Raw genomic sequence first — 57,479 nt, forward strand, 5'->3', positions numbered from 1 at the left:
TACACCCACTCATGGAAAAGGGCAGCCAACTTGCCCATATGGACGCATCACTACAATTATTCGCGTCCTCACACGGCTCTTGGCAGGAAACCTCCGGCTTCAAAATTGGAGCGAGGGTGAACAACGTATTGACACTCTACATCTAGGGCGGCGACGTTATTCTGCAGTGGCGGGGAGAAAAGTTGTTCCGCGCCGCCGGTGGCACTGCTGCACGGCGCGGAACAACTTTGCATATATGACTATTGAGCCGCCGCGGGTTTCCAGACCTCAAAAAAGCGAGGGTAGCCGGGCAGAAGAGGTTGCTTCCGACTCAGATCCCTGCCTTTGAGGCCGGGGTAGTCCGGCGCGTAGCGATACGCGCGGTGGATCATATTTGTGAAAGTCTGATGGGCATTGGGCACAGCGTCGGCCCTGTCGGAAAAGACCGGTTTGGCCTTGCCTGCCATGATGGGGTTGACGAACTCCCAGACCACCTCTCCCGCCGGGGTCACTTCAAAAAGATGCCCCTGATGGGTGGAGGTAACCAGCACGTTGCCGTTGGACAGGCGTTGCGCCGCGCCCTGGCGGTAGCTGAAGAAGCTGTTGGAGCCGTTGGCCGCGTATTGCCAGACGATTTTGCCGGATTTCAAATCCACTTCAATAACGCGTGAGCGGTTGCCTTCGGGCCGTTCAGAGCCATTATCAAAGATCTGCACGTTGCCGTTGGGCAGCATGGTGGCGTTGTGCTCGCCAAAAACCTGTTGCGACCCATCGTCATACCAGCCGGGGCGCGCGCCCTGGCCGTGCGTGGAGGGGTTGCCCCAGCGCTGCACGATTTTCCCGCTTTTTTTGTCCACAATAAAGACTTCGCTGAAATTGCGGGAGTTGAGCAGAACCTGATCGGTTTTCGGCAGGTACTGCACGGTATTGAAGTGCGACCAGTCAAAGCTGTCGTAGCCGGGGCCCACGGGCGTGGGCAAGGCGTAGTTGATGTCCAGCTGGTCCGGGCCGGTGCCGATATGGTCCCAGGCGTGCCATTCCCAGACAGTTTTGCCGTCTCTGTCCACCTCGCGTACAAAATCCACCCAAAAATCGCGCACCACCTGTCCTTTGATTTTGGCTTCTTTGGGCCAGGTGCCGGGCTTGCGCCCTTTGGCCTGGAATTCCGCCGGGGTTTTGCGTTCCCAGCCGAGCACCAGGGTATTGCCGTTGGACATACGGTCGAAGCAGTGGTGCTGTATCTCATTCTCCGAGAGCATGCGGTAGGACCAGATCACATTGCTGTTCCAGTCCAGCTCCTCAAGGATGCCGCCTGCGCCGCCTATTTTTGTCGGCTGCTCCTTGGGGGCCGCCGCCCGCAGCAGGTTGCCGTTGGGCAGCAGAATGGCGTAGAGCCCTGGGGGGTACTTGCTTTGCCATGTGTGGACCACATCGCCGTTCATGTCCATAAGGTAGGTCGTGGTACATTTGTACGTGGGCGCAAACAAGGTGTAGCCATTAAAGGTTTTTTCCGATTCGTATTTGATGACGCCGGTAGGTCCGTCGTGGATTTCGTAGGCTGCGGCCCCGCCGGAAAATCCCAGCGTTAGCAGCGCCACTGTCCCGGCCAAAAAAGAACATACTGTGGTGTTCATTCCTGTTCCTCCACAAATGGGTCATTTGTCAGAATGCGTAAATGACGTTGACAGAGGCTTTCCAGGCGTCCTTCATGTTCAGGCTGGTGCCGGCGATGTTTTGGTATTGGCCCCAGACATCCTTGTCCAGCCAGAGGTGAATATAGCCCAGCTCACCAACGAAAGTCAGGTTTTCCGTAGCCTTGAACTTGCTGTCCAGGTTGACTTCAAGCCCTGTATCCGCTGTAGTGAGGTATGTGCCGAAGGAGTTGAAGTCCGTATTGTTGCGGTAGATCTGGCGGCCGTCGTTGTCGCGGCCCTGGCGGCCCGTGATGTAGGAGGCCATCTTTGTGTTGTTGGTGCCGCCGAAGTAGTTGACGCGCAGGGTGTGGGTGAGGTTTTCCAGTGAGGGAATATCCTTGACGCGCGCGCCCACGCCCCAGGTGCCTGTGGGGTTGGTGCCCAGAATGCCTTTGCCGCCGCCGATGATGGGGTTGCCCCGATACCCGAAGGTGGACAGGGAGTTGGTCAGGTTGTTGGTGGTGCTGAGGTAAGGCATCCGCTCCGAACCGTTGTCGGGGTTGGCGTCGTCGCCGCTGAAATACCAGCCGTAGAGGCCGGGCAGGCCCCAGTCCGTGGCGTATTCGGCCACTAACATGCCATACCAGCCCTGGCGGTTGAGATATTTCCGTCCGTGGTCCACGCTGCCGTAGACAAAATCCCAGCTCAGGCGGAAGGGGTCGAGCATGCTCCACTGGCCGGTAAGGCCGCCCCAGCCCATGGTGCTGTATTCACTGCTCCAGAGTGTGGATTGCGGCCGCCGACTGCTGAAGGCCGCGGGGTACAGGCCGTCGCGGAGCTGCAGGCCGTCTATGCCTTGCTGGGTGTTGTGGTTAGCCAGGGTAAAGGTTTTGCTGCCGCCGGCGGCATCTCCAATCATATTGCTTTTCAGCAGCGTATTGGGGCCCATGGCTCCGGCCATGCCCCAGGGCGTGATTTTCAGCCCTTCAAAGGTTACGGGCACACTCAGCACAAACAGGTCAAAATTGTCCAGGTAGTTTGCCGGGCTGGCGTCGTTGCCGCTCCAGTTGTCGTTGTAGAGGCGCATCCACGCGCCGGTAACGCTTACGTTGGGGTTGAACTTCCAGGAGGCGGTAATGCCCGCCACATCGTCCTGAAACACAGGGCTGTCCAGGGCAAATCCCGGCAGTTTAACACCCTGCAGGCCCATGCGCAGCTTGAGAGGCGTGTGGGGGACCATCCAGTCAATATAGGAATGTTTGACCTTGACCACCGTGCCGTCCGCGCCCAGCGCACCCCCTTGGGAACCCATGCCCCAGCGCTGTTCGCCTATCTCGAAAAATACGGTCCCGGACAAGTTTTCCGAAGCCACGGCATGCAGCTGCAGGTGCAGCCGCTGCATGGCCTCAAATTCGTCGCGCTGCTGGCGCACCGCCGCCCACTGCTGGCCTATGGTGTGGTTGCCCCGACGGTCTTTGCCCATAAAATTTCCGCCGTTAATGTAGTCAAACGCGAATTGCCAGCTGCCCTTGACCTGAAAATCTACCGCCCGGCTCTGGCCTGCAGCGCCCAACAACATAGCCGCCGCCAGCAGAAGTGTCGCCAATTTTTTCATGTTATCGCCTTTTTGCGTTGTTTTGTGCGTGTTCAGCCCAGCATGCGCCAATAGGGCATGGCAATGCAGGCGACAAATGCGCCGGCCAGGACAATGCGGATGGCCATGACCAGAACCATATCTTTGAAGTTGATGTACCCGGTGCTGAAAAAGTATAGGTACAGAGCGTATTCATAGGGGAAAATGAGGTTGTCCAGGCCGTACTGGAACGAGAAGTACAGCAGGCGCGGATCAATGCCCATCTGCATGCCCAGTTCGGCTATGGGCGTGGACAGCGTGGAGGTGGCCGCCAGCGGCGTGAGCAGGAAGTTAACGGCAACGCCTACGGCATAGGAGCAGACTCCTGCCAGGGTCGTTCCCGTTTCGCTGAACAGGGGCAACACCAGTCCAGCCAGCCAGTGCGTCACTTTGAGGTAGCCTCCGGCTGCGCCGATGGCCATGCAGCCCATGACGAAGAACAGTGGGGCAAAGTTGACCGAGGCCAAGCGCTTGCCGTCCATAAGGCTGACGCCGGGCAGAAAGGACGCCGACATGATGAGCACCAGCACCGTGCCTGCGCTGAGGTGGTGGAGCTTGTCTGTAGCGAGCAGCACCAGGGTAAGGCAAAGCAGGATGAGGGCGCGCTTTTGCTCGTCGGTCATGGCGCCCAGTTCTGCATGCTGCTTGCAGACGGTGGCCTGCAGCTTTTCCCGGTTGACGGAAGTGCGCAGCACCAGCAGCACAATGCCCAGGGACATGGCCGTATAAAGCATGGCCGGGGGAAAGTTGAATTTGGCGTATTCCATCCAGCTGGTCTGGGTGCCGAGCACCTTGTCCACCAGGCCCATGCCCATAACCAGGTCGCCTGCGCCAGTCAGGTAGGCCAGCTTGGTGGAGCCCACGGCAATGCAGGTGCCCAGCACGACGGCTGTGGCTTCGCGGCTTTTGGGCTTGAAGTCCAGGGCGTCGCACAGGGCCAGGGCCACGGCGCAGAGGATGGCGGCCTTGCCCATAATGGAGGGCACCAGCGGGGACAGGATAGCCGCGCCGATGGTGATGCCCGCCAGGGCCCCGGCAAAGCTGCCGCCGGTGAGTTTGACGCAGGTCAGGGCAATGCGCTTGCCGAGACCCGTCACCTGAATGATTTTGCCGAGCGTGAAGCCGCCGATGACGATAATGCCCACATCGGAAAGCCAGGGGGCGAATACCACCTTCTGCGAAACGCCGCACAACAGGGTATAGAGGATGGGCAGCAACACGCCCACGGCGACATCGTTCATCGTGTCCAGCGCCCAGGCGCAGACAGCCCACAGGGTTACGGCCAGAAAAGCCAGCATGGGCGGCGTAAGGCTGCCGCCGTGCGGCAGCAGGAAGTACACGCCCAGGGGCAATGCCAGGGAAAAAGCCCACTTGGCGAGCACCCCGGGGGTCAGATCCGAAGTTTTTAGCAACATACGGCAGGTCTCCTGCGGATGGATGGGGGGGATGCCCCCGCCCGGCGACAGCGGACGGGAGCATATGGAGGGGTTAGTCCTTGGGATCTTCCACGGAAGCCACGCAAAGGGCGTTGCTGCCCTCATAGGGCTGGCAGCCTTCCACACTTACTTCCTTGGCCCTGTCGCCGGCAGCGGCGGCGCCGGGCACGCGGAAGGTGGTCACATCCAGAGGCGCAATGGGGGTTTCTGCCGGTTTCTGCACTTGCGGCACCCATTCGTAGGGCACGCGGTAGGCCCGGTAGGTCATGTTCATGGGCACATGCTTGCCCCAGTAAGGCGAAATGAATTCCCAAACGATTTCGTGCTCCGGCGTTACTTCAAACACGCGACCGTCGGAGCCTTCGGTGATCAGGGTGTTGCCGTTGGGCAGACGCTGCATGCCGCTGATGAAGGGGCTGTAAAAGCGGTTGCTGTCCATGGGTTCCAGGAAGCCGGCTTCCTTGGGCGTGTACTGCCACACAATTTTGAGGCTGACGGGGTCTATCTCAAGCACGCGGGAGTGGTCGCGCAGAGCAGCCTTGACGCCTGTGGGCGCGCCGGGATTGGGCACGTCGTAGCCGGCCCAGCCGCCGTTGTCGAAAACCAGGATATTGCCCGCGCCGGGCAGGCCATGGGGCACCATGTGCGCGTGGTGTTGGCCGATGATCCAGCCGATGGCCTTGAGTTCGGGCGTGGCGTCATAGTCCGGCCCGATTTTCCAGGTAATTTTCCCGGTTTTTTTGCTGATGATGAAGATAATGTTGGTTTCACGGCCGTCCACAATGATGTTGTCGGGGTGGAAGCGTTCGTCACCGGCGTCGTACCATTTGTTGGGGCCCAGCACAGACATGGAGTTGATGTGCATCCAGTCGCCCATACCTTCGGGTTGGGTGGGGCGGTAGTTGGGGTTGCGGCAGAGGGTGTTTTTGGGGCCTTCGCGGAAGCCCATTTCGGCAAAATGTTCATGGCACGACCATTCCCAGAGGATATCGCCGTTCCAGTCCACTTCCAGGATCAGGTCGTCCAGCAGCTGTTTGTCGCTGATTGCGCTATTGCGCACATTGCGGTGGGCAAGGATCAGGGTTTTGCCCTCAAGCGCCTTGGGTTCCATGCCTGGGGCAAAGTAGCCCACGGGGTTGCCTTCACGCTGGAAGTCATGGTGATAGCGGGCGATCCAGCGGCCGGGAAACCCGGGGTCTTCAATGAATTCGTTCTGGTCAAATTTCCAGACAATATTGCCGTCCCAATCCACCTGGACAACATCAAGACCATCCTGCACACTGTATTTACCGCTGCGGCGGCCTCGGCTTGTGACAAGATAGCCGCCTGGAAGAATTTTGTTAGGCATACCGTGTACGCCTTTCCAGACGTTGATCTCGCGCCCGTTCATATCCATAAGCACAGCGCCGAGCTCCTGAGCCTGAAAAATGGTATAGCCACTCCAGCATTTTTCCGGTTTGAAAAGCGTTACACCAGTTGGATAGATTGTCGGATGACCCATATTCAACTCCTTATGTTTTCTGTTGGTGACGCAATTGCGGATGCCGTCCCCAAAAAAATTTTATTGGAATGGTAACTAGTTGGAAAATAGTTACTTTCATCCCACGATTAAAGCATATGCCGTTCTGGTTGTTTTGCGTGTTCCCATTGCAACATTTTTCACATTCTGTTTCCTTTAGGATTATGGTCATCAGAAAAACCATGGAGGATTATGCTATGCGAGAAAATTCCGAACACGGTTATTCGCGCGGTATGGCCTTCAAAGAAATGAATAATATGAATACCCCCTGGCGTGAGGTGCTGCACTTGGGGAAACGGGTGGTCTGGTCCAAGGGGCACTGCGTGCAGTTTGGGCGCGCCCTGTACTTTCTGGAACGCGGCAAGGTGCGCCTGACGCACCAGAACCTTGAGGGGGTAGAAAAAATCCTCTGGTACATTCGGGGGGGCTGCCTGTTTGGCGAAACGCCTTTTTTCGACCCCATGCCGGCAGAAAGCTATTTTTCTTGCGTAACAGACTGTATAGCCTACGAATTTACTCAGGAAGCCCTGAAGGAGATCAACACGGCCCGGCCTGATCTCATCATCAATCTGCTGGAATCCATGTCGAGGAAATTGAGGATACTGTCCAACCAGGCGTCATCGCTTTATCTGGACAATGTGCTGGTGCGTACTTGCAAGTTCCTGGCCCAGCGGCTGCAACCGGGCAGTGATCCGCTCAAGGCGGAACTGGGCATGTCGCGACAGGAGATGGCCTCCTTGCTCGGCGTGCACCGCATCTCGCTGTACAAGGTGCTGCGCCAGCAGGAGGAGAACGGAATGTTTGGCCCGTTTACCAGGGACAACATCACCATTCTGCAGCCGGAGGTATTTTTCAAACTTGTGGAGAGCTGAACGGCAGAAGAAGGGAAAGGATGGGCGGCGCAGCCCGCATTGAGCGATGCGCCTTGCGCTAGGCGTCGTTGAACCGGGTGGCTATTGCTTCAAACTTGTCCTGAATGGCCAGAAAGGCTTTGACCACATCAGGGTCAAACTGGCTGCCGCTGCCGTCCTGGATAATGGCGGCCGCCGTTGGGTGGGGCATGGGCGCCTTGTAGACGCGCTTGCTGCGCAGGGCGTCGTAAACGTCCGCCAGGCTCATGAGCCGGGCGGAAAGGGGGATTTCTTCTCCCTTGAGCCCGCGCGGATAGCCCCGGCCGTCCCAGCGTTCGTGGTGGCAGTAGGCAATATCGCTGGCCACGCGCAAAAAGGAGTTTTCTCCCAGCATTTGATCGGCGGCGGAAAGCACGGCCCAGCCGTGTACGGTATGGGCTTTCATGGCTTCATATTCTTCATCGGTAAGGGGGCCCGGCTTGTGCAGTATGGTGTCGGCAATGGCCACCTTGCCCACGTCGTGCAGCGGAGCTGAAAGATACAGCCAGAAGATGGCGTCGGCATCCAGCTGCGCCGCATAGTCGGGCAGGCCGGACATGTGTTTGGCCAGGGCCTTGACGTAGTTCTGCGTGCGGCGGATGTGCGCGCCCGTTTCGGTATCGCGCCATTCGGCCAGGCTTGCCATAGCAATAATGGTGGCTTCTTGCGTCAGAGAAAGCTGGCGGGTGCGTTCGCGCACCAGATCATTGAGGTGGTCGCGGTAGCGTTTGTATCTGAGCTGATTGGCCACCCGGTTGCGTACCAGAGAGGCTCGGAACGGCTTGATAACATAGTCCTGCGCGCCCAGTGAAAGGCCCGTGGCCTCGTCCGTTTCTTCGTTCTGGGCGGTGATGAACATGATGGGGATGTCGCGGGTTACGGCGTCTTCTTTGAGGCGGCGGCAGACCTCATAGCCGTCCATGCCGGGCATGATCACGTCCAGCAGGATGAGGTCCGGCGGCTGACGGCGGGCCAGGCGCAGGGCGTCCGGCCCGTTTTTGGCGAACATGATGGTATAGTCGTCGCGCAGGCTTTCACTGAGGATGCGCAGGTTTTCCGGTGCGTCGTCTACCAGAAGCACGCGGCAGTGTTGGTTGTCCAGGTCGGGCTTCATGGTCGTCCCCGCAGCAGTGCGGGCAAACGCGCGGCCAGATGCGCCCCCAGGCCCTGCACTAGGCGGCTTTCAGCGGCGGCCAGGGCCGCGTAGTCCTCGCGCATTGCTGCGCCTTTGCCGTGCACGGCTTCTTCTGCCGTGTAGAGGCCCCGGTCCAGCACGGCGTCCTGCCGGTCCCGCAGCGTCCAGCGCGCTTCCAGTACGGCCGTGCCTGTAAGGCTGCCGTCCAGGCGCTGCAGGTCCAGCTGCAGAAGATAGTCGCTTTTGTCCTCATCGGCCGGGGCCAGCACGGTGACGCCCGCAGCCAGCAAGGCCGGGGCCAGAACGCCCTGCACGCTGCGGCGCACGCTGGCCTGCAGGGATTCGGCCCACAGGTGGAACTGGGCCACAGTAACCTGCGTGCCGGGCCCACGGGTGACCATGCCGTTGCGGTCCAGATATTCGGGCAGCGCCACGGGGGCCAGGCGCAGGGTGCGGGCGGGCAGGGCCTCTGCACCGGTGGACACGGGGGCGGCCTCCAGCAGGTAGTAGTTGGTGGGGGCGCTGCGTCCGCAGGCGCAGAGCAGCAGCGCCATGAGCGCAAGGGGCAGAAGGCGGGGCATCAGTGTCTCCCTTGCCTGCCTTTGAGCAGGGCTTCAGGGTTGCGTTCCAGCATATCGGCCAGGGTGCGCAGGGCACGCGCGGCGTCCGAGCCTTCCTTGAGCATACGGCGCAGGTCGGCCATGGCGGGCGAATCCCGCCCCAGCACGCCCTGGGCCGAGGCCGTGGCGGCGCGCAGCTGCTGGGCGGCCACGGCCATGTTTTCCATCGCTTGACGGAAGGCAAGCAGGGTGGTGGGCAGTTCGCGTTCCACTGCGCCACTGGCCGTATCCATATTTTGCATAATCTGTTCCGCGTGCAGGCGCATGGGGCTTGTACGCAGCAGATCGCGCATCTCTTCAAAGGTATCGGCAAAAGCCGTCAGTCCCCGTTCCAGGCGGTTCTGCTCCAGGGCATTGGCCAGATTTTGCAGGACAGTGTTCAGCGAGGCGGCCATGCGCTCCAGAGGCAGGCGCTGGATGGTGCTCTGGAGCGTATCCATAGGCGATGGAATGGTGGGGATTTCATCCTCCGGCGTGGAAGAGCGGAAATTGGCCGGGCTGCCGGGGTAAAAATCCAGCTCAATGCGATATTGCCCGGTAATGAGGCTCTGCAGTTGCAGCCGCGCCCGCATGCCCCGCTGCACCATGCGGCGGATGATTTCCTCATGAAAGCCTTCCCCCGGCGCACTGGCGTTTTTGGCCAACACAAAACTGCGTTCGTCGATACGGATGTAGACCGGGATGGTGACGTTGGAATCACGCGCATTGGCCACTAGGTTGATGCGCGTGACGCTGCCCATGGGCACGCCGCGAAAAACCACGGGGGCGCCTGTGGAAAGGCCGCTCACCGAACCATCGAAATAGAGCACGTATTCCATGTCGTTGCTGAACAGGCGGCTGCCGCCCAGCCAGAGAATGCTCAGCACAAACAGGGTAAGCGCGCAGAGCACAAAGGCGCCTACGGCGGTTTTGGAAACGGGCTTGCTCATGAGGCTGTATCCTTATCCTTTGTCGAGACGACTCCGGCGTCTTCCGGGTCTGCGGCGCGGGGCGCGCCCCTGGTCAGAAACAGCCGGGCGCTTTCCGCAGTGGTTGGGTTCTGCGCCAACAGGTCAGGTCGGCCCTGCGCGGCCACCACCCTGGTCTGGGCGTCCAGAAAAATGCTGTTGCTGGCGATGGCAAAAATGCTGGCCAGCTCGTGCGAAACAATGACAAAGGTGGCCCCCAGGCTGTCCCGCAGCTCCAGGATAAGGTCGTCCAGCAGGCGGGAGCTCACGGGGTCCAGCCCGGCGGAGGGTTCGTCAAGAAACAGAATGGCCGGGTCCAGGGCCAGAGCCCTGGCCAGCCCCGCCCGTTTGCGCATGCCGCCGCTGATTTCCGAGGGGTAGTAGTCCTCAAAGCCAGCCAGACCGGTCAGGGCCAGTTTAAGGGCGGCCTGCTCCCGGATTTCTTCCGGGCCCAGGCTGGTGTACTGCTGCAAGGGCAGGCCCACATTCTCCGCCAGCGTCATGGAACTCCACAGCGCGCCGCCCTGAAACAGCACGCCCGTGTGGCGCATGATGCGGCGGCGTTCTGCCTCCGTACCGTTCCAGAAATCTGTGCCGCTGTACAGCACTTGTCCCGTCTGCGGGCGTTTCAGGCCCATGAGGGCGCGCAGCAGGGTGCTTTTGCCGCAGCCCGAACCGCCCATGATAAAAAAAATATCCCCGGTGCGTACGTCAAAGCTCACGTCCCGCATGAGCACAAAGGAGCCGTAGCCCACGGTGAGATCACGCACGCGGATGCGGACGTCCTGGGGTGCAGCGGCGGAAGCGGCGGGAAGAGGCGCGTTCATGGTTCAGACCTGCAGAACGTTGCAGATGACGGTAATAATGGATGTGGCCACGATAATGCCCACAATGGCGTGCACCACGGCCGTGGTGGTGGCCCGACCCACGGCCTGGGCGCTGCGCCCGCAGCGCAGCCCCTGGTAGCAGCCCGCCAGGGCCACGATGACGCCAAACACCGTGCCGTAGACCAAGCCGATAAGCACATGTTTGAAGGGCACCATCTGCACGGTGGCGTTGGCGTATTCCATAGAATTCAGGTTCAGCATGAGGGTGCCCACCACAAAGCCGCCCAACATGCCCATGAGGTCGGCATAGATGGTCAGCAGCGGGATCATCAGAGTCAGGGCCAGCACCCGGGGCAGGACCAGAAAATCCACCGGCGAAATGCCCAGAGCGGAAAGGGCGTCCACTTCCTCATTGACCTGCATGGTGCCGATCAGGGCCGCGTAGGCCGCGCCCACCCGACCGGACATGACCACCCCCACCATAATGGCCCCCATGACCCGCAGCATGCCAATGCCCACCAGCCCCGCCACATAGATCTGCGCGCCGAACTGGGTCAGCTGCACCGCGCCCACAAAGGCCAGGATCAGGCCAAACAGCAGGCTGGTCAGAGAAATAATAGGCAGGGCCAGCACGCCGCATTCGTACATGGCCGTGAGCATATCCTGCGCGCGCATATTGGCCCGGCCCACGCAAAGCCGCCCCAGCGCCAGGGTTACATCGCCAAGAAAATCAAGAAAATCCCGCACTTTTGGCGGCAGGCCCAAGGCCCGGCCGCCCAGTTCGGCCAGCAGGCCAGGGCGTTGCGTGGTTTTGCCTGCGCCTTCCTTGGCGGGCACGGCAAAGGCCAGGCGCAGCAGTCGTTCCAGGCCGTCGGGCAGCTCCGTGCGCACCATGAGCTTTCGGGCGTGGGCTGTCTTGAGCAGCTGCACAAGAAAGACCAGCAGGCTGCTGTCCCACGGGCCCAAGGCTTCGCTGGTCACCTCCAGCCGGGCCACGCGCGGGTCTGCGGCCTGCCGCAGGGCGTTTTGGGTGTCCGGAGGCCAAGGGGCCTCCATGTCCCAGCGGCCGCCCACGCGGACGCAAAGCAGAGGCCCCTGCAGGGCGGCGGTTACTTGCGCACTTGTTTCCATCTCTATAGTATATGCGTCGGACTGCATCTTCGCAAGGGGCCTGTCCCCGCGCGCCGCGCCTCCTGTCACCTTCAGCACCCGCGAGTTGTCATGTCGCTTAAAAGCCGCCTCAATCTTGCCGCGGAGCCCGTTTTTCTTATGGACGGTACCGCATTCATTTATCGGGGATTTTTCGCCAACCGCAATATGCAGCGTTCCGACGGCTTCCCCACCAACGCGCTGGTGGTGGTCACCCGCGTGCTGCTGCGGATACTGCGGGAGGAACGCCCCCGGCATTTCCTTTTTGTGCAGGACGGCAAGGGCAAGAACTTCCGGCACGACATCTATCCGCTCTACAAGGCTAACCGCGAGGCCACGCCTGAAGATCTCGTCCGCCAGCTGGAGCCCATTGCCCGGATGGTGCGGGCCCTGGGCATTCCCCGCGAAGTTTCCGAGGGCTGCGAGGCCGACGACTGCATAGCCTCGTTGGCGGCGCGCCTTTCCGGTAAGCGGCCTGTGGTCATCGTCAGCGGCGACAAGGATCTCAAGCAGTGCCTGGGACCCGATGTATACATGTGGGACCCTGCCTTCCGCGAAGAAAAGCTGCTTTCCGCGGCGACCTTTACCGCCGAAACGGGCTTTGCCCCCGACCAGTGGGCCGACGTGCAGGCCCTGGTGGGCGACACCAGCGACAACATCCCTGGCGTGCCCGGCATCGGCCCCAAGACGGCGCAAAAAATCTTTGAAATCTGCCCCAGCCTGGAGGACATCCGCGACCACTTCGCCCTGCTGCCGCCCAAGCTGCAGGACAAGCTGCGCGATCATCTGGAGAACATGTTTCTTTGGCGGGAGCTGACCGCCCTGTCGCACGCGGCCTGCCCCCATGTGCGCCTGGAGGACATGCGTGTGCGGCCTTTGGACGCCGCGGCCTGCGCCTCCCTGGCCGAAGAATTTGAGCTGCACGCCCTGCGGCGGGACATGGCCGCGCTGGAGCGCCTGCAGTGGCGGGATGCCGGAGCTCCGGATACGGACGCAGCGGGCGCGTCTTCCCCCTCGGCCGCGCCTGCAGCGGCTGCCGTTTCCAGCGGGGAACCGCCGTCGGCCGCAACCGCCCCATCGGTCCCTCCCCAGGGCGCTGGCCCGCAGATGAGTTTGCTGGAAGTGCTGGAAGAACCCGATCTGCCCCTGGCAGCCAAGGTTGCGGATCTGCCCCCCTGCACCGGGCTGGACGTGGCCTGCATCTGGCCCGGTGGGCCGGACAAGCCGCCCCATGTGGCTGTATGGCACACGGATGCTGCAGGCCGGACTGCGCCCGACGGGGAGGCCTGTTCCTGCACCGAAGTGCGCTGGGGCGGCACCGCCGCGGCCCTTTGCGCCTGGTTGAAAGACGCGCGCCGCCTAGTCCTTGCCGACCTCAAAGGTCTGCTGGTGGGCGAGGCCTGCTGGCAGGGCTTGGCGCAGGACAGGCAACCGCCCTTTTGCTTCGACCTGGGGCTGGCCGCCTACCTCATTAATCCGGAAGAAAGCGACTATGCCTGGCCTCGTCTGGCCGCCTACTGGGGCGCGCCCCTCAGGCGCAGCGGCATGGGGCCGGCGGCCCTGGCCCTGCGCATGGCCGTTGTGCTGGAAGAACGCCTGACGGCCGACGGTCTGCTGCCCCTCTACCGCCGTCTGGAGCTGCCCCTGGCGCCCGTGCTGGCTTCTATGGAAGGCTATGGCGTGGCCATCGACGCGGCGGCCTTTCAGTCCTTTCTGGCCGACGTGCAGGCCGAGCTGGATCGGCTTACGGCAACGGTCTATGCGGCAGCGGGCGTTACCTTTAACATCCGTTCGGCCCAGCAAATGGGCGAGGTGCTCTTCAATACCCTCAAGCTGCCGGCCCCGCGCAAGACGCGCGGCGGACAGGCCTCCACCAGTCAGGAAACCCTGGAAAAACTTGCCGGCCACCACCCGGTGGTAGAGAGCATCCTCCAGTTCCGCAAGCTGGAAAAAATGCGCTCCACCTATCTGGACCCTTTGCCGCGCCTGGTGGACGCCCAGGGCCGCATCCACACCACCTTCAACCAGAAGGCCACGGCCACGGGTCGCCTTTCTTCCAGCAATCCCAATCTGCAGAATATCCCCGTGCGCGGCCCCCTGGGCAAACGCATGCGCGCCTGCTTTATCGCCGGGCCCGGCCGGGCTCTGGTTTCCGCCGACTACTCGCAGGTAGAGCTGCGCGTGCTGGCCCATATGTCTCAGGATACAGCTCTGCTGGAGGCCTTTCGCCAGGGCGAGGATATCCACGCCCGCACTGCCGCCCTCATCTATGACCTGCCCCAGGACCAGATCAGTCCGGACCAGCGCCGTAACGCCAAAACCATCAACTTTGGCCTCATCTATGGCATGGGCGCGCAAAAGCTGGGTCAGGAGCTGAAAATAGGCACGGTCAAGGCCAAAGAATTCATTGCCCGCTACTTTGCCCGCCTTACCGGCCTCAAAGCCTTTTACGAAGAGGTCGAGGCCACGGCCAAACGTCAGGGCTACGTAACCACCCTGGGCGGCCGTCGTCGCCTGTTGCCCGACATCCATTCTCCCAACGGCCAAGCCTATGCTCTGGCCCGCCGACAGGCCATCAACACCGTTATCCAGGGTTCCGCCGCAGACATCATCAAGCTGGCCATGCTGGCCGTGGCCCACGACCCGGATCTGAGCCGTCTGCAGGCCCGCCTTTTGCTGCAGGTTCACGATGAGCTGCTTCTGGAAGTGCCAGAACACGCCGCCCAGGAAACCGGCGCCCGCGTGGCCTCCCTCATGAGCGGCGTGGCTCCCGGCGGGCAGGCTCTTTCCGTGCCTTTGGTTGTGGATTGGGGGGTAGGGCATGATTGGGGCGCCGCCCACTAGGTCGGGCGCGGACAAAGGTCTTTTTGCCCTCCGGCGGCGTCAACGCGGCTTTTTGCTCCGGTCGAGTACCATAAGAGTACACTCCCTGCGCAAAAGGTCGCGTTTCCTTGCCGGAGAACAAAAATCCTCTTTGTCCGCGCCCGACCAGGTTTGTCGCGAAAGGCAGGAGGTCTTTTTGCCCTCCGGCGGCGTCAGCGCGGCTTTTTGCTCCGGTCGAGTACCATAAGAGTACACTCCCTGCGCAAAAGGTCGCGTTTCCTTGCCGGAGAACAAAAATCCCCTTTGTCCGCGCCCGACCAGGTTTGTCGCGAAAGGCAGGAGGTCTTTTTGCCCTCCGGCGGCGTCAACGCGGCTTTTTGCTCCGGTCGAGTACCATAAGAGTACACTCACTGCGCAAAAAGTCGCGTTTCCTTGCCGGAGAACAAAAATCCTCTTTGTCCGCGCCCGACCAGGTTTGTCGCGAAAGGCAGGAGGTCTTTTTGCCCTCCGGCGGCGTCAGCGCGGCTTTTTGCTCCGGTCGAGTACCATAAGAGTACACTCACTGCGCAAAAAGTCGCGTTTCCTTGCCGGAGAACAAAAATCCTCTTTGTCCACGCCCGGCCAGGTTTGTCGCGAAAGGCAGGAGGTCTTTTTGCCCTCCGGCGGCGTCAACGCGGCTTTTTGCTCCGGTCGAGTACCATAAGAGTACACTCCCTGCGCAAAAGGTCGCGTTTCCTTTGAAGCCGTCGAGACCGCTTTTGCCCTCTATTTCTTCGCCCATGAACAAGCGCGGTCAGTACCGAGTTACGCAAACAGGGTGCGCTTGTTTTTTTCTCGGTGTGCGCTCCAAAGTCCATGCGTTCTGCGCGTCCTGGCCTTACGGATTGTCGGGGGATCTGCGCGGCATAGAGCTCTGCGGTCCGCCGTCGCCTTGTCCCGGCGGGTTGGGCGAAAGCAGATTCTGGGGCACTTCGCCGGGCCCGGGAATGACCAGCGTTTCCGGATTCATGCTGTACCAGGCGAACCACATGGAATAGACGCCGTAGATCTGCGTCAGGCCCGCACCCAGCATGTTGCCGTCCAGCGCTTTGCCCGTGGCCGGACTCCAGAGGCTGCGTGTGGTCAGATCCTGCAGTTTGCCGTAGCGGGCGATGAACAGGAAAGGATCGTTCCAGACCCGGCGGTTGAATACCCGCACCACGCCCAGTTTGCCGTCATAGGCGGCCAGCAGGGCGTGGGGCCCTACAAAAAAATTTACCGCGCCCTTCTTTTTGACATACTTGATGTCAATAGCCACTAAAGACCCCTCATACTCTAGGCAGAGCATGGGGGTTTTGTGGGGAAAGCGCCGGTCCAGCCGCAGCACGGGGTAAATGAGCCGGTCGTTCTGGTAATAGGTGTCCGTGCGCGCGTAACTGCCGTAGGGGTCGCGCCCATAGGCCCTGTTGCCGGGAGGCCTGGCCAGCACCTTGGCCTTGGGATAGACGCTTTTGGCTGCGCCCCAGGTGGTCCAGAAAACGGGCAATTGCGGCAGGCCCCGGCCCAGCAACGGGCCGTCAAAAGCCATTCCCGTTTCCTGCAGCCACAGACTGCCGGAATTGCGGTCCACCAGCACGCTGTTGCCGTCGTAAAGGCGGCCTTCGGGGTCAAAAATAAGGTTCAGGCCGCCCATAGAAGCGTCGTAGGCCATGAGTGTGCCCGTAATGGGGCAGTAGGTGACGGCATAGGCATTGTCGTCCACCACCTCGTTGACCACCTGGTGCCAGGCCATGATGCTTTGCGGATAGATGCGCGGCCCATCGGGCAGCTGGACCACAAACACCACATCGTCACCGCTCAGGCTCAGGTCCGCATCGGATACACGGTCATAACGGGGACGGTAGAGGGAGGGGATTTCGCCGTATTTGATGCCCGTTGCCACCAGCTTGCCGGTGATGGCGGCCAGATCTTGCAGGCTGCGCGGGCGTGCCCCCACCCCCGGCGCAACGGCGACCAGCAGAAGCAGGGCGGCCAACAGCGGCCGCCAGAGCGCCCGGAAGCGGGCTTTCACCGCGCCCCCCCGCAGGGGACGGGTTTTTTGTTCCCGTTTATAGCGGGCAGATATTCGCAAAAAATATAGTCCCGCAGGGCCTGGGGCCAGGGGCGGGGTTTTTTGCCCAAAAAGGCGGCGAGTTTGCCCGTGTCCAGCACGGAAAATTCCGGTCGGCGGGCTTTTTGCGGATACTGCGCCGAATCGATGGGCATAACCCGGCAGGGCGCCGCCGCCAGCGCAACGGCCTCACAGGCCAGGTCGCACCAGCTGGCCTGACCGCTGTTGGCCGCGTGCCATAGCCCGGTGGCCTGTTTTTGGGCCAGGGCCAGACTCCATTGGGCCAGGTCCAGGCTGTAGGTGGGCGAACCTGTCTGGTCGTGCACCACGGTAATGGCGTCGCGCCGTCGGCAGGCCGCCAGGATGGTGTCCACAAAATTTTTGCGCCCTGGACCGAAAAGCCAGGCCGTACGCAGCACGCAGGCGCGCTCAGGCAGCACCCGCAGCACGGCCTGTTCGCCCTCCAGCTTGGTGCAGCCGTACACTGAAGATGGGTGGGGCGGGTCTTCTTCCTTCCACGGGGTTTCGCCTGTGCCGGAAAAGACGAAATCGGTGCTGAAGTGCACCAGGTGACCATTGCCCAGCGATTTGAGCACCCGCGCCAGGGCGTCAGGCAGCGTGCGGTTGAGCAAACAGGCTTCCTCGGCGTGGTCCTCGGCGTCGTCCACGGCAGTCCAGGCTACGGCGTTAAAGACCACATCCGCTCCGGCCGCGGCCACGCGATCTTCCAGAAAGTTCAGATTCAGCAGGTTGCCGTCCCCGCGTCCCAGGGTGGCGGCCTGCCAGCCGTTTTGACGCAGCACGCGTACCAGCGCCTGGCCCAGCAGACCGGTAGCGCCCCCCAAAACCAGCGCTTTTGGCATTGATATATTCCTCCGGCGGCCCTTGCCGCGCACCAAGAGTATCTTGGCGGGGCAGGGAACGCATGCGGCACTGTATCCTTGCGAGGGGGCAAGGGTCAACACAAGGCCCTTCGCGGGCTTCACTTCTGTTTCTGGCCGCCGCAGCCCTTCTGTCCGGCTTGCTTCCGTCCCGCAACTGACGTACACATGTTGTCCATGAAGCGCGCTATCCTGCTGGTGGCCTTTGGCGCGAGCAGCGCCCAGGGGCAGAACGCCCTCAAGAGCTTTGACGCCCTTGTGCGGCAGCGCTATCCCGGCGTTCCAGTGCGTTGGGCTTTCACCTCGCTGCTCTTGCGCGAGCGCTTGGCCCAGGCCCGGCAAAAAAGCGATTCCGTGCTCAAGGCTCTGAGCCGGCTGGGCTTTGAACGCTTCACCCATGTGGCCGTGCAGCCCTTGCAGACTATTCCGGGCAGTGAGCACGAGCAGGTCTGCGCCGCCGTGGCCGAAGTGGCCGCCCGACAAGGCCTCGCCTGCCGGGTGGGCACGCCCCTTCTGCAGAACCCTGAGGATGTGCAGGAGACCGCCCGTGCCCTGGTGCGGCATCTGCCGGCGGAACGCATGCCCGACGAGGATGTGGTCTGCATGGGGCACGGCGCGCGCCATGCGGCCGTGGGCCGTTATGCCGATCTGGCTGCGGCCGTGCGTGCTTTGGATCCCCGTGTGCACGTGGGCACCATGAACGGCGCAGTGCTGCTGGAAGACATCCTGCCCCGGCTCACATCCCCTGCGGTCTGGCTTTTGCCGTTGCTTTCGGTGGTGGGCCGGCACGCCCTGCGCGATATGGCCGGCACGCAGCCCCAGTCCTGGCGCAGCCGGATTGAGGAGCGCGGTCGCCGCTGCCGCCCCGTGCTGCTGGGCACGGCGGAATACGACGGTTTTGCCCAACTTTGGCTGCGGCACCTTGAGGCCGTGGCCCAACCCCTGTTCGCGTCTGCGGAATAAACGCTTCCTATATGGAATGCTCCAAAGATCGTTGCGTGAGGTGTGTTGCTATGCGCGGAATGTTGTCGGCCCTGATGCTGGTGGGGCTTCTGTTGGGCGGTTGTGGCTTTTCCGGAGGCGAAAGCGCCCCACGCGGCGCGGTGAATCTGCCTTCGGAAGTCCACAGCGGCAATGCCAACCTGTTTAACCCCTATTTGCGACAAAGCCTGCCCAATCTGCGGGCCGGTTCGCCGGAAGCGCTGGCCATGATCAACCAGATGGGCGGCACGGTCACCAGCATTGAAGGTGAAGCCGCCTATCGGCCCCAGTGGAAAGCAGAAATCTACCCTGTGGTTTTTGGCGATCCCAAAGCCCCGCACGAAATCCTGGTGCTCCTGGATTTTGCCGCGCCCGAGAGCGCCAAGCTCTGGCACGCCGTAAGCGAAGCCAGCCGCTCCCTTGCACCCGCCCAGTGCAAGATCGTCGTTTTTGCCAACAGCCATGAATACTACGGCACGGACCTTATGGGCATGGCCATCTGGATAGCCCACAACCGTCCGGGCCAGGCCATGTCCTACCTGACCTACGCCCTGGACCGCTGGAACAGCGTCAAGGCTGCGCAAAAAAAGGCCCATGGCAAGGCCGTGCCCTTCAATAACGAATATGACGCCACCGTGCAGTCTGCGGACTACCCCATTCACTATAGCTATATGGCCCGCCTGCGGCCCCCTGTGTCGGCCAACCAGGAGCTGGCCGTGGCCAAATACTGCTACAACGCGGGCAATGTGAACCTCTACCAGGCCCAGCAGATCAGCCAGTTCTACGGCGTCAAACGCTTGCCCGCCGTGGTGGTGGACGGCAGCCCCCTCAGTTCCGTTTCCAGTGGGGCCATTTTGAAGGCTTTGCAGTAGAAGTTTTTTTGTAAAGATTTTTTTACAGAACAGAAGCCCTTTGAGAAGCATCTTCTCAAAGGGCTTCTGTTCTGTGGTACGTTGTTCTGTAAAAATCCTCTGCGCGGTGCAGAACTGCGCTGGCGTAGTGTCGGCAACGCCCAGGACTTTTCGCGCTTTGTGCAGCCGCAAAAGTGAGTTGCAGGCGTTTTTTGCCCCGGAGCGTTACTACGCGGCTGGGTTTGGAAACCGGAAAAACTCCAGCGGCGGCACGGCGGGGATAAGCCCGGCCTGGGCCAGTTTGTTGTAGAACAAGCGCAAGCCCTGCAGTTCTTCTTTGCCTAAGCTGTAGACCAGACCTTTCCGGTAGTAAAAGTCCAGTTCTTCGCGTGAGAGGGGGCAGCCGTGGGCCGTGAGGTCCAGAATCACGTCCATGTGTTCAAGGCCCCAGTCCCGCCCCCGGCGCAGCAGCGCCCCCGGGTCGTCGTGAAAAAGGCCCGCTTCCGCCGCCGCGCGGCTCACCACCCACAGGCCAAAAATAAAAGGCAGCCCTGTCCAGTCGCGCCAGGCTTCGGCCAGGTCCAGGCGGTAGGGGTAGTCTTTATGGTTGCGCAGGCGCAAGGCCTCGTCGCCAATAGCCAGAAAGGCCACGGGCGGGGTGGGGGAGTTAACGGCCGGGGTCACCTGTCCGGTCCGATACGTGACGTCGCAGTGGTAACGGTCGCGCAGGAGCAGGCGCAGCAGGGCTACGGAAGTGTGGGTCTCGCCGCTGATGAGGATTTCTGTGCCCTGCAGTTCTTCCACGGGGCGGCGCGAGAGTAGCAGCACGCTCATGACCGGCCCGCGCGAGCCAATGGAAAGGTCTTCCACCAGAAAATAGCGTTCCGGGCGGCAGGCGTATTCAAAGCAGGAGCAGGAAGAAACGTGCAGCTCGCCCCGCGCCATCATGGTGTTGAGCAAGGCCGGCGGGCCGGAAACCAGCTCGTAGTCGTGGGGCAGAATGCCCGCCTCCAGCGGGTGGTAGATGGGCAATACATTGAGATAGCCAATGCGGCCCATGCGCAGTACGCGGTGCTGCGCTGGGCGGGAAGCGGGGGGGATGTTCATGGCGCGCCTTCTCTGGATGGTTGGGCAGGGGGCAAAACCGGGGCTCAGGCGGCAAAAGGCCGGGGAGAGGTCCGCCTGGGGGCAGGCCCCTCCCCGTATAGGGCAGAATTTCGTTCCTATGCCACCGGCTGCGGGTCCACGGGGGTATAGTCCATGGTGCGCTGCACGGGCGTGAAGCCCGCGGCGCGGATAACCTTGTGGATATCCCGCCGACTCATGTGGTAGGACACGCCCGCGGCGGCCACCACGTTTTCTTCGATCATCAGGGAGCCGAAATCGTTGGCCCCGTAGAACAATGCCAGTTGCGCCACCTGCGGCCCCATGGTCACCCAGGAGGCCTGGATGTTGGGCACGTTGTCCAGTGCCAGGCGGGAGACGGCCAGCAGGCGCAGATAGGCTGGAGCCGGCAGCGGGTCCACGGCGATGCGGGTGTGCGCGGGCTGGAAGGTCCAGGGGATGAAGGCCGTAAAGCCGTGGGTGCGGTCCTGCAGGGCGCGCACGGCAAACAGGTGGTCCAGACGCTGGCCGGGTTCTTCTTCGTGGCCGAACATCATGGTGGCCGTGGTGCGCAGGCCCTCGTGGTGGGCGGCTTCCATCACGTCCAGCCACTGTTCTGCCGTGCATTTGTTGGGTGAAACCCTGGCGCGCACAGCGGTATGCAGTATCTCGGCCCCGCCGCCAGGCAGGGAGTGCAGGCCGGCGGCCTTGAGGCGGCGTAGCACCGTGGGCACGCTCAGGCCGAATTTCTGCGACCAGAAAAAAATTTCCGGCGGGGAAAAGGCGTGGATGTGCAGCTGCGGCCAGTTGGAGCGCAGCCAACGCAGCAGGTCTTCGTACCACTCCAGGGGCAAATCGGGGTGGTGACCGCCCTGAAGCAGAATCTGCGTGCCGCCCAGGCGCAGGGTTTCTTCCACTTTCTGCGCCATTTCCTCCCGGCTGATGACGTAGCCTTCCGGGTTTTCCGGCGGACGAAAAAAAGCGCAGAAACGGCAGCCGCACACGCAGATGTTGGAGTAGTTGATGTTGCGGTCGCCCACATAGGTGACCACGGGCTCCGGGTGCAGGCGCAGGCGCATCTGGTGGGCCAGACCGGCCAGGGTGGGCAGGCTGGCCTTATAGTACAGGGCTTCGGCGTCCCGGCGGTCCAGGCGTTGGCCGGCGGCGGCTTTAGCCGCCGCTTCCCGCAGGTCGGCAAAGGCGGGGCCGGATTCTTCAAAAGGACTGTGGGCGGGCAGAAAACTGGTCACGGGCGCGCCTCCGTGCTGGCGGTCTCGGAAAGGGTGGTGAATGTGGCATTGCGCCGTACAGGCGTAAAACCGGAGCGCAGGATCATCTGTTCCAGCTCATGGATGGTCAGGCCCTGGGCCGAAGACGCCCCAGCCATGTGACCGATGCGCTCTTCAATAATGGTGCCGTCCAGGTCGTCAGCCCCATACCACAGGGCTACTGGGGCCAGTTTGGGGCCCATCATGATCCAGTAGGCCTTGATGTGGGGGATGTTGTCCAGCAGCAAGCGGGAAACGGCCACAGTACGCAGCTGGTCCAGGCCGCGCTGGGGGCCTACTTTGTCTTCCGGCAGTTTGAGGCGGCTGTTCTCCGTCAGAAAGGGCAAGGGGATAAAACAGGTAAAGCCACCGGTTTTGTCCTGCTGGTCCCGCAGGCGGCAGAGGTGATCCACGCGCTGCTCGTAGCTTTCCAGGTGGCCGAAGAGCATGGTGCAGTTGGTCTGGATGCCCAGACTGTGCGCCTCGCCCGAAACGCGCAGCCATGCGGTTGCATCGGCCTTATGCGGACAGATGCGGGCGCGCAGTTCTTCATCAAAAATTTCTGCGCCGCCGCCGGGCATCATGACCAGGCCCGCCTGTTGCAGGCGCTCCAGCACGGTGCGGGTGCTTACGCCCTCCAGTCGGGAAAAATGCTCAATTTCCACCGGAGTGAAGGCCTTGATAGGCAAATGGGGGTGTGCGGCGCGTACGCGGCGCAGCAGCTCTTCAAACCAGGACAGGGGCAGGTTGGGGTGACAGCCGCCCACGATGTGCAGTTCGTCCAGGCGCAGGGCGGAGGCCTCGGCCGCACGCAGGCGGGTCAGGATGTCTTCGTGGCTCAGGACAAACGCGCCGGGGTCGTCCGCGTGGTCGCGCCGGAAGGCGCAGAACACGCAGCCGTTGACGCAGACGTTGGTATAGTTGATCTGGCGGTTAACGACATAAAAGGCCCGGTGCCCGTGACGGCGGCAACGGGCGTGCAGGGCCAGCGCGCCCACGGCCGTGAGGTCGGGGCAACGGAACAGGGCGAGCCCTTCTTCGGGCTCCAGGCGGCGGCCTTCCAGCACCTTATCATAGATGGACGAAAGGCCGAGGTCAGCGTAATATGCTGCGTCTAGCATGGTCAGGCATCCTGTGCGTAGGGGGACGGTGAAACTTTTTAAGATTAATCCCGGCCGCTACGTGCTGTCAACGTGAGGTAATAATGTCTGTTTCCGATCCGCAAACACTGCGTCTTGGTTTTTCTCCTTGCCCCAACGACACGTTCATTTTTCATGCGCTGCTGCACGGTGGGGTGCCCGCGCCGCTGCCCCTGCAGCCGCATATTGCCGATGTGGAAGAGCTGAATACCCTGGCCCGCCGGGGAGCCTTGGACGTGACAAAAGTATCCCTGGGCGTGGTGCCGTGGATTATGGAAAACTACGCCCTGCTGTCGGCGGGCGCGGCTCTGGGCTGGGGCTGCGGCCCACTGGTGGTGGCGCGCGAGGGCATGCCCCCCGCGGCTTGGCGCACGGCCAGCCTGGCTGTGCCCGGCGCCATGACCACGGCCAACCTGCTGTTGACTTTGCACGGCGGTTTTCATGGCTCGCGCCGGGCCATGCTGTTCAGCGAGGTCATGCCCGCTGTGGCAAGGGGCGAAGCGGACATGGGCCTGGTCATCCACGAAGGGCGCTTTACCTATGAGCGACTGGGTTTGGTCAAGGTGCTGGACCTGGGCCAGTGGTGGGAAAAAGAATACCATTTGCCTCTGCCTTTGGGGGCCATTGCCGTGCGCAGGGATCTGCCGCACCCCGTGGCGCTGGCCCTGCAGGAAGCCATTGCCGCCAGTCTGGCCCGCGCCCAGGCCGCCCCTGAAGCCACGCGGGAATTTGTACGGGCGCACGCCCAGGAAATGGAGCAGGCCGTCACCGAGGCGCACATCAAGACCTTTGTGACCGAATTCAGTCTTGATCTGGGTACGGCCGGGCGCGCCGCCATCAACAATCTGGTGGGCCGCGCCGCTGTGCTCCAGGGCAAGCGTTTACCTGCGGACGGACTGTTCTTATCAGAGGAATAATAAGGGATTACATGCAGTTTTTTTCCTGGGTGGAGGCCCGCCGCCTTTACGCCATCGGGCTGCCCATTTTTGTGGCCCAGATGGCCCAGACGGGCATGGCTTTTGTGGATACGGCCCTGGCCGGCCAATACAGCGCCGAACACATGGCCGCCGTGGCCGTGGCCGGGTCTGTGTGGCAACCTGTGGCCCTGCTGGGCATTGGCTGTCTGCTGTCGCTTTCGCCCCTGAGTGCTCAGGCCGTGGGCAGCGGACAACCGGACAGGGCGGCGCACCTGCTGCGGCAGGGGTTGTGGCTGACGCTTGGCCTGAGCCTGGTGCTCATGAGCTTTTTTTACACGGTTTCCTGGCAGATGGAGTCTTTTGGCCTTGCGCCGCATCTGGCGGCCATTTCCGGCGGATTTCTGCGGGCCATGCTCTGGGGCCTGCCGGGCTTTCTGCTTTTTGTGAACCAGCGCGGTTTTCTGGAGGGTTTTGCCCGCACCCGTCCGGCTATGATTATCGGGGTGCTGGGGCTGGTGATCAACGTGCCTTTCAACTATGTGTTCATTTACGGTAAGCTGGGCATGCCCGAGCTGGGCGGTGTGGGCTGCGGCGTGGCCTCGGCGGTGAGCTTCTGGTTCATGGCCCTGTGCATGTTTCTGCACCTGCGTTTTTCTCGGCAGTACGCCTCCATGCGGCCTCTGTTCCGGCCACTGTGGCGTGGCCCGGAGCGTTTTGACGGTGTGCTGGTGCTGCGGGTGCTGCGTATCGGGCTGCCCGGCGCGCTGGCCCTGTTTTTTGAAGTGGCGCTGTTTGCCCTGAGCGCCATTTTGCTGGCCCCGCTGGGCACGGTCATGGTGGCCGGGCATCAGATAGCCCTTAATTTTGGGGCCCTGGTCTTTATGGTACCGCTTTCCATCAGCATGACGGCCACCATCCGCGTGGGGGCCTGCCTGGGCGCGGCGCAGGTGGACAGGGCCAAACTGGTGGCCCGTACGGCCTTGAGCCTCAGCGTGATCTTTGCCCTCTGCATAGCCCTGCTTACGGTGCTGCTGCGGCGGCAGATTGTGGGCATTTATACGGAAGACGCCGCCGTGGCGGCCCTGGCCGCCCATCTGCTGCTTTTCGGAGCCGCCTACCAGGTGCTGGATGGCCTACAGGCCACGGGCATCGGCATTTTGCGCGGACACAACGACACGCGCATTATTTCCGTCATCTGCTTTATGGCCTATGCGCTGATCGGTCTGCCTCTGGGCTATGTGCTGGGACGCACCGACCTGCTGACCCCGGCTCTGGGCGCCGTGGGCTTCTGGATTGCCTACATTGTGGCCCTGGGCTTTGGCGCAGTGTGCTATCTGCTGCGGTTGCGCTATCTTTACGCGCTGCCGGCCCAAAGCCTGTTGACGCGCGTGCGGCGGTGATCTGCTCTGTGGCTCTGGCGGCTGGCGTTTGCCGTGCGGCGCAGGGCGCACCGTCTGGTTGCGCGCTTGCGCGCCGGGAGGGCGTTGTACGTGCCTTGCCAAAAGGAATCGGTAGGGACGCCTTGCATTGGGGCGGGCGTTTATTGGGGCGGGCGGGCAGCCGGGTCGGTCAGTTCCGGCAGAGCGCCGCCCGCAATGGCCCAGAGGTACAGGCTGGCTACAGAGCCGTAAGGGCTGTAGCGCCGTCGGCAGCGTTCAAAGCGTTCCCGGGGCATCTCTTTGTGGCGGTAGAGCATACGCAGCCCCCGCTGGATGGCCAGGTCGCCCCAGCTCAGGATGTCCGGCCGCTGCAGGGAAAACAGCATGAGCATTTCTGCGGTCCAGACGCCCACGCCATTAAGTCGGCAGAGGGCCGCACAGAGGGCCGCGTCGTCCAGGCGGCGCAGGGCCTCCGGGTCCAGATCCCCACATAGGGCGGCGGCCGCCGCAGCCTGCATATAGCTCACCTTGCGATAGGAAAGCCCCTGTTTTTGCAAAAGTTCTGTCCCGGCGGCGGCTACTGTGGCGGGCGTCACCCGGCCGAGGGCCGTTTCCAGACGCGTCCAGACGGTTTCCTGCGCCTTGGTGGCTATCTGCTGGCCTACAATGGCGTGCATAAGCGCGGCGAAAAAATCCGGCCGCACTGTGCGCCGCACAGGGCCGATGGCTTCTATGGCCCGGGCCAGACGCGCGTCGCGCCGGGAAAGGTGCGCAAGTTCCTTTGGGCCGTAACAGAAATATGGGGCAGTGACCTGAAAGGCGATGGGTGCTGCGGGCATGGGGACTCCCCCGTTGCGGAAGGAGGCGAACAGCGGGCCGGGCTCCGACGGTTCACCGTCGTAGCCCGGCCGTGCGGGTCAGTTCTTCAGGCTGTGGATGGGCGCGGGGATGCGACCGCCCAGGGCAATAAATTCCGAAGCGTCGCCCTGCGTGACGGGGATGATGGCGGCCTTGCCCAGCAGACCGCCAAAGGAAACTTCGTCTCCCACGCTTTTGCCGGGCACGGGAATGAGGCGTACGGCCGTGGTCTTGTGGTTGATGACGCCGATGGCCATTTCGTCAGCAATGATGCCGGCGATGGTGCYGGCGGGCGTGTCGCCGGGGATGGCGATCATGTCCAGACCCACGGAGCAGACGCTGGTCATGGCTTCCAGCTTTTCCAGACTCAGCCGCCCGGAGGTGGCTGCCGCTTCAATGCTGGAGTCTTCAGACACGGGAATGAAGGCCCCGGAAAGGCCTCCCACCGAAGAGGAGGCAAAGGCGCCGCCTTTTTTTACGGCGTCGTTGAGCATGGCCAGCACGGCGGTGGAGCCGGGCGCGCCGATGCTGGAAAGCCCCAGGCTTTGAAAAATTTCACCCACGGAGTCGCCCACCGCCGGGGTGGGGGCCAGGGAAAGGTCGGCCACGCCAAAGGGGATGCCCAGGCGGTCGGCCACTTCGCTGCCGATGATTTCGCCCACGCGGGTCACTTTGTAGGCCGTGCGTTTGATCACTTCAGCCATGTCCAGCAGGGTCAGGCGACGGCCTTTGGCGTTGTGGCCTGCCTCGCGGGCGCGGTCCAGAGCTTTTTTGACCACGCCGGGGCCGGAAACGCCCACGTTGATGACCACGTCGGGTTCGCCCACGCCCAGGTAGGCCCCGGCCATAAAGGGCACATCCTGCGGGATGTTGGCAAAAACCACCAGTTTGGCGCAGCCTATGCCGCCGCGATCGGCTGTGGCGGCAGCCACGTTACGGATCTGTCGGCCCATGAGAGCCACGGCGTCCATGTTGATGCCGCTGCGGGACGAAGCCACGTTGATGGAAGAGCAGATACGTTCGGTTTGGGAGAGGGCTTCGGGCAGGGCCTCGATGAGCGCGCGGTCGCCGTTGGCAAAGCCTTTTTCCACCAGGGCGGAAAAGCCGCCCAGAAAGTCCACGCCGGCTTCGCGGGCGGCCTCGTCCAGGGCGCGGCAGACCCGCACCATGCCGTCCGGGCCGAAGGGCGCGGCCACCACGGCGATGGGGCTTACGCTGATGCGCTTGTTGACCACGGGAATGCCGTACTTGTCGCCCACGTCGTCGCACACGGCCACCAGTTGGGAGGCGTAGCGGCGCAGTTTGGCGCGTACATTGGCGGTGAAAAGGTCCAGGTCGTGGCTTACGCAGTCAAACAGGCTCACGCCCAGGGTGACAGTGCGCACGTCCAGATGCTCATTGCGGAGCATATTCAGGGTGCTGGTTATCTCACGTTCGGAAAGCATGGTTCTTCCTGCGCTAAAATGGGGTTACCCGATGCACGGCCTCAAAAATATCCCGGTGCTGCACGCTTACGCGCAGCTCGCGTTTTTGCCCTTCGCAGGCCAGTTCACGGCGCAGCCGACCCAGGTCCACGCTTTCGGGCACCATTACTTCAAAAACGAACAGGGCGTGGTTGGCGCCGCCTTCGCCCAAGATGGCCTTGAGGCTTTCAATATTCACGCCGTGGCGGGCGAACACACGGCTCATGGCCGCAATGAGGCCGGGTTTGTCCGGCCCGTCCGCCGTAACCACAAAGGGCTCACAGTGCAGGTCCGTGCCCCACTGCCCCTTGATGGCCGGCCGCACCAGCACGGAAAGGTCCACCCCGGCGGCCTCCAGCCCGGCGCTGAGCTTTTGGCGCAGGCCTTCGGCGTCAGAGCCTTCAGGCGCGGCCACTACGAAAATGGCCGCGAATTCGCCGGAAAGGATGGTCTGGGTCACTTCCTCAATATTGCAGCCCGTTTCTTCGAGGATGCGGCTGACCGTAGCCACCACGCCGGGGCAATCCCGCCCCAGAAAAGAGGCAGTGTACTTTTGCATGGAGTTTCCTTGGGATGCCGCGCATGGCACGGCCTTGAAGTCAAAAAAATCTTTTTACACGTAATGGCGGTCGAAGACAAGGCCCTGTGCCTTTGCCAGTACGGCACGAAGACCTCTGCGGCGCGTCAGCCTTGACGCCGGGGGCTGAAGAGCATAGCGTTACAGTTCTTTGAATTCAGGGCAGCGTAGGAGTTGGTTCCGTGGAAGAAAGGGAAAAGAAGAACAAAAAGCCTGCGGTGAAGCTGGGCACCAAGTCGCCGCACGCGGGCTATTTTATGCCCATGCTGGAAAGTTTTGCGGCCCGTGACGACCTCAACGAAGTGGTCAAAAACCGTGTGACCAAGGCCTGCGATCTGCTGGATGCGGGCGTGCCCCTTTTCCCCAATGATTTCCGAAAACAGCACGATATCAACTGGGTGCTGGAAACCTACGGCCCCCTGGAAGGGGAGGAGCTGGATCGGCAGGAGGACGTCTTTGCCGTGGCCGGGCGTATTGTTTCGCTGCGCTCGTTCGGCAAGGTGGCCTTTTTCCATATTATGGATCAGACCGGCCGTATCCAGGGCTACGCTTCGCGGGAACATATGGCGGCCGAAGACTACGCCATCGTTAAAAAGCTGGACGTGGGCGACATTGTGGGCCTGTCCGGCCATTTGTTCCGCACCAAGACGGGCGAGCTTACCGTGGCCTGTCGGCACATCAAGTTGATCACCCGCTCCATGCGACCTTTGCCGGAAAAATACCATGGCCTCAAAGATTTGGAAATGCGTTACCGCCAGCGCTATGTGGACCTGATTGTCACGCCGCGGGCACGCGAGATTTTTTTGAAGCGCAGCCTTATTGTGCGCGAATTCCGCCGTTTTATGGAAGACAACGGCTTCATGGAAGTGGAAACGCCCATGATGCAGCCCCTGGCCGGCGGGGCTACGGCCAAGCCCTTCAAAACGCACCACAATGCCCTGGATCTGGACCTCTTTTTACGCATCGCGCCGGAGCTCTATCTCAAGCGTCTGCTGGTGGGCGGCTTTGAAAAAGTCTTTGAGCTTAACCGCAACTTCCGCAACGAAGGCATTGACACGCGTCACAATCCGGAATTCACCATGTGTGAATTCTACTGGGCGTACGCCACCTTTGAAGACCTGATGGACTTCACCGAGCAGCTCTTTGCCCATCTGGCGCGCACGGCCTGCGGCGACACGGTGGTGCCCTATCAGGGCGAGATGATCGACCTTACCCCCGGCGCCTGGAAGCGGCTGAGTTTTTACGATTCCCTCAGCCAGGTGGGTGGGCACAGTCCGGAATTTTACAACGACTACAACCGGGTGCGGGATTATATCCGCCAGCGCGGCGAAAAGGCGGCGGACAGCGAAAACCTGCAGAAACTTCAGGCCAAGCTCTTTGATCTGGATGTGGAGCCTAAGCTCATTCAGCCGCATTTCATTTACCATTATCCGACTGAAATTTCTCCGCTTTCAAGAAGAAATGACCAGAACTCCGGCATCACGGACCGCTTTGAGCTGTTTATCACCGGACGGGAGCTTTCCAACGCCTTTTCCGAGCTCAACGACCCCGTGGACCAGCGTCTGCGATTTGAGGAGCAGGTGCGCGAGCGCGAGGCCGGCGACGACGAGGCCCATAGCATGGACGAGGACTATCTGCGCGCTCTGGAATACGGCATGCCGCCGGCGGCGGGGCAGGGCGTGGGCATAGACAGGCTGGTTATGCTGCTTACGGATTCGGCCTCCATCCGTGAGGTCATTCTCTTTCCGCTGCTGCGGCCCGAAAGTTAGGCCGCCATGCCCCGCGCCCAACGTTATCAGTGGACCGCCGACGGTCAGGAGGAAGCCCCCCGGCCCAGCCGTTCGTCCAAAAAACGCGCCAGTCTGGCTTTGCAGGATCTGGGGGCAGAGCTTGCCCGGCTGCCGCTGGGGGACATGCGCACGCTCAACCTGCCCGCTGACCTGGTGGAGGCGCTGGAGCTCTACGCCCGCATCCGCGATCATGAGGGCCGCCGCAGGCAACTGCAGTTTATTGGTCGACTCATGCGTGATGTGGACCCGGAACCCGTGCGCGTCGCCCTGGAGGCCCGCCAAGCCCGGGCTACGGCGGACAGCGCGGCCCTGCACCGGGCAGAGCAGTGGCGCGACCGCCTGATGACTGCTGAAGGAGCGGAGCTGGACGCCTTGCTGGACGCTCTGCCGGTGGGGCTGGATACAGCGCCGGAGGGCGTTACGGCGGACGCCCCAGCCACGACGCGGGAAAAACTGTACGCCCTGACCCTGGAAGCCCGGCGGGAAAAAGCCGCGGGAACAGCACCGCACGCCGCACGGGCGCTTTTTCGCGCGTTGCGCAGCGGACTTGCGGCGGCAGCGGCGGCAGGCCGGGAACAGGCTGCGGATCTGGAAAAATTTTGAAGAAAACAGGCCCGTAACGCTTGACGAATTGGGGGGCTTAGGATACAAACCTTCTTCGTCACCGCGCCCTTGTAGCTCAGTCGGTAGAGTGCATCCTTGGTAAGGATGAGGTCATCAGTTCAATCCTGATCAAGGGCTCCAGGAAGTTGAAAGGCTACGGCATACTGTCGTAGCCTTTTTTTATTATGGAGCCCCGCCCGTCATGGGGGGTCTACACCAAAGACGGGGGCAAGCCCCTTCAACGGGCAGTTTTTCCGACAGGTTCCTGAACAATTCCCCATCCATTTCAGCAGCACAATACGCACCCGCAGGCGGTAATTTTTGAAGTTGCGGAAGCCATACGCTCGCCGTTGAATCAACTTCATTTTGCAACGGAATCGCCCCAGGTTTGTGTCCGTGGGTTATGGACCTCGATGCTGCCGACGCATGGCGGCAAGGTCAAGTCCACTGCGTCTGATGCGCGCATAGAGAGTCACGCGTGACACGCCCAGGGTTCTGGCGGCTACACGCACGTTCCCTCCGGCCTGCCGCAAGGCCTCCACAAGGTCTGCGGGAGCCTTGCAAAGAATTTCCTGGGAAGGCGGCGCGGCGTCGGTCGCCACGGGGGCGAAACAGACGGAACGCGAACCCTGCGCCGCACCGGAGGCGGTACATTCCTGCGGCAGGTCGTCAGCGTCTATGCGAGGACCGGCGGCCACGACGGCCGTGCGCTCCAGCAGATTTTCCAGCTCGCGCACATTGCCGGGCCAGTCATAGGCCCGTAGTGTCTCCAGCGCTGCCGGGGTAAAACCCGAAAGCGGTTTGTGCAGGGCCTTTGCAATTTTTTCCAGAAAAAAAATGGCCAGCTCAGCAATGTCCTCGCGCCTGCTGCGTAGGGGCGGCACCTGGATACGCAGTACGTTCAGGCGGTAGTAGAGGTCGCGTCGAAAAGCGCCGTTGCTCACGGCGGCGTTGAGATCCCGGTGGGTGGCGGCCACCACCCGTACATCCACCCGTGTGGGCTGCTTGCCGCCCACACGGGTCACTTCGCCTTCCTGCAGCACACGCAGCAGGCTGATCTGGGCGGAAAGCGGCATGTCGCCGATTTCGTCCAGAAAAATGGTGCCGCCGTCGGCCAGTTCAAACTTGCCCGGCGTGCCTTGGCGCTTGGCGCCGGTAAAGGCGCCGGCTTCATAGCCGAAAAGCTCACTCTGGACCAGGTCGCGGGGTATGGCCCCGCAGTTGACCACAATGAAGGGCTGATTACGCCTGGGGCCGCCGTTGTGGATGGCCTGGGCAAAAAGCTCTTTGCCCACGCCGCTTTCGCCCAGGATCAATGTAGTCATGGCGTTGCCGCTGGCGACTTTGGCCAGGCGCAAAGACTGCGCCATAGACGCGGAAGAGCCCTTGATGTCCGCGAAATCGTAGATTGCCTTGCCGCCAGTGATGCGCCCCGCCAGTCTGTGCATGCGCTGGCTGGAGCTCAGGGTAACGCACAGGCCTCCTTCGGGCATGGGCGAAGCGGAAAACAGACAGTGCAGCGTTGTGCCGTCGCGCAACTGCAGGGAACACTCCCTGTCGCTGACTTTCTCGCCAAAGGCGGGCAGCTCCGTTCCCTCTGTGACCGTGGCGATGGCCGACAGGGGTTGCCCCAGCACGTCTTTACGCACATGAAACAGGCGCTTGGCATATCGGTTGATAAGCCGCAACGCGCCGCCTGCGTCAAAAACCAGCACGGCCTCGCCCAGCAGGTCCGTCATGGCCTGCAGTTCCTGCAGCAGGCGACGCAGACGCATTTGTTCGGTGATGGCCTTGGCTGCGGCTATGACCAGGCCAAGGGTGTGGTGGTGGAACTTGTCGCGTTCTACCGCCAGGGTCAGCCCACCCACCAGCGTGCCGTTCTTGCCGAAAATAGGGGCTGCCGCGCAGGACCAGCAGTCAAAGCGGAGATTGTAGTGCTCACACCCAAACACGCATACTGCAGTCTTTTCTTGCAGGCACAGGCTCATAGCGGTGGTGCCGTCTTCGTCTTCACGACTGCACAGCCCACGCAGGGCGCAGGCTGTTCCACTGCCAAATCCGGCCCCGGATCCCAAAGTATGCAAAAAAACGCCCTCGGTATCCGTGAGGATGATGCAGCATTCTGAAGGAAAAATATTTTCCAGAAGCTCGTCCATAATCCTTGATGCGACTTTGACAAGAAAATCATTTTCAGAAAGTATTTTTTGAAAAACAGCATTGTCCAATATACTCATGGGCTCACTATCTACGTCAACGCCAGCTGCGTAAGCACGCTGCCACGACCGCATAATGCTTGGCCGTATAAACGGGGAATAAGAAATTTCACCGCTATGGAACATTTCGCGTATTTTGTATATTTTTTCCAAAAATGGCGTTGTAAGTCCATTTTGCATAGTAAAAGGAAATAAATAATTATGTATGTGTTGCTCTTTATATTCTGATAGAACCATTCCACTGAGATAATTTGAAGAATCCAAGGCAGTTGTAATCTGCATTGTTTATCCCTTTTGTATGTTAACCCGAAAAGAGTAGTCCTATAGGCCTGCGCGGTCGATGACCTTGCTGCGCATCTGTACACGCTAATTTGCATACCGTGTACAAAGAATAGCCCGCACAGAAGTTTAGTGCAAGGTATTGTGTGACTCTTTACGGGTCTTTCACCTCCTTTTGCTAAATTTTATTAGTTATTCATTCTGGTCTTGTTTGTGTGTTCATATAATCACGCTGGCGCTGGACACTGTAACAATTAAAAAAGTGTATAATACTTCTGCTGTAAAGCCGCTCCTCCCAATGGCAGAAAAGAACGGCTTTACAGACGCTTCGGGCAGTTACGGCTCCAGAGGCCCGTGCTGCGAAGGCAGAGTTACCAGCACTGGTTGTATAGGGCTTCAATATCCTTCAGCGTAGCGCCTCTGGGGTTGGTGGGCGTCGTCACTTCGTTGAGGGCGTCCCTGGACATGGGGGCAATGTCTTTGCGGTCTATGGTCACGCCTATGCGAGCGCCGGCTTCCGTAATGGTGGTGGGGATGCGCACGTCGGCGTTGAGTCGTTTGATAGCTGCTACGGCAGTGTCTTCGGGGTAGAGGCCCAGGTCTTTGATGCCGGCGGCCACGGCGATATCCGCCATTTTTTCACGGCAGGAGATTTTGTTGAAATCAAGCACATAGGGCAGGACAAGGGCATTGGCGTCGCCGTGGGAGATGCCGTAAAAGGCGCTCAGCGGGTGGGCCATGGAGTGGACCAGCCCCAGCCCCGCGTTGCTGAAGGCAATGCCGGCCATAGTTTGGGCATAGGCCATTTTTTCGCGGGCGACGAGATCATTGCCGTTGGCTACAGCCCTGCGCAGATAGGTGAACACCAGGCGGATAGCCCCAAGCGCCAGGGAATCGGTGTATTCCATGGCGCCCAGCGAGATATAGGCTTCCACGGCGTGGGTCATGGCGTCCATGCCCGTGGCGGCGGTAATGTGCGGCGGCAGGCCAGTCATCAGCAGGGGGTCGATGATGGCCGCCTTGGGCAGCAGCCGCCCATCCAGGATGGCCATCTTCCATGGATGGTCGCTCCTGGTGTTGGTGATGACCGCGGCGCAGGTGGATTCGGAACCTGTGCCGGCCGTGGTGGGTACGGCAATGAAGTAGGGCAGGGGAGCCTTAAGCAACCCCAGACCGCGGTAGGCGTCAATAGAGCCGCCGTTGGTGGCCAGTATGCCGCAGCCCTTGGCCGTATCCATGGAGCTGCCGCCGCCGAGACCAATCAGACAGTCGCAGGACTCCTTGCTGTACAGGGCAAACGCTTCTTCCACATTATTGTCAGTAGGGTTGGCCACAGTTTTGTCGTAGATGGCGTACGAGAAGCCGGCCGTGGACAAAACGGCCTCCAACTGCTTGGGCAGTCCGGCCTTGACGATGCCCTGGTCTGTCACGATGAGGGGCTTATGCAGCCCGGCGTTCTTGAGCAGGTCCGGGGTCTTGCCCAGAGCGCCGGCCCCCGTAAAGAGAATGTCAGCCAGTTGAAAAGCAGTGACAGTGGACATGGGGTGTCTCCTTTGAGCTTGAGGGGTTCAACTAGAGCATTTAACGCTTGAAATGCTCGCTTACGGCAGGCAAAAGCCTGCCTTCTCGCATTTCGTGGCAAGGATTTTCAAGAAAATCCTTGCAGAGCAGTTAGCTCATTTCATTCGCTAACTGCTCTATGGGTAAAACGCTGATAAACGGCGTGGGCGCGGTATTGCGGTGGTGCGCATATGCCTGACTTCAGCCCAGACAAGCAAAGCAAAGGGCGTGCCATGTTTGTAAAATATACAACAATTTGAAAGCATTATGTTATTTTATTCACATGTTAAGAAGGGTGGGCGGCGCATGTAAAGATTTTTACATGTTAAACATAACATGTAAGGGCCCTGCGGGGCTGTCTCTTGCTGCCTGGCGTCGGGCAAAAGCAAGTATGCCGTTTGCGGCGCCGTACGTTTTAACTGAATAAAAAACATATGCAGCAGGGTTAATTGGTTACTCTGCTGCCAAGGCCGAATCGGCCTTTTTTGCATATTGCGCTCTAAAGTTATTTTTATTAGTAACGATGTGCTGCATAAGGAGCCCCTGCGACGCCCTGCGCGTGGCGCTGATCCGGTTCAGCCATCCTGTTTTTTCCTTGGCCGCTCCAGGCCCTCTACCCTCAGCCGACAACGAGACAGTTATGCGACAGCTACGCATCAATACCATCAGCGCTCTGGTCAGCGCACTCGCCATTATTGTGGTTATCGGCGTTCTGGTGGCCTATGTGTCCACATCCTCCTACCGGATGGTTTCCGGCGTCCAGAACGACGCGCTGGAGCAAACCGCCACTATTGTGGCCCGCTCGGCGGAAAATTACATCCGGCAGTCGGTGGATGTGGCTACCTCTTTGTCGGAGCAGGCGGCGGTGCGCCAAGCCTTGCGCGGCGGCCCGGCAGAAGGGGCTCAGGCGCTCATGGCCGCCTATGCGAAGGCTTTTCCCGACTATTGGTCTGTTTTTGCCTTTGACGCCAAAGGCAAAATTGTTGCCGGGCAGAATGCCGAGGGCAAAAGCCTGGTCGGCGGCGACCGTGCGGACAGGGACTACAGCAAGGCCATTTTCAGCGGTAAGGCCGTGGCCTTCAGCAGCGGCGTCATGAAGGCCACTTCAGGCGACACGCTCATCTATGTGGCGGCCAGAGCCGTGCGCGACGCTGACGGCGCCCTGCTGGGAGCCGTGGCCGTATGTCCGCGCTGGAACTCCTTTACCGTCGAAACTGTGGATCCTATCAAGCTGGGCCAGCGCGGCTACGGCTTTATGCTGGACACAGCCGGGCGCATTATCGCCCACAGTACGGATAAATCCTTGCTGCTTAAGGATCTTTCCAGTGAGACATTTGTGCGTCAGGCCCTTGAGAAGGGCAAGGGCATTATTTACTACCCATGGCGGGGTGAGGACAAATTTCTGTTTGTAGCCACGGTGCCCGCCACGGGGTGGCTGGTTTGCATGAGCGCCTATGACAGTGAGCTAACGGCTCCGGCCACGGCGCAACGTCATGTGCTGTTGCTGGTGGGGTTGGGGGCTATGGCGTTCACGACCTTGATGCTGACCACGCTGAACCGTCGTCTGGTGTTTACGCCCCTGCGCGCGTTGACAGACTTTACCGACAGTATTGCCGCGGGCAACTTCAAAGCGCGGCTGGAAGGGCACTTTCGGGCAGAGATGGCCGTGTTCGCGGACAATCTGCAAAGCATGGTGAACGAACTTAAAAAGCGTCTGGGCTTTTCCCAGGGGGTGCTGGACGGCATCCCCGCGCCCTGCGGCATTGTGGGGCCGGACTTTACCATGATCTGGGTCAATGACGCCATGTGCGCCCTGCTGGAAAAGGACGGCACAAAAGAATCGTATCTGGGGCAGAGATCGGGATTGTTCTTCCGCAACGACGCCACAGCGAGAACCCTTTCGGACAAAGCCATGGAAGAGCGCAAGACATTGTCCGGAGAATTCGACTATACGACACCCTCTGGTCGGCAGCTGCGCGTTTCTGTGCACACCACTCCCTTCTATGATTTGGACGGCGTCATGCTTGGGGCCATCGCCTTTTGGAACGATTTGACGGAAATCCACTCCCAGAAAAGCCGGATTGAAGCCCAAAACGCCGCCATTGCCCGCGCCGCCGTCGAGGCCGGGCAAGTGGTGGAGCGCATGGCCCAGGCCTCGCAGCAGCTTTCGGCCCAGATCGGCAAATCCAGTTCGGGCGCGCGGGAGCAGAGCCACCGCGTGCAGGACACGGCCGCCGCTGTGGAGGAAATGAACGCCACCATTCTGGAGGTGGCGCGCAATGCCGGGGCCACCTCCGAAAGCGCCGATGCGGTAAAGCAAAAGGCGCAGGACGGCGCGGCGCTGGTTTCCTCCGTGGCCGAAGCCGTGTTGGGCATCCGGGACGAGTCCGGCCGACTGACGGAGATTATGCAGCATCTGGGCGAACAGGCCCGGGATATCGGGACCATCATGGGCGTGATTTCGGATATTGCAGACCAGACCAACCTGCTGGCGCTTAATGCGGCCATTGAGGCGGCGCGGGCCGGCGAGGCCGGACGCGGCTTTGCCGTGGTGGCCGATGAAGTGCGCAAACTGGCGGAAAAAACAGCCCATGCCACCACCGAGGTGCGCCAGGCCATCGGCGGCATCCAAAGCGGCACCACCGACGCCGTAAGCCAGATGGAAAACGCCGTGGCCCGCGTGACGGAGGCCACGGGCATGGCCAGACATTCCGGCGAGGCCATGGAAGAAATCCTGAGCCTGGTGGGCATGGCCGGGGATCAGGTCCACTCCATAGCTGCCGCAGCGGAGCAGCAGTCCGCCTCTTCAGAGGAAATCAATCGAGCCATCAGCGCCATCAGCGGCATCGCCACAGAAACGGACCAGGCTATGGCCCAGTGCGCCACGGCGATCACCGAGCTGGCCCGGCAGGCGCAGGATCTGGAAAAGCTCATTGCCGCCCTGCGGGCGGATGACTGAGCGTTAGTCCCGCACCGGCCACAGTCGGCGCACAAAGTCCTGCGCCCGTGCCTCGCTGTAGTAGAGGGGGCCCGCCTGCACAAAGCCCACATGCCCCCCGTGGGGGGCCACCTCCAGATAGAGGTTGGGATTGTGCCGGGCGGTCTCCCACGGGTAGCAGGAGGGCGCGCAAAAGGGGTCGTCCGCTGCCAGCAGGAGCAAGGTGGGCACGGCGATGCGCGGCAGATCGGGCAAAACGGCGTTTTTCTCCCAGTAGTCCCGAGCCGAGGCAAAGCCGAAAGTGGGGGCCGTAAAGCGCTGGTCAAAGGCCGCAAAGGTCCGGATGCGCTCCAGGCCCTCCACGGAAGGATAGCCCGGAAAACGGGTTGCTTTTTCCCGCACCTTTTGGCGCAGGGTCCGCAAAAAATACCACATATACAGGCGGCAGGCCGGGCCGTCCATGACCGGGGCCGCAGCGGGCAGATCGCAGGGGACGGACACGGCCACCGCCAGCCGCAGCAGGGGCGAAACCGGGCCGCGACCCAGGTAGCGGCAAATCTGGTTGCCCCCCATGCTGAAGCCCGCCAGCAGCAAGGGGCGGTCAAAGCCTTCGGCATAGCGGACCACCGTGCCCAGGTCTTCAATTTCCCCCATATGGTACAGGCGGCTGGTACGGTTGGACACGCCGGAGCAGGAGCGCATGTTCCAGGCCAGGCAGTCAAAGCCTTCGGCCCGCAGCATGTTGGTCATGCCCAGCACATACTTGCGGCGGCTGTTGCCCTCCAGCCCGTGCGAGAGGATTGCCACGCCGCGCCCCTGCCCAAAGGGGCATTCCCGACCGTCCGGCCCCAGAGAAGGGTGCAGGTCCAGATCCAGAAAATCATGGTCGGGCGTGTCCAGGCGAACGCGCCGCACCCCCGCCGCCAGGGTGGGGTGCGGACGGAAAAGCACGGGCCAGACCGTGTTGACGTGGCCGTTGCGCAGGTGCAAGGGCGCAACATAGCTGGAGGCGATAATGGGCATGCAAACCTCGGCAGGGGGACTTGGCAGCAGGGGCGGCCTCGTATACCGTGGCCGCATGACTGCTTTTTTTCCCCATAGCGCCGCGCCGCGCGGCCTGTCAAACCCGCAGGCGGACGCGCCGCAGGCTGCGGACCTGCTGGTGGTGGGGGCCGGAGCCGCCGGGCTTATGTGCGCGCGGGAGGCCGCCGGGCGAGGCCTGCGCGTGACCCTGCTGGAGCGCAACGCCGCTCCTGGCCGCAAACTTGCCGTCTGCGGCGGCGGTAAGGCCAATTTCAGCAATCTGTCCATACGTCCGCAGGACTACCGTTGTGGTGATGCGGAGGGCGTTTTCTGCGTGTCGGCTCTGCGGGCCTTTACGCCGGAACGGCTGCTGCATCTGGTGCGCGCCTGGGGCCTGCCCTTTGAGGAACGCGCCCAGGGGCGGCTCTTCCTCAAGGCACCGGCGCAGCGTCTTGTGGCCGCTCTGACGGCGGATTGTCAAGCGCGGGGCTGCCGTCTGCTCTGCCGTACGCCGGTGAGCGGCGTGCGCGTCACGCCACAGGGTTTTGTTGTAACTACGCCGCAGGGCGAACTGCGGGCCGGGGCTGTGGTCCTGGCGGCGGGCAGTCCGGCCGCGCCCAAGGTGGGCGGTTGCGGCTTGGGCTACAGCCTGGCTGCGGCGCTGGGCCACGCCATTGTGCCGCCCCGTCCGGCTCTGACCCCCTTTTTGCTGGGGCCGGATTCTCCCTTGCCTGGGCTGGCCGGTCTGAGCCTGCCTGTGCGCCTGACGCTACCCATGTGCGGCTCACAGCAGGAACATGTTTTTGAAGACGATCTGCTCTGCACGCATACGGGGTTGAGCGGTCCGGCGGCGCTCAAGGCTTCGTTGTTCTGGGAGGAAGGACAGGACATCCGGCTGGATTTTCTGCCCAGGGCACGTCTGGCGACCCTGCTGGACGCGCCGGGGGCAGGCGCGCAGACCCCGCGGGGGCTGCTCTGCCGCCACATGCCCCAGCGTTTGGCCGACGTTTTGCTGCCGCCGGAGCTGGCGCGCCGCAAGATTGCTGAACTTTCGCGCGCCGCACGGCAGGCCCTGGACGCGGCGGTGCACGCCCATACGCTGTGGCCTGTGGGGCTGGCCGGGCTGAAACAGGCCGAAGTTTGCGCCGGGGGCGTGGCGCTTGCGGGCCTGGACCCGCAGACCCTGCAAAGCCGACACGTGCCGGGCCTGTATATGGTGGGGGAAGTGCTGGACGTTACGGGGCTGCTCGGCGGCTATAACCTGCACTGGGCCTGGGCCAGCGGAGTGCTGGCGGGCAGGGCGGCGGCGCGGCGGGCCTGATTGCGGCCTTATGCCGCGTCCGCGTGGCCCAAACATGCTCCCCGTCATACTGTAAAAAAATAAGTCCCTTCTTGTTCGATCCTACGGCGTCTTTTTTTCCTCAGGCCTCTTTCCATGCCGCCAGCCGGGCGCGGCGTTGGGCCTCCAGCTGGGGACGGGTCTGCGCCAGGTGGCGGTAGAGAGCCTCGCGCGCAGCGGTCTGGTGGTGGAACATGCGCTGGTGGGCCACATAGGTCAGGCCGCGTTGCCGGCGGGCAAGCAGTTCGTCCGGATCGCGGCAGAGGTTGTGCACGGCCTTGCCCCAGTTGCCCCCAGGCGGGACAAAAACGCCGATTTCCCGGTGTTCCGGGCGAGAATCATAGACCACAGGGGAGCAGACGGGCACGACCCCTGCGGCGCAGCATTCCACAAACTTCAAGTCAGACTTGAAGTTATTGAAGGGGGTATCGTTGAGGGGCAGCAAGGCCAAATCACAGCCCGCCAGCACCCGCATGTAGTCCCCGTGCCGCAGGCGAGGGTGGAAGGTCCTGGCAATGCCGGCGGGTACGGCGTCAAAAATATCCCGGTCATTGACCACAACCAGCTCCACGGCGTCGCCCAGATCGTGCAAGGCGGGGTAGAGCGTGGGGGCCATGGCGGCCCAGTCTTCCTGACGGTTAAAGGCCCCGAAAAAGATTTTGCAGCGTGTGCCGTCCTTGGGGGTGGCCCGGGCAAAAGGCTCCAGCCGCGACACGGCATTGGGCAGCACAAAAACGTTGGGATTGAAAGGACGCAGCATGTCCGCCAGCAGGGGGGTGCTGCAGGTGACCGCGTGCACCGCCCGAAAGGCGTAAAAATCCGAGTCCACATACTGGGGCCAGTGGTGCGGGTCGTCGTCAATTTCCGAAACGACTGCCCAGCCGGCGGCCACAAGGTCTTCCAGCTTGCGCTGCATTCCCGCCTCATGCAGAAAGTAGCGGTGAAAGATATAAACGCCGGGCGGCATATCCGTGGGCAGTTCCAGGCTGGCGTGACCATAGGCCACCCGCACGCCGGGCCGGGTAGCCAGGGCGGTGAGGGGCGCGTCCACCCGCGCGCGGGTTACGCCGCCTTGTTCGCGCAACCCCAGGGCGGCCACGCTCAAAGGCGTGGGGAGCTGCCCGGCAAAGGCCCGCAGCAGCCATTGGTAGGGGGCCGCATTGCGCTGCACTGTGGCGGCGTCAATGCCCAGGCTTGCGGCGGCCTTGGTCAGGGCCTGCAGGGGCGGTGCGGTCTTTTCTGGCCAGAGCACGCGAGGACTGGCCTCCAGGGCTGCAAAGCCTGCCTTTCTGAACAGTTCGCGCATAGATTCCAGGGTAAAAAAACGCAGGTGCGTGCGGTCCAGCAGGCCGTTTTCCGCATATTCCCATTTGCCCTGCAACAGCGGCAGGACCACGGACCAGTGCGCCACATTGGGGATGCAGGCTGCGCACAGGCCATCCGGCCGCAGCAGAGCGCGCAGGCGGGTCAGGGCACGCCAGGGGTCGCGCAGATGTTCAAGCACATTCCCCAGAACCAGCACGGCAAAGCCGTCTGGCGGAGCCGCTGCGGTCACCGCCGCCAAAACGTCGTCGTCTTCAATGCTGCCCGAGAGCACCGTGGGCAGGCGTTGGGCAGCCTTTGCCGCCACCTCCGGCAGTAGTTCCACCCCCACATACACGGCTTCCGGATGCCGCGCCAGGAAAGCCGCCCCGAATTGACCTTCAGCACAGCCGATCTCCAGAACACTCCCGCTGGTGACAGGGATTTTTTCCAGAAGTTCCGCATTGATATTGGAAAAATATGCCATAGAGGCCCCTTGCCACACTGCGCAATGTGGCGCGTAGAAAACAGTGGCAGGCAACCCCCTGGGGCACTTCAACGTTGAAATGCCCTGGCGGTTGCGTAAGCAGGCGCCCGCCGTGGAGGCGCAAACACAAGTTATTTGCGCGGTTAAGCGCTGGAACGAGTGTGCCGTAAACTTTGAGAATACGTATTCCCAAAGGTAATCTGCTTTAGGGCAAAGCCGCGCAAGGGCGATTGTACCGCCTGTACGCGGCTATTTCCCCTGCTGACGCAAGCTGGCGCACGCTTCGGCCAGATCGGCCAGAGCGGCGTTGCCCGGGTTTGCCTTCAGTCCGGCGCGGATGTGCCCCAGGGCGCGCACATATTCGCCGGCCTCCATCATGGCTTTGGCCATCATGCCGAACAGGGCCGTTTCATCCCGGTAATGGCGCAGGGCTTCGGCAAAACAGGCGTCGGCCTCTGAGGGCTTGCCTTGGGCCAGAAAGGCCTTGCCGTCCTTGAACCAGCGGTCCAGCTGTTGCTTGCGCTGCAGGGTTGCCGCATAATCTTCCTGTTCCTGGGCGTTTTTCAGGCCGTCCCGCACCTGGCGCAGACTGCGGGCCAAGTCCTGTTCCATGCCGGGCTGATAGGCCAGAGGGGCAGGGGCGTGGGCCCTGATGTCCGGGTCCGCGGCCAGGCTGGCGACGGCGTTGCGGATGTCGCCGCGCAGATCCGTCGGCGGCGTTTGCCCGCCCAGCGCATCCAGCGCGGCAATGGCCAGGTCCAGAGCGCGTTCCAGGTCGCGGCGCGCACAGCTGGATTTTACGCGGCCCAAGCCCAGACGGATTTGGCTGATGTTCATGCTTTTTCCCATACTGTCTGCAAAATGTGTTATGCCCGCTGGCCGTGTCAGGGCAGCAGGGCGTCCATGAGGGCGCGCTCTTCCTGATTGAGGCTAAAATGCAGAAGGTGCGCCCGAAAGCGGGCGCTGACAACGGCGGCAGCCCCGCGCAGCGCATGCGCAGGCCGTAGTCGCCGTCCTCGCCGCCATGTAGGCCGTATTCTTCATTCCAGAAGCCCAACGTATCCGCCACTGCACGGGGGATAAACACGGCCTGGCCCGGCAGGTTGTCTGCGCAGCAGCCCAGTTCGCCTCCCGGCGTAACCATGCCGCCGGGGTGTCTGCGCAACATTTCGCGGTTAAAGGCCCCGCCCAGGGTGGAGGGCTGCCGCCCGTGCCGCCAAAGGGCCAGCAGGTCGCGCAGCCAGTGTCGGCGGGCCATGGCCGTAGCGTTGTCCCGTTTCATGTACAAGGGGGCGTCCACCAGTTCCCAGCCCACATTGGCGGCGCAGGCCACGCCCATATTGCGCGGCAGCAGAAAAAGATGGTCAATGCGGCCTTCTTCCCGCCAGTGCTGCAGGCTGCGCACCAGGTCAGGTTCGCTGCCGTTGTCCACCACCGTAATGCAAAAGGGCACGTCCCGCGTTGTGTGGTTCAGGGCCTCGATGGTCGCGCAGGTGGCCGTCGGCCGGTTGAACACGGGAATGACCACGTTGCGGACCGGCCCCGTATTGCAGACCGGCCCCGTCGGGGCCGCCGCTGCCGCAAAAACATCCATAGAAATGCCCTCTTATGCACCCACATGGTAGAGAACGCTTTGCCGGGCGTCAAGACGCGCCCGCAGGAGGAAAAGGCCGCGCTGACGCGGAGTTGGGTGGATGCCCTGACAGTTCGGGCACGGCGCGCCGCAGCAAGGCCAGCAGGCGGCGGCTTTGGCGCACTGCAGGCCCTGGGCGGCCTGGGGGACGCGGCTCAGCGCTGCCGCTTCCGGCCGGGCAGGCTTCCTGACAGGGTAAAGCAAAACAGAAGTTTTGGGAACTACGGTACAGGAAAGAGTTGTTTGCAGCCGTCCGGGGGTGGCGGACCGGTAATGCCTTTTTTTGCCGCCTGTGGCCAGAGAAAGGCGCGGGATAAAGGGCTCCGCGCCATGCGTGTTACGGGCATAGTGCTTCAGGCATACGGAAGTTCCGCCATAATGCGGCAGGGCAGCCCTGTGCTCTCCTCAAGGCGCAGAGGAAAGGTCCTGACGGCAAAGGTCGCCGCGCCGGCGGCGTCGCACAGGGCGGCAAGGTTATAGACGTTTTCCACCACGAAGGTTCCCGCTGCGGCGCAAAAGTCATCGGCTTTCTTGTGTTCAGCCGGCAAGCGAACGCCGGCGCAGTCCACACCAATCATGGCAACCCTGCGGTGCGTCAAGGCTTCCAGCAGGTTCCATGAAAGCTGCACGGGCGCGTGCGCATAGGCCTCGCTGCCGTAGGCGAACGCTTCCAGCACGCCGGTACGCAGAAAAATGAACGTGCCGGGGGCAATGTCCGCGCACGGCAGATCCCCTACACCCACATCCCTGCCGCGCACATGGCGCAGATCAAACACCCGGCCCTGCCGCAAAAAATTGGCTTGCGGCCACGTCTGTCCCATAAGATCAAGGTGTGTGCCCAGATGCCCGAAACGCTCCAGGGGCACGTGCAGTGCGGCAGCGCGCGTGGGGGCCAGACTGCAGAAATTTTCCGGCCGTAAGGGAAGGCTGAGGTCCAGAAGCATGGCGCTCTCCTTTTGTTTCCTGGGAAACTATCTATATTTTGTTTCCTTGTCAACAAAAGTCTGTTACGCTGGCGTACCCAGCAAAGGCGGAGCGTATGCCGGAAAAAGACACTTTGAAGCCGCAGGTTATGGCGGGCATTTTCAGCCTTGTGCAACGCATGGAAGAGGTGGACGGCCTTTTTGACAAAGTGGGCTTTACCCTGGTGGAAGAGGGCCTGGGCGGCCTGATCCTTACGGAACTGCACTTTCTGGCCCTCATTGCCGCGGAAGGGGCGGTCAACGGCGCGACGGCCGCCAGAAAACTGAGGATGACCCGCGGCGGCGTTTCCAAAATGGCCGCCCGGTTGCAGGTGGCCGGTTTTATCCAGACGCGCACGCTTCCCGGCGACAGGAAAAGCCGGCACTACACCCTGACCCCCAAGGGGTGGCACGCGGCGCGCATCCACCAGACGTTGCACGCTCTGGCCGAGGATATGCTGTGGACGCGGCTTAAAGCCTGTTCCGAAACCGAACTGGCCCTGTTTGTTCGCATGCTGGAGCGCGTTTCCGAAGCCCTAAGCGCGTCCAACAGGCATATTCTGGCCAATGCGGCGACGCTGCTGCAGGCAGATGCGGCCATGCGGGGGGCCGACCGTCGGGAGAAGGAAGCCCCGTAAGGGGAGGGCGCCGGACGGCCAGGGCCGCGGCAATGTGTACTGCAAGGTTACGGTATGCGCGCCTTGGCGCTTACCGGGACGCATATCTGCGCTTACGCCGTTGCGGCGGGCGTCTGCTTCCGCAGCCGCCGGGGCATGTCGGCGCAGGCATGCCCCAGAGTGAACGCCCACCGGCTTTTGCCTTGTGGGGACAGCGGATTTTTATGGTACGGCAACGGAGGGAGCATGGGTGTTGCGGCGTGCAGCCAGCTTTATGCGCTGGTGACGGTTGTTCTGTGGTCTAGCGCCTATGTTTTTACCAAACTGGCTTTGGCATATTTTTCTCCGGGCGTGCTGAGCCTGCTGCGCTGCGGCGTGGCGGCGCTGCTTTTTGCGGCCCTGGCCGCGGCGGGGGGCGTGGCCCGTCCGCGCCTCCGGCATCTGCCGTTGCTTGCGCTTTCCGGCCTGTGCGGCTTCGCGCTCTATACGCTGACCTTCAATCTGGGGTCCGTAACCCTGAATCCCACCACCAACTGCATTGTCATTGCCACAACGCCCATCATCACCGCCGTGCTGGCCCGCCTGATTTTCGACGAAAGGTTGCACGCCCTGCGCTGGTGCGCCCTAGCCCTGGCGTTCAGCGGCGTTGTGGTCATGAACGGCGGGGGCCGCAGCCTTGTGCTGGCCCCCGGCATTGCCTGGGTTTTGCTGGCAGCCCTGCTGTTAAGCGTGTACAATATCCTGCAGCGCGGCCTCGCGCCCTTTTACAGCGCCGTGCAGATCACGGCCTGGAGCTTTTTTGCGGGCACGGCCATGCTGCTGTTCTTTGTGCCGGAAACCCTGCGCGAGGTGCGCGCCGCAACGCCGGGCGCGCTGGCCCTGGCCGGTTTTCTGGGCGTCTTTCCCAGTGCTGCTGCCTATTTGTGCTGGAGCCGGGCTCTGGCCATAACGCCGCGCACCAGCCTTGTGACCAACTATATGTTTTTGACGCCCTTTCTGGCGCTGCTGCTGGACTATGGCGTGACCGGCGGGCTGCCGGACGGAGCCACCGTGGCGGGCGGCGGCATTGTGCTGGCCGCGCTGGCTCTTTTTACGCTGGTGGGCGGAGCAGAAGGCGGGGCGGTCCCTTCGGGGGAGTCAAAGGCTGAACGGCGCGTCCCTGCGGACGCATACAGAACAAGGGGCAGTTCAAAAAATGCCGCTCCCGGTCGCCGGGCGCGTTGACGCCGGCCCATGCCCGTTGGTAGGCTCTGCCGCGCCGCCACAACGCGGCAAAGGAGCACCATGCGCGTACTTTACGGCATTCACGGCACCGGCCACGGCCACGCCATGCGCGGACTCACCATTGCGCGCCGCCTGGGGCGGCACCAGTTTCTGTTTGTGGCCAACGACGACGCGCCCAAGGTGCTGGAGCCGGAATTTCCCGTATGTCGCATCCCCAACCTGGGAACGGTCTTTAAAAACTACCGGGTAGACCTGCCTGCCACCGTACGCCGGGCCCTGCCCCTGCTCTGGCACAGACAGCGGTACATCGACGAGGTTTCGCGCCTTATTGACCAGTTCCGCCCCGACGTGTGCATGACGGACCTGGAATATTTCGTGCCCCGCGCGGCGGAGCGCGCAGGTCTGCCATGTCTGACCCTGGACCACCAGCACGTCATTACCTGCTGCCGCCACGACCTGCCCCGCGACATGTGGTGGGACGCCGCCATCCAGGGCCTCACCCCCCGCTACCTCTTTCGCCCCACGGCGGAAAATCTGATCATTTCCTTCTACGCCCCGCCGGTACTGCCGCGCTACAAGGCCCGCATTGCCCCGCCCATCCTGCGGGACAGCGTGCTGGCCCTACAGCCCCACGACGCGGGCCATGTGCTGGTCTACCAAAGCAATTCCACCCACCGCGCTCTGGTGGATTTTCTGCGCGCGGCTACCGACAGAATCTGCTATGTCTACGGCTACGACCGTACCGAAGGCCGTGAAGGTAATGTGGTCTTCATGCGCAAAAGCGAAGAAGGCTTTTTGCGCCTGCTGGAAGGCTGCGCCTACGTCATCCAGGGCGGCGGCCATACCCTTATGGGCGAAGCCCTGCACCTGGGCAAGCCTATCCTGACCCTGCCCCTTAAAGCGATGGTTGAACAACGCTTCAACGCGCTCTATATCGAACGTCTGGGCTACGGCATGCAGGCGGACATGCTCACCCTCAAGCCCGACCTGCTGCGCCGCTTTGAAGCCAATCTTCCCGCCTATCGGGCCGCCATTGCCACGGGCCGTTTTTGCGGCAATGAAACTGTCTTCGGCCTGGTGGACTACTTCATTCGCCACGGCACGCTTCCCGCCAGCGGCGAGCCGCGCGTGGAAGAATAGAGGGACGTTATGGTGGGGGAGTTGTGGATGCGTTGAGCCACTGCAACAGGTAGAAACGGAATGCTTCACCCCTGACGATGGCTGTTTCTTTAGAGCATATTACCTTTTAAAATATATATCACAAAAGATAAAGACACGTTCGCCCCAATGCTAGAGCAGTTAGCGAATGAAATGAGCTAACTGCTCTGTAAGGATTTTCTTGAAAATCCTTGCCACGAAATGCGAGAAGGCAGGCTTTTGCCTACCGTAAGCGAGCATTTCAAGTGTTAAATGCTCTAACAGTGCAAATAAATAGTTATACTGCCTGCATCCACAGCTAGTTCTGCTGCCTTTGCTTGTAACTCCCTGCGTCGTAACGGGCCAAGCTCCTGCATCGTAACGGGGCTGAAGCTGCGTGTGCGCCTCCACGGCGAACGGCTGTTCAGGCAACCGCCGGGGCATTGCAAAGCTGAAATGCCCCAAGAAAATTTTTTCAACAGGAATAGACGTTAGCGGTACGACACTTCTGGGGCGTAGGGCAGGGCGGCGCTTGCCACAGGCGGCGCGAATCCTGGGCCCCGCCGGGGCCAGGTAACGGTAAGGGCGCCGTGGCGGCCTGTGTCCAGCAAGGGAATTGCTTCATGCTGCAGCCAGGCGCGCAGCCGCCGTCCCGGATAGCCGTAGCGATTTTCAAAGCCGCAAGCGGCCAGCACCAGCCGGGGCCGCACCGCCCGATAGAACGCAGCCAGAAAGCTGTTGTCTGATCCGTGGTGCGGGGCCACGAGCACCGCTGCCCGCAGGTCCCGGCCCGCGCGCAGCAGTCGGCGCAGCACGGGTTTTTCCGCATCGCCCGTAAACAGGGCCAGACCTTGTCCCCGGCAGGTGAGCCGGGCCACCACCGAAGCGTTATTGCCGCTCTGAAAAGCGGTGTCGCTTTCGTCAGCCAGCGCTGCTTTTTTTGTTGTGCCCGCCGTGCCGGCAGCCGGGCGCGGCGGGTGCAGGATTTCCAGCCGCAGGTCCAGGGCGGGGTCGCCCAGCAGCAGTACGTCGCCGTCGGCCAGAGCGCGGGCCTGGTGGGCCAGCCTGGCAGCGCGCCAGAGCGCGCCGCGCGCCCCTTTGTTGTCCTGGCCGTTGTCCAGCAGCAAGGGCACGTCCAGCGCCTGCAGCACGTGGATAAGGCCGCCCATGTGGTCCAGATCGGGGTGGCTGTTGCACACGGCCGCCAGACGCGGCGCATCGTTGGTTGTCAAAGCCGGCGCGACCAAAGCCTTGCCGGGGTCAAATCGGGGGGAAAAGCCGCCCCCGCCGTCCAGAAGCAGGCGCACGTGTCCGGGCAGGCGTAGGACCAGCGCCTCACCCTGGCCCACGTCCAGCACCTGCAGTGTCACGTCCGGCGTCGTGCGGGCCTGCAGCCGCAGCAGCGGTCCTGCACAGAGCAGAACCGCCCCCAGCGCCAGCAGGCGACGCGCTGCCGGAGAAAACGATGGGCGTCCGGCCTTGTAGGCCAGGGCCGTGAGCAGGGCGGCAAAGGCGGGGAGGGCTGTCCAATGGGGGCGCAGCAGTGTCGGATTACGCAGCAGCCCGGCACTGGCAAGCCAGTCCAGACCGTCCGCCAGAACAGTGCAGGGCAGGGTTGCCAGGTACAGCACCAGACCGGCGGCGTCCACGGCCCCCAGGGCGGCCAGCCCCAGGCCCGCCACGGCGGCGGGCAAGACCAGCAGATCCGCCACGGGCAGCCAGAACACGTTGAGGGCGAACCACTGGCCCGCATTGCCGAAGAGCAGGATGTTGAGGGGCAGCAAGGCTACCTGTATGCCCAGAGAAACAAGAAAAATCTGCGCCAGCGGCCGCACTGCCCGCCGAAAAAGGCTCCACTGCCCTGGGGATTTGTGGGGTGCGGGCCTTTTCGGCAGCAGGACGCGCAGCCAGGGCAAGCCCATGCCTATGGCGGCCACACAGAGCACGGAAAGCTGCAGGCCCGTATCAAAGACGCTCAGAGGCGCAGCCAGAGTAATGCAGAGCAGGGCGGCGCAGAGGGCGTCCAGCGTTGTGCAGACGCGCCCGCGCAGCAGCCAGAAGGCCAGGGCCAGGAGCATGACCGCCGCCCGCAGCAGAGAAGGCGGCGCATTGCCCAGCCACAGATAGGCCAGTGCCGGCGGCAGGCTGGCCAGCAAGGTCAGTACGGCGCGCGGCTGGCGTAAGTACAGGCCAGGACGCAGGCGGGCCGCCGCCAGCACGCAGAGCAGCCCCACCAGACCGGCCACGGCCAGATGCTGGCCAGAAAGGGCCAGGCTGTGGGTCAGGGTGGCGGCGGAAAAATTGTCCAGGGTATCCTGCGTGAGATAGCGGCGGTCGCCGAACAGCAGCGCCAGCAGGATGGCCTTGCCCTGCGGAACGGCGGCGTCGGCGTCACGGCTGTCAGGATTGAACGGTGTAGAGGGGCCGCGCCCCTGCGGGCGGCCATTGGACGAAAGTGCCGCCTGCGTACGGCGCGCGCCGTCGGGCAGGCCCAGCGCCGTGCAAAAGTCCTGACGCAGATTCTCACGCCAGCGGGCTGAAAGCGTGGGTTCGCCAAGCAGTTCCGGGTTGTGGCCCGTCCCCCGGCTCCACAGTCGCCAACGCACGCCCTGGGCCGCCCACCACAGGCCCCAGTCCGTCAGGCCGGGATTGATAAAACCCCGCACAGGCAGGGGCCGTCGGCTGAGGCAGACGGTCTGCCCCGGCAAGGGGGCAAAGCTCGGCTCCTCCCAGGTCCAGGCGGTCAGGTCGGACAAAGGGGCGCTTGCAGCGGATGCGGGAGAACTGGTCGCCGTATCGATTGACCGCACGTCCGCCAGCAGCAGACGCAGACGCTTGTCCGGCAGGCCCTGCACGTCCCGCACCCGGCCGCACAGTCGGGGCGTTTGCCCGGCGGCAAGCCAGGATGGCGAGGCGGCTGTATAGCTGTGGGTCAGAGGCCGAAAGCTGCCGTACAGCTGGACATGGGCCACACAAAAGCCCGCCAGCAGCAAAAACATCCCCGTGGCCAGGCGGGTTGGCCGCCACAAACGGGCATCCGCCACAACAAGGACCAAAAGGCAGCACAGCGCAGGCCAGGGCCAGACCGCCGCCAGCAGCCCCGCCACCCAGAAGGCCAGAAAGGTCTGCCAGAGGAGAGGGGCTTGCAGCGGAGGATGGCGCATGGCTGTGACGGGCCGGGAACGTGCCGGGGCCGCGCGCGGTTCTGGAAAAAGGCGCGGCAGCGCGGTCAGCTGCTAACGGGGCAGCAGGTCCGCGTAGTCCTGACTTTTGATGTAGCGGCGCACAAAGGCCAGACCGGTTTTGCGGTCGCCGGTAAAGGTCGTGACCATGAATACATCGCCGGACGTGGCCACCCAGGCCTGACCAGGCGCTTTTTGTTCCGTGAAGGCAAAGCCGTACTGCCCGTTGCGTTCTGTGGGCGGCTTGGGCGCTTTGAACTGGTCCGCGAACAGGGCGGCAATGGTTTTGGCGTCGGCTCCGCCGGTGGGACCAACGACAAAGCGCACGGTCGTGGTGCCGGCGGCGTTGGTAAAGATGGCCGTGGTGGTGCCCTGGCTTTCTGTGGGGGCCATCACCACCCTCCAACTATCTGGAATGTCAGCTGTAAAATATCTGGTAGTCACTTCTTCAGCGGACGCAGACGCGGCCAGAAGCAGTAAAAGCGCTGCCGCTGCGAAAAATTTGCCCATGATGTCCCCCCCCCACAAAAATGGTCTGGAGCACAGGCCCTCGGGACGGCAAGAAGCCCACTCCGGAGAGCAGGCTTCTTGTATGCAATGCCGCGACAAAATACAATGCTCTTGTGCGGCCTTCCTGGAGCGGATTGCTTATGTGGACGCCCTCTGCAAAAGTACGGCAGAATCCGGAGCATTTCAGGGCGTAATGCGCTATACGCCGCGCAGGGCCTGGTCCAGATCCGCCAGCAAATCGTCCTTGTGCTCAATGCCGATGGAAAGCCGTATCGTATTGGGCAGGATGCCTGCCTCTGCCTGCTCCGCCGCCGTCATCTGCGCATGGGTGGTGGAAGCCGGGTGGATGACTAAGGATTTGGCATCGGCCACGTTGGCCAGCAGGGAGAAGACGCGCAGACGATCAATGCAGGCGCGGGCTGCGGCAGCGTCGCCCTTGACCTCAAAAGTGAAGATGGAGCCGCCCCCTTTAGGAAAATAGCGATGGTACAGATTGTAGCTGGGGCTTCCCGGCAAGGATGGATGGTTGACGCGCTCCACGCGGGGATGTCCGGCCAGAAAATCCACCACGGCCAGAGCGTTTTCCACATGCCGGTCCACCCGCAGAGACAAGGTTTCCAGCCCCTGCAGGAGTAAAAAGGCGTGCAGGGGCGCAAGACAGGCGCCCAGATCGCGCAGCAAAATGGCCCTGGCCCGCACGGCAAAGGCGGCCGCTCCGGCGGCCTTGCAGAAACTCAGACCATGGTAGGCCGGGTCTGGCGCGCAAAACTGGGGAAAGCGCCCCGAAGCCTGCCAGTCAAAGCGCCCGCCGTCTACAATGACGCCGCCCAGCGCCACGCCGTGCCCTCCAAGGAATTTGGTGGCCGAATGGACCACAATGTCTGCCCCGTGTTCCAGAGGACGCAACAGCCAGGGCGTGGCAAAAGTATTGTCCACCACCAGCGGGATGCCGTGCGTGTGGGCCAGCTCGGCCAGGCCTTCCAGGTCCGGAATGTTGCTGTGGGGGTTGCCCATACTTTCCACAAAAATGGCCTTAGTATTGGGGCGCAAGGCCTGGACAAAGGTCGCGGGCCTGTCCGGGTCTGCAAAGCTGGTGGCGATGCCCCAGGCGGGCAGCGTGTGGGCCAGCAGGCTATAGGTGCCGCCGTAGATTGTCCTGGCGGCCACCAGGTGGTCCCCGGCTTTGGTCAGATTCTGCAGGGCGTAGCTCACGGCCGCCGCGCCGCTGGCCGTGGCCAGGGCGGCCACGCCACCCTCCAGGGCCGCCACGCGCCGCTCAAAAGCCTCCACCGTGGGGTTGGTCAGCCGGCTGTAGATATTGCCTTCTTGCGTCAGGTTAAAGCGGGCTTCGGCCTGGTCGCAATCGTCAAAGACATAGGATGTGGTCTGATAGACGGGCACGGCTCGCGCACCCGTGGCCGGGTCGGGCTGCTCCTGCCCGGCGTGCACCTGCAGGGTCTCAAAATGCCACTGGGGGGTAGGCATGGCTGGTTCCTCATACGCCGTGTGGGCGGTTATTACTTACTAAAAAGATAAGAAATTGTGCTCCAATCCTGTGGCTTCTGTCAAGCACCTTTCCCAAGGGCACGGCGCTTGCGCGGGCCTGGCGGCGGCGCTACACTGCCCGCAGTTGCCGACAAGGGGCGGGAGCGCGCCCATGCGGTTGACGAAACCTTTTTGCAAAGCGTGTGCGCCGACGGCACGCAACCTTTGTGGAGCAGACAATGCGGGCGGAAATCATCTCTGTGGGCACGGAACTTCTTTTGGGACACACCGTCAATGCGGATGCGGCCCATGTGGCGCGCGAACTTTCCGCTCTGGGCGTGGACCTTTTGCAGGTGCAGACCCTGGGCGACAACGGCCCGCGCCTGGAGGCCGCCCTGCGCGAGGCCCTGGGCCGCGCCGAGGTGGTGATCACTACCGGCGGGCTGGGCCCCACGGACGACGATCTGACCAAGGAAACCGTGGCCCGCGTGGCGAATGTGCCGTTGGAGGAAGACGCCGACAGCCTGGCCCGTCTGCGGGAGTATTTCGGCAGCCGTCCCATGTCGTCCAACCAGCGTAAACAGGCCCTGCTGCCGCTCGGGGCCACGGCCTTTCCCAATGCCGTGGGCACGGCCCCCGGCTGCGCCGTGCCCGTAGGGGCGAAAGGCTGGGTGCTCATGCTGCCCGGCCCGCCGTCAGAACTGCTGCCCATGCTGCGGCAGAGCGTAGTGCCCTTCCTGGCCGACAAGGGCGGGGCGGTCATCGCTTCTTTCATGGTGCGCAGCTTTGGCCTGGGCGAGGGCGCTGCGGCCCTGCGCATCGCCGAACTTACGGACAAGGCCAACCCCACGGCGGCCACCTACGCCGGCGACTGTGAAATGTTTGTGCGGGTGACGGCCAAGGCTCCCGATGTTGACGCCGCCCGCGCCCTGGCGCTGCCGGTGGTGGAAGAAGTGCGCCGCCGACTGGGCTCCGTGGTCTATGGGGTGAATGTGGAAAGTCTGGAGGCCGTGGTGGTGGCGGAGCTGATCCGTCAGGGCAAAACTGTGGCCACGGCCGAATCCTGCACCGGCGGCCTGCTGGCCAAGAGGATTACGGACCGGCCGGGGGCCTCACAGATTTTTGGCTATGGACTGGTGACCTATGCCAATGCGGCCAAGATGCGCTTGCTGGGCGTGCCCGAGGACATGCTCCGCGTCCATGGGGCCGTCAGCCCGGAAGTGGCCCGCTGCATGGCGCAGCAAGCGCGCCGCGAGTACGGTGCGGATTTCGGCCTGGGCATCACCGGAGTGGCCGGTCCGGACGGTGGCACGCCCGCCAAGCCCGCGGGGCTTGTCTATGTGGCCCTGAGCGACGCGCAGCACGTCTGGTTGCGCGTTATGCGCCCCCAAGGGCGCTACCTGGGGCGGGAACGCACCCGGCGGCTGGCCTCCAGCCACGCGCTGGACATGCTGCGCCGCTGCCTGGCAGGCCTTCCCGTAGAAGACGACTGGGCTCTGGAAAACAACGGCACGGCCATCGGGTAAACAGAACGAGGACTTCATTCCTGCAATGCCCGGCGACCGCGCTGCATCATCCGTTTCGGCGGTCGTCTTTGGCTTCGTCCTCTGCGCCGGTGAGGCCGAATTCCGCCGGGATCTTCACATAAAATATCTGCAGTTTTTCCGCCCTGATCCGTTCAAACAGCAGGCGGCAATGTTCGGGGCTCACAGCTACAGCCACTTCCACGGGTTGTTCGCCGGTTTCAAAAAAGTGGGCGGCGCGGTACGCGCCGTCCCTGCCGTAGCCGCCTTGTGCGGCGCTGACAGTGGCCCCCTTGATGCCCAGTTCTCTGGCCGTGGCCAGCAGCCATTCTGCAATGCTCAGCGCGCCGTGCGTACGCTCCTGCTGGGTAAAAAACACTATCTGATATCCCTGCATGTGCCCTCCCCGCGCAGACCGCATTGCGGCCGCGCCCTGTGTGCTCCGCGCGTTTTGCCTTTCGGCGTTGCGGGCCTCAGTTTCCCAGACTGCGGACCAGGCTTATGGTGCCCAATCCCAGAAAAAACAGGATCAATGCGCCGCCCAAATGCAGTAAAGCCGCCACGGCAGCCAGCAGCAGGCGTTGCTCCTGCAGCAGCACGCCCACTTCCGCCGTAAAGGTGGAAAAAGTCGTGAGCCCGCCCAGAAAACCCGTGATGACCAGCAGCCGCCAATGGGGATCCAGGCCGGGCAAGGCGCTGAAAACCGCCGTAGCCAGGCCTATGATGTAGCCGCCTATGCAGTTGGCCGCCAGGGTGCCCAACGGAATGGGGGGAAACACGGCGTTGAGCCCCAAGCCCAACAGCCAGCGCAGAATGGCCCCGACCGAAGCCCCCGCACTGATGCACAACAGATTGCCGAACATGAATACCTCTTCAAAACAGTTGCATCGTCACGCTCTGGAACCGCTCCTGGCTGTCGGTCGCACCAGACAGACCAGCAACAGCGCCGCCGCAAACGAACAGCCTGCCGAAAAAAGAAAGGCCCAGGCAGGCGTTGTCGCAGCATAGATGGCTCCGAAAATAACAGATGCGGGCAGCAGAAAAAAACCCACCGTCAGATTAAACCAGCCAAAGGCCGCGCCGCGCATGCCCTGGGGCGCAAGGTCCGCCACCAAGGCTTTTTCCACCCCCTCGGTCGCACCAAGAAACAGGCCGTAAAAGGCAAACAGCGCGAACAAAGCCGGGAGGCTGTGGCCCACAAGGCTCATGCCGACGTAAAACAGTCCGTAAGCGATGTAGCCGCAGGTAAGAATGGCCGTGCGCCCCAACCTGTCGGAAAGGGCGGTCAGCGGTATGGAAAAAATCATGGCTGTTGCGGAAACCGTCGTCCAGAGCAGCGGAATATACGCGGCCTGCACGCCTAGGTCGCTGGCTCGTAACAGCAAAAACATATTGGACGAATTGCCCATGGTAAAAAGCGCGGCCACAAATAGATACTTTTTGAACGCCGGGGGCAGGCCCTGCAGCTTCCAGTTAAATCCCGGCGCAGCAACCTGTTGAGTAGCTGCTTTAGGTTCGCGCAGACCCAGGGAAAGGCCAAGGCAGATGATGGCCGGAACAAGAGCCCAGCAAAAAATCTGGCGCAACGGCAGGCCGTACGCCAGCAGCCCCCAGGCCGCCAAAGGGCCGATAACTGCCCCCGCGTTGTCCATGGCCCGATGCAGGCCAAAGGCCAAGCCTCTGTGCCCGGTTTCGGTACAGGCGGCCAGCAGCGTATCTCTGGGCGAAGTCCGCAGCCCTTTTCCCACGCGGTCGGCAAAGCGTACGGCCAAAACCCACAGCCAGTTAGTGGCAAGGGCGATAAGCGGCCGGCCAAACCCGGCAATTCCATAGCCGAACACGATCCAGGGTTTTGTCTTGCCGGTTTTGTCGACCAGAAGGCCGGAAAAAAGTTTCAGCAGGCTTGCGGTGGCCTCGGCTATGCCTTCCATCAGTCCCAGTGCGCGTGATCCCGCGCCTAGTACGGACGTAAGATAAAGGGGGACAAGCGGATAGAGCATTTCGCTGGCGCTGTCGTTGACAAGACTGATAAAACCCAGCAGCCAGACATTGCGCGGAAGATTAAACAGGGCCTGCAGCATGGCACATTTCCATAGAATGTTTCGCGCGCACTTGAATTGCGTGAAATCCCCATTAATGGCGCACGGTAGTCCCACCGTTGCCGAAAGTAAAGCCGCCTCGTGTCTTTCAGCTCTGTGCAGCCTTTCCACTGTACAGGCGGTAGTAAAATAGCAGAATATACAGCGGAACCAGATAGGCTGCGGCCATCAGGGCCTCTGTGGCGCTGAAAAATTCTATACAGACGATCATCAGCAACACGTTGTTGATGACGCCGCAGGAAATGAGAAAGGCCAGTTTGAGCTCTTTGGACATGCCGCGCGTCAGGGGCAGGGCGATCAGCGTCATGACCAGACAAAGCAGGCAGGCCGCCAGCAGGGCCTGGACCATCAGCATCGGGGATTGCCGCAACAAGCCGCTGTAGCTGCTGAAAATGGCGCAGTTGGAAATGACCACGGCCCCGGTAAGCAGGGGGAACTGCGCCTGCAAAAGGAAGGAGCGCACGCGGTGCAGGTGCACGCGGGTGAGGTGGGCGGCGGCAAAGGGCAGAAGAATGGTCAGAGCCAGAGAAAAGCTCATCCGCCCCAGATGGAGGTGCTCCGGCATGGCCAATGGGGTAAGGCCGAGCAGCCGCAAAGCCGCGTCTGTAAAGGACAGAGTCAGCGGCAGGGTCAGGGGCAGAAGCAGGGATGTGGCAATGTTGCCCACCAGAATAAGAGCCGTATTGCCGCCCAGCATCAGCGAAAAGACTGCCGCCATGACACCCACGGGCGCGGCCCCCAGCAGCAGCGCGCCCAAAGCGAACTGCGGCATGCAGATCCGAAATACGGCAAAACAGACGAAGGCCAGCAGGACCAGCCGGTAGACAGTGAGGCGGCAGAGCGGGCCTTTCATAGTACGCAGCTGCATGTGCAGGTCTTCCAGCCCCACGGCCAAAAAGCTCATGTAGAGCATGAAGATGAGCATGGCGCGCGGCATGGCGGCCAGGGGGCCGGCCAGACCGGGCAGGGCCACGCCGGCGGCCATGGAGGCCAGGGAGGCCGTGACCATGATGCCGTCCTGAAGATTCATAGAAAAACCTTGCGCGGGCTGTCCCGCAGCTCCCGGTGGGGGGCGGCGGCGACGCGTATTGTGAAAGTTCGACGATGCGTTTTCACAGATGCCCCCAAACCCTGGGCCGTGTCAATGGGAGCATAACCGCGGCGAGGCCTTTTGCAAGGGGTGCTGCAGCTGCGCCGACAAAAGACAAATACAAAAGAAAAGGGCAAGGGGGTAAAAGCCGTTGCCCGTTTTTTTGTGCTGGCAGGGCTGCCACACATCCTGAAGGGAGGAAAGGCTTGAAGGAAGGGGGAGGGAACTTTTGGCCACAGTCTGGCCGTTATACCGAAGGGCGTTACGGGCAAAGGCCGCAATGCTGGTTACGGGCCAAAACAAAAGTGCTCACAAATTTCCTTCCTCTAACAACCTATGCCGCCCTTTCTAGCTACGCCTGCGGGCGTGGGGCGGGCTGTTTGG

General features: G+C 62.2%; 45 protein-coding genes, 1 tRNA gene and 2 pseudogenes (1 of these 48 running past the window's edge). 16 read left to right on the forward strand and 32 right to left on the reverse strand.

The window, feature by feature from the left end:
* Positions 1 to 146: pseudogene (locus tag EB812_RS00005) on the forward strand (integrase core domain-containing protein); the annotation flags it as partial.
* 93 nt (positions 147 to 239) lie between these two features.
* Here the strand turns inward: EB812_RS00005 and EB812_RS00010 are convergent.
* The 4 genes from EB812_RS00010 to EB812_RS00025 form a co-directional block, all read right to left on the reverse strand.
* A complete protein-coding gene (locus EB812_RS00010; protein ID WP_118230648.1) occupies positions 240 to 1,613 on the reverse strand; it encodes an aryl-sulfate sulfotransferase in 1,374 nt (457 codons plus the stop codon).
* A 28-nt stretch (positions 1,614 to 1,641) separates the two neighbouring features.
* Complete coding sequence (locus tag EB812_RS00015) at positions 1,642 to 3,228, reverse strand: outer membrane homotrimeric porin (RefSeq protein ID WP_130957682.1); 1,587 nt, start codon at positions 3,226 to 3,228, stop codon at positions 1,642 to 1,644.
* Between the two features lie 32 nt (positions 3,229 to 3,260).
* Positions 3,261 to 4,661: an SLC13 family permease gene (locus tag EB812_RS00020; protein WP_118230646.1), complete on the reverse strand. Its 1,401-nt coding sequence runs from the start codon at positions 4,659 to 4,661 to the stop codon at positions 3,261 to 3,263.
* Between the two features lie 73 nt (positions 4,662 to 4,734).
* Positions 4,735 to 6,183 (reverse strand): aryl-sulfate sulfotransferase, encoded by a 1,449-nt coding sequence (locus EB812_RS00025; RefSeq protein WP_130957683.1) that lies wholly within the window; start codon positions 6,181 to 6,183, stop codon positions 4,735 to 4,737.
* Between the two features lie 215 nt (positions 6,184 to 6,398).
* Here EB812_RS00025 and EB812_RS00030 point away from each other — a divergent pair, with 215 nt between their 5' ends.
* Entirely contained in the window at positions 6,399 to 7,073 is a 675-nt protein-coding gene (locus EB812_RS00030; protein ID WP_118230644.1) for a Crp/Fnr family transcriptional regulator, read from the forward strand.
* Positions 7,074 to 7,131: 58 nt separating this feature from the next.
* Here EB812_RS00030 and EB812_RS00035 read toward each other — a convergent pair whose 3' ends face one another.
* Genes EB812_RS00035 through EB812_RS00055 form a run of 5 tightly spaced genes read right to left on the reverse strand, consistent with a single transcriptional unit; the run spans position 7,132 to position 11,751 of the window.
* The gene (locus EB812_RS00035) at positions 7,132 to 8,205 is read right to left on the reverse strand and encodes an HD domain-containing phosphohydrolase (RefSeq protein WP_130957684.1); all 1,074 of its coding nucleotides are present in this window, start codon (positions 8,203 to 8,205) and stop codon (positions 7,132 to 7,134) included.
* Positions 8,202 to 8,807, reverse strand: coding sequence for a PqiC family protein (locus EB812_RS00040; protein ID WP_118230642.1), 606 nt, complete (start codon positions 8,805 to 8,807; stop codon positions 8,202 to 8,204). The genes EB812_RS00035 and EB812_RS00040 overlap by 4 nt, the downstream gene beginning before the upstream one ends.
* Positions 8,807 to 9,775, reverse strand: coding sequence for an MlaD family protein (locus tag EB812_RS00045; RefSeq protein ID WP_118230641.1), 969 nt, complete (start codon positions 9,773 to 9,775; stop codon positions 8,807 to 8,809). The genes EB812_RS00040 and EB812_RS00045 overlap by 1 nt, the downstream gene beginning before the upstream one ends.
* Positions 9,772 to 10,620, reverse strand: coding sequence for an ABC transporter ATP-binding protein (locus EB812_RS00050; RefSeq protein WP_118230640.1), 849 nt, complete (start codon positions 10,618 to 10,620; stop codon positions 9,772 to 9,774). The genes EB812_RS00045 and EB812_RS00050 overlap by 4 nt, the downstream gene beginning before the upstream one ends.
* A 3-nt stretch (positions 10,621 to 10,623) precedes the next feature.
* A complete protein-coding gene (locus EB812_RS00055) occupies positions 10,624 to 11,751 on the reverse strand; it encodes an MlaE family ABC transporter permease (RefSeq protein WP_130957732.1) in 1,128 nt (375 codons plus the stop codon).
* A gap of 90 nt (positions 11,752 to 11,841) precedes the next feature.
* On the opposite strand from EB812_RS00055, the gene polA reads away from it, so the two are divergent.
* Entirely contained in the window at positions 11,842 to 14,613 is a 2,772-nt protein-coding gene (gene polA / locus EB812_RS00060) for a DNA polymerase I (protein WP_130957685.1), read from the forward strand.
* 856 nt (positions 14,614 to 15,469) lie between these two features.
* Here the strand turns inward: polA and EB812_RS00065 are convergent.
* On the reverse strand, positions 15,470 to 16,642 hold the full coding sequence (locus tag EB812_RS00065) for a DUF3179 domain-containing protein (protein WP_242621138.1): 1,173 nt from the start codon (positions 16,640 to 16,642) through the stop codon (positions 15,470 to 15,472).
* Entirely contained in the window at positions 16,639 to 17,544 is a 906-nt protein-coding gene (gene rfbD, locus EB812_RS00070; RefSeq protein ID WP_118230638.1) for a dTDP-4-dehydrorhamnose reductase, read from the reverse strand. The genes EB812_RS00065 and rfbD overlap by 4 nt, the downstream gene beginning before the upstream one ends.
* A 195-nt stretch (positions 17,545 to 17,739) precedes the next feature.
* On the opposite strand from rfbD, the gene EB812_RS00075 reads away from it, so the two are divergent.
* Both EB812_RS00075 and EB812_RS00080 read left to right on the forward strand, forming a co-directional pair.
* The gene (locus EB812_RS00075; protein WP_118230653.1) at positions 17,740 to 18,525 is read left to right on the forward strand and encodes a sirohydrochlorin cobaltochelatase; all 786 of its coding nucleotides are present in this window, start codon (positions 17,740 to 17,742) and stop codon (positions 18,523 to 18,525) included.
* A 50-nt stretch (positions 18,526 to 18,575) separates the two neighbouring features.
* Positions 18,576 to 19,415 carry a hypothetical protein gene (locus EB812_RS00080; RefSeq protein ID WP_118230637.1) on the forward strand — a complete coding sequence of 280 codons (840 nt, stop codon included), beginning with the start codon at positions 18,576 to 18,578 and terminating at the stop codon, positions 19,413 to 19,415.
* Between the two features lie 207 nt (positions 19,416 to 19,622).
* Here the strand turns inward: EB812_RS00080 and EB812_RS00085 are convergent, their stop codons facing one another.
* From EB812_RS00085 to mqnE, 3 genes are all read right to left on the reverse strand, one after another.
* Positions 19,623 to 20,501 (reverse strand): menaquinone biosynthetic enzyme MqnA/MqnD family protein, encoded by an 879-nt coding sequence (locus EB812_RS00085; RefSeq protein WP_118230636.1) that lies wholly within the window; start codon positions 20,499 to 20,501, stop codon positions 19,623 to 19,625.
* A 116-nt stretch (positions 20,502 to 20,617) separates the two neighbouring features.
* Positions 20,618 to 21,748 (reverse strand): cyclic dehypoxanthinyl futalosine synthase, encoded by a 1,131-nt coding sequence (mqnC, locus tag EB812_RS00090; protein WP_118230635.1) that lies wholly within the window; start codon positions 21,746 to 21,748, stop codon positions 20,618 to 20,620.
* Complete coding sequence (gene mqnE, locus EB812_RS00095) at positions 21,745 to 22,887, reverse strand: aminofutalosine synthase MqnE (protein WP_118230634.1); 1,143 nt, start codon at positions 22,885 to 22,887, stop codon at positions 21,745 to 21,747. The genes mqnC and mqnE overlap by 4 nt, the downstream gene beginning before the upstream one ends.
* A gap of 83 nt (positions 22,888 to 22,970) precedes the next feature.
* Between mqnE and EB812_RS00100 the strand changes: the two genes are divergently transcribed.
* Complete coding sequence (locus EB812_RS00100) at positions 22,971 to 23,822, forward strand: 1,4-dihydroxy-6-naphtoate synthase (RefSeq protein ID WP_118230633.1); 852 nt, start codon at positions 22,971 to 22,973, stop codon at positions 23,820 to 23,822.
* An 11-nt stretch (positions 23,823 to 23,833) separates the two neighbouring features.
* Positions 23,834 to 25,222 (forward strand): MATE family efflux transporter, encoded by a 1,389-nt coding sequence (locus tag EB812_RS00105; protein ID WP_118230632.1) that lies wholly within the window; start codon positions 23,834 to 23,836, stop codon positions 25,220 to 25,222.
* Positions 25,223 to 25,362: 140 nt separating this feature from the next.
* Here the strand turns inward: EB812_RS00105 and EB812_RS00110 are convergent, their stop codons facing one another.
* From EB812_RS00110 to EB812_RS00120, 3 genes are all read right to left on the reverse strand, one after another.
* A complete protein-coding gene (locus EB812_RS00110) occupies positions 25,363 to 26,040 on the reverse strand; it encodes a DNA-3-methyladenine glycosylase family protein (RefSeq protein ID WP_118230631.1) in 678 nt (225 codons plus the stop codon).
* Positions 26,041 to 26,118: 78 nt separating this feature from the next.
* Positions 26,119 to 27,504: a PFL family protein gene (locus EB812_RS00115; RefSeq protein ID WP_130957686.1), complete on the reverse strand. Its 1,386-nt coding sequence runs from the start codon at positions 27,502 to 27,504 to the stop codon at positions 26,119 to 26,121.
* A 13-nt stretch (positions 27,505 to 27,517) separates the two neighbouring features.
* Positions 27,518 to 28,081, reverse strand: a complete 564-nt coding sequence (locus tag EB812_RS00120) for a glycine cleavage system transcriptional repressor (protein ID WP_118230629.1) — start codon at positions 28,079 to 28,081, stop codon at positions 27,518 to 27,520.
* 281 nt (positions 28,082 to 28,362) lie between these two features.
* Here EB812_RS00120 and lysS point away from each other — a divergent pair, with 281 nt between their 5' ends.
* From lysS to EB812_RS00135, 3 genes are all read left to right on the forward strand, one after another.
* Entirely contained in the window at positions 28,363 to 29,868 is a 1,506-nt protein-coding gene (gene lysS / locus EB812_RS00125; protein ID WP_165450856.1) for a lysine--tRNA ligase, read from the forward strand.
* A 6-nt stretch (positions 29,869 to 29,874) separates the two neighbouring features.
* Positions 29,875 to 30,492 carry a ribosome biogenesis factor YjgA gene (gene yjgA / locus EB812_RS00130; RefSeq protein WP_118230628.1) on the forward strand — a complete coding sequence of 206 codons (618 nt, stop codon included), beginning with the start codon at positions 29,875 to 29,877 and terminating at the stop codon, positions 30,490 to 30,492.
* A gap of 65 nt (positions 30,493 to 30,557) precedes the next feature.
* Positions 30,558 to 30,633, forward strand: a tRNA-Thr gene (locus tag EB812_RS00135).
* 152 nt (positions 30,634 to 30,785) lie between these two features.
* Here the strand turns inward: EB812_RS00135 and EB812_RS00140 are convergent.
* The 3 genes and pseudogenes from EB812_RS00140 to EB812_RS00150 all read right to left on the reverse strand — a co-directional run.
* Positions 30,786 to 30,869, reverse strand: a pseudogene (locus tag EB812_RS00140) (transposase); the annotation flags it as partial.
* 24 nt (positions 30,870 to 30,893) lie between these two features.
* Positions 30,894 to 32,987: a sigma-54-dependent Fis family transcriptional regulator gene (locus EB812_RS00145; protein ID WP_118229054.1), complete on the reverse strand. Its 2,094-nt coding sequence runs from the start codon at positions 32,985 to 32,987 to the stop codon at positions 30,894 to 30,896.
* A gap of 368 nt (positions 32,988 to 33,355) precedes the next feature.
* Positions 33,356 to 34,525 (reverse strand): iron-containing alcohol dehydrogenase, encoded by a 1,170-nt coding sequence (locus EB812_RS00150; protein WP_118229053.1) that lies wholly within the window; start codon positions 34,523 to 34,525, stop codon positions 33,356 to 33,358.
* Between the two features lie 659 nt (positions 34,526 to 35,184).
* Between EB812_RS00150 and EB812_RS00155 the strand changes: the two genes are divergently transcribed.
* Positions 35,185 to 37,503 carry a methyl-accepting chemotaxis protein gene (locus EB812_RS00155; protein WP_118229052.1) on the forward strand — a complete coding sequence of 773 codons (2,319 nt, stop codon included), beginning with the start codon at positions 35,185 to 35,187 and terminating at the stop codon, positions 37,501 to 37,503.
* Between the two features lie 3 nt (positions 37,504 to 37,506).
* Here EB812_RS00155 and EB812_RS00160 read toward each other — a convergent pair whose 3' ends face one another.
* Positions 37,507 to 38,505, reverse strand: coding sequence for a YheT family hydrolase (locus EB812_RS00160; protein WP_130957687.1), 999 nt, complete (start codon positions 38,503 to 38,505; stop codon positions 37,507 to 37,509).
* 55 nt (positions 38,506 to 38,560) lie between these two features.
* On the opposite strand from EB812_RS00160, the gene EB812_RS00165 reads away from it, so the two are divergent.
* Entirely contained in the window at positions 38,561 to 39,826 is a 1,266-nt protein-coding gene (locus EB812_RS00165) for a BaiN/RdsA family NAD(P)/FAD-dependent oxidoreductase (protein WP_118229050.1), read from the forward strand.
* A gap of 100 nt (positions 39,827 to 39,926) precedes the next feature.
* Here EB812_RS00165 and EB812_RS00170 read toward each other — a convergent pair whose 3' ends face one another.
* The 3 genes from EB812_RS00170 to EB812_RS00185 all read right to left on the reverse strand — a co-directional run bounded on the left by EB812_RS00170 (position 39,927) and on the right by EB812_RS00185 (position 44,210).
* Positions 39,927 to 41,633 carry a methyltransferase domain-containing protein gene (locus EB812_RS00170; RefSeq protein WP_118229049.1) on the reverse strand — a complete coding sequence of 569 codons (1,707 nt, stop codon included), beginning with the start codon at positions 41,631 to 41,633 and terminating at the stop codon, positions 39,927 to 39,929.
* 249 nt (positions 41,634 to 41,882) lie between these two features.
* A complete protein-coding gene (locus EB812_RS00175; RefSeq protein ID WP_118229048.1) occupies positions 41,883 to 42,470 on the reverse strand; it encodes a tetratricopeptide repeat protein in 588 nt (195 codons plus the stop codon).
* A 1,149-nt stretch (positions 42,471 to 43,619) separates the two neighbouring features.
* Positions 43,620 to 44,210 carry a cyclase family protein gene (locus EB812_RS00185; protein ID WP_118229047.1) on the reverse strand — a complete coding sequence of 197 codons (591 nt, stop codon included), beginning with the start codon at positions 44,208 to 44,210 and terminating at the stop codon, positions 43,620 to 43,622.
* 95 nt (positions 44,211 to 44,305) lie between these two features.
* Here EB812_RS00185 and EB812_RS00190 point away from each other — a divergent pair, with 95 nt between their 5' ends.
* From EB812_RS00190 to EB812_RS00200, 3 genes are all read left to right on the forward strand, one after another.
* Entirely contained in the window at positions 44,306 to 44,866 is a 561-nt protein-coding gene (locus tag EB812_RS00190; RefSeq protein WP_118229046.1) for a MarR family winged helix-turn-helix transcriptional regulator, read from the forward strand.
* A 225-nt stretch (positions 44,867 to 45,091) separates the two neighbouring features.
* Entirely contained in the window at positions 45,092 to 46,069 is a 978-nt protein-coding gene (locus tag EB812_RS00195) for a DMT family transporter (protein WP_165450850.1), read from the forward strand.
* Between the two features lie 60 nt (positions 46,070 to 46,129).
* Positions 46,130 to 47,209, forward strand: coding sequence for a glycosyltransferase family protein (locus EB812_RS00200; protein ID WP_118229044.1), 1,080 nt, complete (start codon positions 46,130 to 46,132; stop codon positions 47,207 to 47,209).
* A 488-nt stretch (positions 47,210 to 47,697) separates the two neighbouring features.
* Here EB812_RS00200 and EB812_RS00205 read toward each other — a convergent pair whose 3' ends face one another.
* From EB812_RS00205 to EB812_RS00215, 3 genes are all read right to left on the reverse strand, one after another.
* A complete protein-coding gene (locus tag EB812_RS00205) occupies positions 47,698 to 50,370 on the reverse strand; it encodes a ComEC/Rec2 family competence protein (RefSeq protein WP_130957688.1) in 2,673 nt (890 codons plus the stop codon).
* A gap of 72 nt (positions 50,371 to 50,442) precedes the next feature.
* A complete protein-coding gene (locus EB812_RS00210) occupies positions 50,443 to 50,898 on the reverse strand; it encodes a hypothetical protein (protein ID WP_118229042.1) in 456 nt (151 codons plus the stop codon).
* Between the two features lie 198 nt (positions 50,899 to 51,096).
* Positions 51,097 to 52,383: an O-acetylhomoserine aminocarboxypropyltransferase/cysteine synthase family protein gene (locus tag EB812_RS00215; RefSeq protein ID WP_118229041.1), complete on the reverse strand. Its 1,287-nt coding sequence runs from the start codon at positions 52,381 to 52,383 to the stop codon at positions 51,097 to 51,099.
* A 239-nt stretch (positions 52,384 to 52,622) separates the two neighbouring features.
* Here EB812_RS00215 and EB812_RS00220 point away from each other — a divergent pair, with 239 nt between their 5' ends.
* Positions 52,623 to 53,909: a competence/damage-inducible protein A gene (locus EB812_RS00220; RefSeq protein ID WP_118229040.1), complete on the forward strand. Its 1,287-nt coding sequence runs from the start codon at positions 52,623 to 52,625 to the stop codon at positions 53,907 to 53,909.
* 46 nt (positions 53,910 to 53,955) lie between these two features.
* Here EB812_RS00220 and EB812_RS00225 read toward each other — a convergent pair whose 3' ends face one another.
* From EB812_RS00225 to EB812_RS00245, 5 genes are all read right to left on the reverse strand, one after another.
* Positions 53,956 to 54,303 (reverse strand): DUF190 domain-containing protein, encoded by a 348-nt coding sequence (locus EB812_RS00225; RefSeq protein ID WP_118229039.1) that lies wholly within the window; start codon positions 54,301 to 54,303, stop codon positions 53,956 to 53,958.
* 76 nt (positions 54,304 to 54,379) lie between these two features.
* Complete coding sequence (gene crcB, locus EB812_RS00230; RefSeq protein ID WP_118229038.1) at positions 54,380 to 54,769, reverse strand: fluoride efflux transporter CrcB; 390 nt, start codon at positions 54,767 to 54,769, stop codon at positions 54,380 to 54,382.
* Positions 54,770 to 54,796: 27 nt separating this feature from the next.
* On the reverse strand, positions 54,797 to 55,987 hold the full coding sequence (locus EB812_RS00235; protein ID WP_130957689.1) for an MFS transporter: 1,191 nt from the start codon (positions 55,985 to 55,987) through the stop codon (positions 54,797 to 54,799).
* A gap of 106 nt (positions 55,988 to 56,093) precedes the next feature.
* Entirely contained in the window at positions 56,094 to 57,035 is a 942-nt protein-coding gene (locus tag EB812_RS00240; protein WP_130957690.1) for a symporter, read from the reverse strand.
* A gap of 412 nt (positions 57,036 to 57,447) precedes the next feature.
* Positions 57,448 to 57,479, reverse strand: partial view of a chemotaxis protein CheA gene (locus tag EB812_RS00245; protein WP_130957691.1) — the final stretch only. It continues 2,929 nt past the right edge of the window; only the last 32 of its 2,961 coding nucleotides appear in the window; its start codon lies off the right edge, out of view — the gene reads right to left on this strand; its stop codon occupies positions 57,448 to 57,450.

Origin of the sequence: Desulfovibrio legallii, from assembly GCF_004309735.1 — a bacterium.
GTDB lineage: Bacteria > Desulfobacterota > Desulfovibrionia > Desulfovibrionales > Desulfovibrionaceae > Desulfovibrio > Desulfovibrio legallii.

Coding starts and splice junctions, on each gene's coding strand:
- EB812_RS00010 (WP_118230648.1), bottom strand. CDS start 1,613: ATGAACACCACAGTATGTTCTTTTTTGGCCGGGACAGTGGCGCTGCTA.
- EB812_RS00015 (WP_130957682.1), bottom strand. CDS start 3,228: ATGAAAAAATTGGCGACACTTCTGCTGGCGGCGGCTATGTTGTTGGGC.
- EB812_RS00020 (WP_118230646.1), bottom strand. CDS start 4,661: ATGTTGCTAAAAACTTCGGATCTGACCCCCGGGGTGCTCGCCAAGTGG.
- EB812_RS00025 (WP_130957683.1), bottom strand. CDS start 6,183: ATGGGTCATCCGACAATCTATCCAACTGGTGTAACGCTTTTCAAACCG.
- EB812_RS00030 (WP_118230644.1), top strand. CDS start 6,399: ATGCGAGAAAATTCCGAACACGGTTATTCGCGCGGTATGGCCTTCAAA.
- EB812_RS00035 (WP_130957684.1), bottom strand. CDS start 8,205: ATGAAGCCCGACCTGGACAACCAACACTGCCGCGTGCTTCTGGTAGAC.
- EB812_RS00040 (WP_118230642.1), bottom strand. CDS start 8,807: ATGCCCCGCCTTCTGCCCCTTGCGCTCATGGCGCTGCTGCTCTGCGCC.
- EB812_RS00045 (WP_118230641.1), bottom strand. CDS start 9,775: ATGAGCAAGCCCGTTTCCAAAACCGCCGTAGGCGCCTTTGTGCTCTGC.
- EB812_RS00050 (WP_118230640.1), bottom strand. CDS start 10,620: ATGAACGCGCCTCTTCCCGCCGCTTCCGCCGCTGCACCCCAGGACGTC.
- EB812_RS00055 (WP_130957732.1), bottom strand. CDS start 11,751: ATGGAAACAAGTGCGCAAGTAACCGCCGCCCTGCAGGGGCCTCTGCTT.
- polA (WP_130957685.1), top strand. CDS start 11,842: ATGTCGCTTAAAAGCCGCCTCAATCTTGCCGCGGAGCCCGTTTTTCTT.
- rfbD (WP_118230638.1), bottom strand. CDS start 17,544: ATGCCAAAAGCGCTGGTTTTGGGGGGCGCTACCGGTCTGCTGGGCCAG.
- EB812_RS00075 (WP_118230653.1), top strand. CDS start 17,740: ATGAAGCGCGCTATCCTGCTGGTGGCCTTTGGCGCGAGCAGCGCCCAG.
- EB812_RS00080 (WP_118230637.1), top strand. CDS start 18,576: ATGCGCGGAATGTTGTCGGCCCTGATGCTGGTGGGGCTTCTGTTGGGC.
- EB812_RS00085 (WP_118230636.1), bottom strand. CDS start 20,501: ATGAACATCCCCCCCGCTTCCCGCCCAGCGCAGCACCGCGTACTGCGC.
- mqnE (WP_118230634.1), bottom strand. CDS start 22,887: ATGCTAGACGCAGCATATTACGCTGACCTCGGCCTTTCGTCCATCTAT.
- EB812_RS00100 (WP_118230633.1), top strand. CDS start 22,971: ATGTCTGTTTCCGATCCGCAAACACTGCGTCTTGGTTTTTCTCCTTGC.
- EB812_RS00105 (WP_118230632.1), top strand. CDS start 23,834: ATGCAGTTTTTTTCCTGGGTGGAGGCCCGCCGCCTTTACGCCATCGGG.
- EB812_RS00110 (WP_118230631.1), bottom strand. CDS start 26,040: ATGCCCGCAGCACCCATCGCCTTTCAGGTCACTGCCCCATATTTCTGT.
- EB812_RS00120 (WP_118230629.1), bottom strand. CDS start 28,081: ATGCAAAAGTACACTGCCTCTTTTCTGGGGCGGGATTGCCCCGGCGTG.
- lysS (WP_165450856.1), top strand. CDS start 28,363: ATGCTGGAAAGTTTTGCGGCCCGTGACGACCTCAACGAAGTGGTCAAA.
- yjgA (WP_118230628.1), top strand. CDS start 29,875: ATGCCCCGCGCCCAACGTTATCAGTGGACCGCCGACGGTCAGGAGGAA.
- EB812_RS00145 (WP_118229054.1), bottom strand. CDS start 32,987: ATGCAGATTACAACTGCCTTGGATTCTTCAAATTATCTCAGTGGAATG.
- EB812_RS00150 (WP_118229053.1), bottom strand. CDS start 34,525: ATGTCCACTGTCACTGCTTTTCAACTGGCTGACATTCTCTTTACGGGG.
- EB812_RS00155 (WP_118229052.1), top strand. CDS start 35,185: ATGCGACAGCTACGCATCAATACCATCAGCGCTCTGGTCAGCGCACTC.
- EB812_RS00160 (WP_130957687.1), bottom strand. CDS start 38,505: ATGCCCATTATCGCCTCCAGCTATGTTGCGCCCTTGCACCTGCGCAAC.
- EB812_RS00165 (WP_118229050.1), top strand. CDS start 38,561: ATGACTGCTTTTTTTCCCCATAGCGCCGCGCCGCGCGGCCTGTCAAAC.
- EB812_RS00170 (WP_118229049.1), bottom strand. CDS start 41,633: ATGGCATATTTTTCCAATATCAATGCGGAACTTCTGGAAAAAATCCCT.
- EB812_RS00175 (WP_118229048.1), bottom strand. CDS start 42,470: ATGAACATCAGCCAAATCCGTCTGGGCTTGGGCCGCGTAAAATCCAGC.
- EB812_RS00185 (WP_118229047.1), bottom strand. CDS start 44,210: ATGCTTCTGGACCTCAGCCTTCCCTTACGGCCGGAAAATTTCTGCAGT.
- EB812_RS00190 (WP_118229046.1), top strand. CDS start 44,306: ATGCCGGAAAAAGACACTTTGAAGCCGCAGGTTATGGCGGGCATTTTC.
- EB812_RS00195 (WP_165450850.1), top strand. CDS start 45,092: ATGGGTGTTGCGGCGTGCAGCCAGCTTTATGCGCTGGTGACGGTTGTT.
- EB812_RS00200 (WP_118229044.1), top strand. CDS start 46,130: ATGCGCGTACTTTACGGCATTCACGGCACCGGCCACGGCCACGCCATG.
- EB812_RS00205 (WP_130957688.1), bottom strand. CDS start 50,370: ATGCGCCATCCTCCGCTGCAAGCCCCTCTCCTCTGGCAGACCTTTCTG.
- EB812_RS00210 (WP_118229042.1), bottom strand. CDS start 50,898: ATGGGCAAATTTTTCGCAGCGGCAGCGCTTTTACTGCTTCTGGCCGCG.
- EB812_RS00215 (WP_118229041.1), bottom strand. CDS start 52,383: ATGCCTACCCCCCAGTGGCATTTTGAGACCCTGCAGGTGCACGCCGGG.
- EB812_RS00220 (WP_118229040.1), top strand. CDS start 52,623: ATGCGGGCGGAAATCATCTCTGTGGGCACGGAACTTCTTTTGGGACAC.
- EB812_RS00225 (WP_118229039.1), bottom strand. CDS start 54,303: ATGCAGGGATATCAGATAGTGTTTTTTACCCAGCAGGAGCGTACGCAC.
- crcB (WP_118229038.1), bottom strand. CDS start 54,769: ATGTTCGGCAATCTGTTGTGCATCAGTGCGGGGGCTTCGGTCGGGGCC.
- EB812_RS00235 (WP_130957689.1), bottom strand. CDS start 55,987: ATGCTGCAGGCCCTGTTTAATCTTCCGCGCAATGTCTGGCTGCTGGGT.
- EB812_RS00240 (WP_130957690.1), bottom strand. CDS start 57,035: ATGAATCTTCAGGACGGCATCATGGTCACGGCCTCCCTGGCCTCCATG.